Here is a 57671-nt window from a genome sequence, read left to right as displayed (position 1 = left end):
TCTAATCGGAACCATTGAGTACATTATTACAGGAGTCATTGAAATGATCGCCATGGATTTGGGAGTAACTACTTCCGAAGCTGGGCTATTGGTGACTGTATTTGCTCTCGCAGCGGCCATTATTGCTCCAATCCTAATTGCATTAACGATAAATGTAGATCGCAAGAAGCTGTTGATAGCTACCCTCAGTGTATTTATTGCCAGCAACGGGCTTATGTTTATAAACCTTTCTTATGAAGCATTACTATGGGTGCGAATTATTCAAGGGGCTAGCGGAGGAATCGCTACCGTAGTATCCATGGCGGTAGCGACACGACTCGTTGAAAAAGAAAGACGGGGCAATGCCATCGGTATTATTTTGATGGGGCTCAGTAGTTCGCTAGTTCTGGGTGTGCCAATGGGTACATTTTTTAGCGAGATGTTTGGATGGAAAGTTTTGTTTATGGGGATAGGTATTATAAGTGTTATTCCACTGTTTATTATCTATAAAAAGGTTCCCGTAATCAAAGAAGAAGAAGCGGTTAGCCTCAAGATGCAGCTCTCTATTTTAAAAAATTCAAACATTGTAACCGCTTTGGCTATTACTTTATTTTATATCGGTGGTTACTCTACGCTCTTCACTTATATTACGCCTTTCTTGCAAGCCACATCCTCTCTCTCCATAACCGAAATTAGCGGTGTGTTGTTTCTAGCGGGAATTTGCAGTTTCGTTGGATCTAGAGTAGGTGGACAATTAGCAGATGCAAAAGGATCGAAATTCACCATTTATTTCGGACTGCTGTTCCAAGGAGCAACACTTCTTTTATTCACGCTAGCTGGTGCCAATCTATTTGTATTGATCTTGGTTTTAATGATCTTCATGTTAGCAATTTGGATGATTTCTCCTGCTCAGCAGCTATTTCTGGTTACTCTAGTACCTCGAAATCCGGATATTGCCCTAAGCGTAAATACTTCATTTATTCAATTTGGTTTTGCGCTGGGATCTGGATTAGGTGGGCTTGTCATCAGCCGTACCTCTGTCCTGACTTTGAATTGGGTAGGTTTGGCTGCTGTAAGCATTGCTTTATTTCTTGCTGTCTTGCTATTCAAAAAGAGCAACGAGGCTGCGAGCTCGTAACAGAGAGGATGGCAAGTTGCTGCACTATCGAAGTGGATCATTACGCGAAGATTGTAGAATACTCCGTTATTTAGGGACTTTTGCTTTCCACAAGCAAGAGTCCCCTCTAGGTCAATTCATTCTCGATAAATATTGTTCAAGCTGATCAAAGGTTCCTCCGAAGCCCTGCTTCATGGATTCGAACATCCCTTCAAAGAAGCTTCGCTCTTCTTCCGTAGCATTGATCGAGCGGCTGCAAAGGGTTAGTTGGGTAGTACCATCATTATCGCTCAATACTACCTCATTGCGAATTTCGAGCGGAATCAAATCACTAAACGGAGACCTGACAATGTTTCCTGCCTCATCCGAAAAGCAATTGTTCCATACAATTTTCTCAGGAGCCTTGATCTCCTGGTACACAAATTTACCCCACATTTGACTGCCATCAGGAGCTTGCATGCTGTAGTGAAAAGATCCCCCCGCACGAAAATCCAGATGCTTTACACTTATTTCAAACCCTTTCGGTCCCCACCAGTGCTTTAAGTGCTCTGTTTCGGACCATGCTTGGAACACAATTTCGCGTGGTGCATGAATCTCACATGTTATAACTAACTCTTTGCTACCCGAGTCGGGCGTCATATCGATTCCTCCATAAATCAGTATTAACTTTCTATTTAAGTATATTTAAAACGTACTGGCACTAGATGCCGTGCCCAATCACGATTACCGACACTACAAATATTATCTAACAAAGTTACTACCTTTAAACATATCGCCTAGCTAGCTATTTCAATCTAAACATGTGTTGAGGGAGATTTTTAAAATAATAAGTGAACCACTGACCCTCGTAAGCGCTATCAGGAAATCCATGCAGTAAAAAGACACTGAGATTGTATTCCTCAGTGTCTTTTTACTGAACCTTTTTCTTGTTATGATTTCAATCAGAGGATTGTAATTTAAAGTAACTTAATCAGCTCTTCTAGCTCATCAACTAATACTTTTGCAAGTTCAAAATCAGTATCTTTTAGAGCTAATTCTATTTTCATTTCAAGCGCTTTTTTATTTTGTTCCGTTTCTAAATAGTCTTTATCAAAATGACGCGCATAAATCATCTGTTTAAATTTTTTCATTTTCATTTTTCTAATTGTCTTATCGTCAATGATTAACACATAATCCATACCATTTACAACCGAGTAGAAATCATGAGAAATCATGATAATCGCACCTTTATAGTCTTCAATAGCTTTCTCCAGTGCGATTTGTGAATAGATGTCTAAATGGCTTGTCGGTTCATCAAGCAGCAATATGTTCGCTTTACTGGCAGAAACTTTAGCTAATTGAAGCATATTTTTTTCTCCACCCGATAGAGATGCTATCTTTTGATTAACGATCTCGCCTTCAAAGCCATAGTTCGCAATATACGATCTAACCTCATCATACGTTTTAAACCCTGCATCGATGAATTCTTCTAATATGGTATTAGAATCATTTAACACTTCGCCTTGAAGCTGAGATAAATAAGCCACTTTAACATCATCATTTATTTCAATGGAATCATGATTATTGTTAAAGATATCTCGGAGTAAAGTCGTTTTCCCTGTACCATTTGGACCGATAATAGCTACTTTATCCGTAGATTTCATCTCAAAGTTAACATTGTCTAAAAGCAGTTCATCAAAGGCAACACTATAATTAGTGACTTTTACAACAACGCTGTCTTCCATTGCATTATCAATACCGAAGCTAATATTCGGTTGCTTAATATCAACAAATGGCGCTTTAATTCTACGCGCTTCCAATCTCTCTTGAAATCTAACTCTAGCTTTTAACGCTCTACCTCTAGATGCTTCTGAATTAATAGTTGCGATAGCTCTAAGATTATCAATAATGTTATCGTATCTCTCGATTTCTTCTTGTTCAGCGACTGCGATTTCTTGCAGCTCAATTTTTGTCTGAAGTAATGAGAAATTATACTCAATATATCGCCCATCAAACTCTTGAATCTCCGTGTTTTCAAGGTGAATAATTTTGTTGAAACAATGATTCAATAGATATCGGTTGTGGGTAACAACTAGCAGTATGCCTTTGTGTGAGTTAATAAGATTTTTAAGCGCATTTAGGTTTTCAAAATCTAAAAATACATCGGGTTCATCCATAATCATCAAATCGGGACTATTAAGCATTTCCTTCATCACTTGAATAAGTTTGAATTCCCCACCACTCAGGTCGGATACTCTAACATCTTTTAGCTTCATGAGGTTTGCTAGATTTAGTTTCTTATTAATGTTGCTTTCAAAATCATCGCCACCGATTGCATCCAATGCGTCTAAAGCGAATTGATACTTTTCGAGTAACGGCTCAATATCCGATGATGTTTCCATTTCAGTACAAATAGATTGTATTTCATCTTGTAGCTTAATAAATTGTTCTCCGATATATTCAAAAACGGTTGTTTCTTTCGTTTTGTCTAATTGGGAAAATTGACTTACATACCCAATTTTGCAGGTTGGATCTATTTCTAACTTGCCCTCAAACAAATATCTTTCTGGATCCATCAGTATATCGATCAGTGTACTTTTACCACTGCCACTTGTTCCAATAAAAGCGCAATGCTGTCCCTCTTCTAACGTAAATGAAATGTTTGTATATAGTTCTTTTTGTGGAAATGAGAAGGATAAGTTTTCAACTTTTATCATAGTATTACCTTTCTTTATAGCTAAAATAGTGACTATTATTAGATGTATTGTAGAGCATAGTTATAGAGTTTACCGTTGTAAGAGTAACACTGTTTGCAATCAGTTACAAATCCATTTGTATCCCATCCATTGGGGATCAAAGTTCCTTGCTACCTCCTTTCCTTTTGATGATATCACCAGCGATTTTTGCAACCTTGAATCGAGTTGTACAATAAACACTTGCCGTTACTTATGATACGGTTCCCCACGGTTAATCTTGACCGCTCGATAAATCTGCTCCACCAGCACCAAGCGCATCAACTGATGCGGCAACGTCATCCGCCCGAAAGACAGCTTCGACTGTGAACGATGCAGCACCGCATCAGACAAACCATTCGACCCGCCAATCACATACACCACATGGCTAGTCCCATACGTACCCAACTTATCCATATGCTCAGCCAAATCCTCGCTTGACCACAACTGACCGCCAATTGCAAGCGCTACCACATGTGCATCAGGCTTAATTTGCGCCAAAATCCGCTCCCCTTCACGGTCACGCACCTGCACAAGCTCCGCATCGCTCAACTTTTCCGAAGCCTGCTCATCTGGCAGCTCCGTAATTTGAAACTTCACATAAGGTGCCAACCGTTTACTGTACTCCGCGATCCCCTGCACCAAATACTTTTCCTTCAATTTTCCGATACATACGATCTGCACATTCATGTTCGTTAACGACTCCTTTTTATCCACAACTGCGTCCGCTCAACACAAATACTACTTACTTTATCGTCAAAAACATTTATCCACATGTTGATAATTATTTTTAGATTAGACTTGCCATTTATCCACAATGTTTTTCATCAAAAACCGCTATCCACAGGGCACAGAATCCACGATACAGGACAAGATTGCAGGCACACATCCACTCGCACATACTCATCCGGTCAACACAAAACAAGGGCTCAGACCCCGTACGAGTCCCGCCCTTGTTTCCATTACCCGCTCATGTTTTATAAAACATTTTTAGTATATTATATGTCTATATTTATTTCCTCATCCTACCCTTAGCTTACCTCAAGCACAGCTAAACTACAAGGAATTTTCCCTCTTGCTCGCAATCCATACAGCACTTAATTGGGCGTTCCCAGTGACTGAACTCCACTGAATCCAAGTCCACAATATCAGGCGCATCCTCGTAATCATCGACGAATTTATCAATTGCTAACTCCACATGCTCTTTACACACTACGTACATGAAAGTTCCCTCTTTCTTGCGACTCATGCTGTATTTTTATAATAACCATTTCTGCTCTGAAAAAATGCTGTCAACCTCATTGTGCCCACTTACTCACTAGGCTTATCCCCCAGCGTAACCGACGTCACCATCAGCTTGCCGTCACGATAAAACCCAATCTCCATCACGTCGCCGACCTTCTTCTGCTCGTACAAATACTTTCGCAGCTCCAACGTCGTATAAATGTTAGCCTTATCGAAGCGCACAATAACATCATCCAGCTTCAAACCTGCCTTCTTCGCAGGCCCTGAAGCTTCCAAGACGATAACGCCGTCCTTCACCTCGTTCGGCAGCTTTAACTCTTTCCGCTGCTCCTTCGTAATCGGCGCATACGGATTGTTCAAATCAACCGTGTACACACCTAAGTACGGACGCACCACCTTACCGTCTCGCAGCAGCTGATCGACGATAGTCATAACCTCATGGGTTGGAATCGCAAAGCCCATTCCTTCTACCCCTGTGGTCGCAATTTTCATCGTATTAATACCGATGACCCGTCCATTCAAATCGACTAACGCACCGCCGCTATTGCCTTCATTAATAGCCGCATCAGTCTGAATCACAACCTGCTCCCAATCAAAAATCCCATCCTGATTGAGTGACACCGGAATGACGCGGTTCGTATAACTTATAATGCCCGCCGTCAACGAATCCCCAAATCCCAGCGGATTACCGATGGCGATAACCGTCTCCCCGCGGCGCAGCTTGCGTGAATCACCGATTTCCGCGATTGCTGTAACACCTGCACCATCCATGCGCAGCACCGCAATATCCGCTACTCGGTCCTTGCCTACAACTTCCGCATTTTTACGCTGACCATTCGGCAGCATCACTTCCAATTTATCAGCAGCCTCAATAACATGGTTATTCGTTAATACGAACGCCTTGCCATCCTCCAGCTTAAAAATAACACCCGATCCCAAATTCGCATCCTTAATCGCTTCATCCGATTCCGATTCTGATTCGTCAGCCGCGCCAGATCCGTCCGCGCCGTTCGACTTACCAGAGTCAGCTCCATCCGCACCAGTATTCGTATCAGTCCCGTCATCCTCAGCGAACAAATCTGTCTGTTGATTCACGATGCTTACAACAGCAGGGCCAACCTTATCCGCTACTTGGACAATCCGCTCATAAGGGTCCATAACACCCGCTCCACCCGTCTCCGAACTGATCACCTGAACAGGATCTGATACCGAATGACTTTCGACGAGCCAACTATATACAAACACCGCAAGCATTGCGCTTATTACAGAGCTTACAACTGCAACTTGAACCGTTGACCAGCCGCGGCGCTGATCGCGCCTTAGCGATAACCTGCGCCAGCTTAGTGGGCGCCTATGTTTAATCTGTCCGACCCAATTCCGCTTCGCACCACGCGACACCTTCGGTGAGAAAAAATCATCATCAAACAAGCTCATCCGAACCAACTCCCCCCAACTGGGCCTTTCCACACTTCAGATACCGGCAGCTGCAACAGCCGACCATATCCATTAATGAGAAACATGCGAATGGAATAACTCTAAACGGTTAACACTATATAACGACCAATAGTAAAATCATAGACTTGTCATAGATTTGCATTCTTGTACATATTCTATCATACAAACCCAAAGTTGAGAGAAATGATTGCGTTTCCTTGCTTTAAAATTGTATTCGAACAGGAGGAAGACCATGACCACGAATCGTGTATCTGCAGCCATGTCTGAAGTTAATTTAATTGCCCAGCTCGCTGACCTCAAAGAAGACAACTACCAGCTTACACTTGCCCTGTCCACCTTAATGGAGCTACTCGTCGAACGAGGTATCCTAACCCACGACGATATCGTTCATAAGGCCGAGCAGCTAGATACGTATCCCTATAAATAAGGAAAGTCAGCTCACTAACTGCCACCACTACAGCCACTACCACCAGCTACAAAAGTCGCTCAATATAGTACTACTATCTACTAGTTAAGCAACTCAGCTCTGCTCATTTCGATACAGTCATGCAACCTATTAACGCTGCATGACTGTTTTAGCGTGCACAATATCCCACTCCGTTGGTTGCTCAGCATGCGTATCTCTTAACTGAAACTCACTTTCCTTAAAAAAGTGCCCGTGGTCCTCCATAACATCCTTGACCGTCATGCGGGCCAAGTCCTTCATATTATGCTCTAAGCTCAAATGCGCCAAGTAAGCGCGGCTTGTATTTCCCGTCACCACTTCGCACAGAGCCTCGCCCGCTGCTTCATTCGATAAATGGCCCAAATCGCCAAGGATACGACGCTTCGTGTTCCAAGGATAGCGGCCCATGCGCAGCATTTGCACATCATGATTGGACTCCATCACAAGGACGTTCGAATCGATAATGGCCTCTTTGACCTTATCGCTCATATAACCTAAATCGGTAGTCACACTCAGCTTCGTCTCACCATCATAGAAGCAATATCCGACGGGCTCAGCCGCATCATGCGAAATGCCATACGATTCTACGCGCAGATCATTGAAATCACGCGCTTCACCGGTTTGCATCACGATACGGTTTTCTTCCGCAATCGTGCCTACATGCTTCTCGAGCGCTCCCCACGTACTTTCGTTCGCATAGATGGGCACCTTGTGCTTACGTGCGAATGCGCCTAGCCCTTTAATATGGTCAGAATGCTCATGCGTAACCAAAATACCGTCAATCTGGCTACCTGATAAGCCTTGCTCAGCCAACAACTGTTCTGTACGCTTACAGCTTAGCCCTACATCGATCATCACGGTCGCATTTTCGTTCTGAATAACCGTGACATTTCCCGTCGATCCGCTCGACAATACCGAAAAACGTAAACTCATCACTCTTTCTCCTTTTTCCCCTGAGAACTATCCACCCCACCTTGAATGGCATTAAAGTAATATACCTCTCCATTCTCCAGCAGTATCCTCCAAGTAGGTCCAGCTAACTGCTGCTCTGAATCATATAACGGAAATGTACCATGATAGCCAAGTCGTATATCTTTAACGACGGAACCTGGCGACAAATTATTTTCAATTACAGTGCTTAGCGCTTGTGAGGCATGAATAATTTTTTGCGCCTTCGCTGCCGTTTTCGTCACAACAATGGCGTAGTTTTGCTCATAATGGGTAATTTTTTGATCGCTGAATCGTAATTTCAAGGTCACATCGAACAAAGGTAACCCGTTCGTCATTTGCTGATGCAGGACAAACACTTTTTCATCAAATAGCTTCTGATCGTGACTGTACTGCTCCACATGCTCGATTTCATCCTTGAAAGTGCGCTGCATTTCCTGCTGGGAAAACACGACCTTGCTATCCCGCGGTGTCTTCAAGGGCACCATTTCGCGATCCCGCTTCACTAACCGATACTCAATATTGCTTAACTCTGGCGTATCGGTTGGAATTTTTGTGGCTACCTGAATATTGTGCAGCTCCATGTTTTGCCGCGTCTCTTCAGACAACGACGTCCAATCCATCTCCGTGCTCATCCGATCGTCAAGCTCTTGCCATAGTTGATAGCCGAGCACGATGTTCAACAACAGAAACGCAAATATTAAAATGTTTTTTGCCCGACCCCAATCCATACAGAACCTCCTCGCGTGGTCAACAACATCTACGAGAACAAAGTCGTACGTCCATCTTTGTATCTCGCTTGCCACATCGGACGCAGACGGATTGTTTTCCCGTCTTTAACCGATTCTGGGACATACACAGGTTCAATATGCACAATGTGCTGCCAGTCATTCAACGCCTTCAGCTTGGCCACCAGTGCTTCACCTGCAAGGAGCGTGCGAGATTTACGCTCTTCCGAACGATTAGATAGCTGGATCAAAGAACGCTCATAGCTCGCAACTGTTCCTTGCTCCACCTTGACCTGCATGTAACCGAATCGGAATTGTGGCGTCCCTACAATCGGATGATGGCCCCAATATTGCTGGAACCGTATATCTGAACCCGTTACTTCACTCTCTACGCCGATCTTGTTCTTTTTAAAGCCCATATAATCAGCTGGAAGCGTAAAGCGATATTTTCCGCTCCACCCACCATGTTGATTAATAAAGCGAACAGCCGCCGATACATCATTAGCAAGCTCAGCACCGCCTTCGGTCACCGTCGGATCTGAATAGTTAATCCATCGCTGCGTATGGTCCACTTTCAGCCCACGTTTAATATCGGTATAAATTTCAGACCCATCTGATTCGCTTATTTTTTTCGTTACATCCGGATCAAAGAACAAACTGCGTTGAATTTGCTCTGCCGTGATAACATCGAATGGCAAGCTTACCTCTACCATTTCAAATGGCTTCTCCGGAATATAAAAAGCATCGTTAAACAGCTTGTACGGCGTCCACGAGCGTCCAAACTCTACTTGCTGCTTCACATCTTGGACGGTAATATCCGCCCGCGTCGACTCATAAACCGTATTTTCATTTTCACTAACAAAAAACACCCTTACCTCACGTTCATCCTGCGTAGCAACGAACACGATACGGCTGATGTTCTCCGTCTGGAATACGGCATCTTCCGCAATGCGCAGCACCTTTTGCAACAGCTTTACAGGAACGGGCGAATCAAAATACAATTCTACCCCTTCGTTTTGCTCCCGAATCCGAGTCCAATCCTCGTCTTTAATATGGACACTTTGAAACCCTTCATAAGAGCGTCCTTGCAGTCGCGACATAATATAATCGTAGAACGTCATATCTGGATACAGAATCGTATGCTTGTTATCCCCAAGGTGAAGAACCACCTGCTTCGGAAAAATCAAGTTCTCCACTCGCTCTTCCGGCCCTAATGGTTCCGCCTTAATATAATCGCCCGGCGTCTTTACAATCGCATCATAGTTCGGCATCCTATACGTTAACAGGAAGGTCTGCACAAGACTGAGCAGCACAAGGACGGCTAATAAAGCCGACTTTATTCGCTCTCTCATTCGAATGCCTCACTCCCTTCCTCTGCCTTTGTCGGCAACGTAAACGTTACTTTCGTCCCTACATTACACGTCGACTCCATCCCGATGTCCCCGCCATGAGCGCGTACCATTTCCCGGGCAATGGAAAGCCCTAGGCCTGTGCCGCCCATATTGCGGGAGCGAGCCTTATCGACCCGATAGAACCGCTCGAATATGCGCTCTAAGTCTTTGGGCGGGATACCTACCCCGTTATCCTCGACCGAGACCGCAATCAACCCTTTGCTCTCTGCGGGTACTCCCCGCAGCACGATCGACCCGCCTTCTGGCGTATACTTAACGGCATTCGAAACTAAGTTATCCAGCACTTGATCGATCTGGTCCCGATCAATGATGGCCATACCAGCCCGCATATCAACTTCAATCCCCACTTGAATCCGTTTATCTTTGAACTTCAATGAGAATCGATCAGCGACATCTTCGAGCATCTCTTGAATGTCTGTCGGAAGCTTGCGCAGTTTCGCTTGTTTCGAATCGAAACGCGATAAGTGCAGCAAATCGGTCACGAGCCGTATCATTCGCTCTGTTTCATTGCCAATAACGCCGACGAAGCGTTCCGCTAGTTGCTGCTCCTCCAGTGCTCCATCATCGAGCGCTTCGACATAGCTCTTAATCGTCGTCAACGGCGTACGCAGCTCATGCGACACGTTCGCGACGAACTCGCGGCGAGATTGCTCTAGCTTCTCTTGCTCGGTTACATCTTGAAGCACGACGATCGAACCTGTCACACCCTCACCCCGTCGATGAATAGGTGTGAAGGTGACACGTAAAATCGTTTCACTCTGGTTGTTGCCACTTGATAGCGCAACCTCGTCCTCTTGAGACATCAGCGGCAGCAATAACGAGCTGCGCTGCCCGCTTACGAGCGCTTCCACCTGCTCAGCTGCAATGTGCAGCAGCGTAGCCATATCCTTGCCCTCAGCATCGCTTGGCTTCACACCAAGCATTCCGCAAGCACGCCGATTAACAAGGATGACTTTACCTTGCTCGTTGGTGGCAACTACACCGTCACTCATGTTCGTCAGAATAGAAGCTAGTTTCTCCTTCTCTTCCTCATTCGCGTTTAGCGCTTCTTGAAGCTGCCTCGTCATATAGTTGAACGCTTCACTTAGTTGTCCAATTTCATCCGTGCCCATAACAGGCACTTGTCCATCAAAATGGCCTTCAGCCACTTTGGTCGCCTGCCTCGTAATTTGCTTAATCGGCTGTGTAATCGTATGCGCCAAAATAATGCCCAAGACAGCCGTCAGCCCTAGCGCTATCGCCATACCTGAGACGAAAATCTGATTAACGCCTTCAATCGTTTCGTACAAATCTTTCATCGAAGCGACGATGTAGAGCGCTCCTACCACTTTGCCATCCGCATAAACCGGGTTGGCTAGGATTTGCTTTCTCACATTGTCTTCATCAATAATGACTTCTTCATTGTCACGAATTCCTTGTAGAGCGCGAATCACGACGGTTTCGGTATTCTTTTTGCCCAAATAATCCGCCTGTGTCTGCATCGACGTCGTCAATACTCTACCCGTTGCATCGAGCACCTGTATTTCTACGCCGTTTATATTAAAATTGCGTACGACCATATTTAAATTTTCCATCGATTTCCCTTGGTCGGCTGCATCGTCTTCTTTTAAATAAGGTTCCACATAAATCGAAAGCAGCTTCGCAGAGCTGCGTAAATCCTCGGTAAAATTACTCGTGAGGGAATGCTTCATCGCACTCACAAAGTATACTCCGATTAACTGCATCGCAATTAAGATGAGCAGCACATAAATGATAATAAGCTTCGCTTGAATCGTTCGAAAAAAGCGACCTAACTTCATTTACAAGCCTCCCGTACGGGGATTGCGCATCATATAACCAAGACCACGGCGGGTAATAATGTAGTCCGGCTTGCTTGGATCATCCTCAATCTTCTCCCGTAGACGACGAATCGTTACGTCAACCGTCCGGACGTCCCCAAAATACTCATATCCCCATACCGCTTGCAACAAGTGCTCGCGCGTCATCACCTTGCCCGAACTGCGCACCATATAGTGCAGCAGCTCATACTCCCGATGCGTAAGGTCGAGCGGCTCATTATTTTTGTATACGACATACATATCCGTATCAATAAATAGCTCGTGCAGCTTCAGGCCTTGCTTTTCCTTACTGCCTGCTTCGTCATCAGCTTCATTCTGCTGTACTTTATTTTGTCTGCGCAGATGCGCCTTTACCCGAGCTAGCAACTCGCGCGTACTGAACGGCTTGGTCACGTAATCGTCAGCGCCCATTTCCAAGCCGAGCACCTTATCGAACTCCGTATCTTTCGCCGTTAGCATAATGATCGGCATATGCAGTTGCTGCCGTACCTCACGACACACGTCCATGCCATCCTTTACAGGCAACATCAAGTCCAGCAGCATCAGATCAGGCTTCTCCTTTAATGCCAGTTCAATCGCTGTGCCTCCGTCGAACGCACATATGACTTCGTAGCCTTCTTTTTCAAGATTAAATTTAAGAATATCCGCAATCGGCTGTTCATCATCCACTACGAGAATTTTTCCGTACATGTAATCCCCGCCTTTCTTCTCCATTTATTCCATCCCGCGCTCTATTTCACGTATCTTATATCTTATGTCTATCTCCCGTTGTTCACGTTCCATTTTACAATTCATTATTCTATTTTATCATACTTACACTTGCATCCCGATAGCAAACGTTGGGCATCGCTTGTAAGATAACATAAAAAAGACGGAGCAATGGTTTGCCCCGCCTTTAAGATGGTTATAAATATTTAAGAGGATTTTGCACTGCATCATCCTTATGAATTTCAAAGTGCAAGTGTGTACCTGTTGAGAACCCTGTATTGCCCATGATACCAATGCTTTCGCCCTTCTCAACAATGTCGCCCATACTCGCTGTTAACTCACTCATATGTGCGTACAACGTCTTATAGCCGTTGCGATGATTCACAATGATGGTGTTGCCGTATCCGTTCTTTACGCCAGCAAAGACAACGACACCTTCATCGGCAGCCATAATCGATAAGTCGCTTGATACCATATCAAGCCCTTTATGCATACGGCCCCAGCGTTTGCCGTAACCGCTCGTCAATTGCGCACCGCTAACAGGCCAAGCGAATGAACCTGTACCTTCGCCCCGCACCACTTTAGTGCCCTGAATCACGATTTCAGGGAGTGCAGGCTCGATAACTTTTTGCTCAATCCACTCTTCATGAGTCAGTTTGCCGTTATCTTTAATAAAGCGGTAGGACATCTGCTTTAAGCCTTGCTTGCCTTTACGGACAACTTTAGACTCGCCAGCACGCATTTCTGGATCTTGTCTTACAACGCGTTGCGGTTCCGTGACGAGATACTCACTGTAAGCTTCAGTGGTCTTAACCGTAATGAGCGGCTTCGCTTCAGTCAAATCTAGCTTAGATCCTACTTGCAGCAATTCCTCAGCAACATCAGGGTTGTTGCGATAAATCGTCTCATACGACACTTTTTGCTGCTTGGCAATCGAGGAAACCGTGTCACCCTTCTTAACCGTATACGTGACAGGTTGCTCTTGACCTGTCGTTAGCTTGCGAACAGCTTCCTGTGGCGTTAACACTGCTTCTGGTCTTGCTTTGCTGTCTGCCATAGCAATAGACTCGCGGAACTCAACCGACTCCAAGCGAGACATCGCCTTAGTCGCTTTAACCGAGCGCGCAGGTGATGACAGCACACGTACTTGATTCAGACCTTTATTCCCGTTGCGCGAATATTTGGACTTCACTTGGTTTAAAATTTTGTTCGCCGTTGCTTCATCCTTTACAACACCGATCGCCTTGCCGCCAACCTTTAACTCTACGCCAGCTGCATAAGCCGTAATGACCGTGTCCAACTTGGCAAGCGTCTCCGTCGTCGTTGGCTTGAACTTGTAACCGGAATCAGCGACTGTACGAATACCCTGAAGATCAAGGTTTATATGGGCATGCGGATTTTTGGCTTGCACCGCTTTTTGTTTCTTCACGTAAAATTGCTTCAGTTCATCTAATGCAGATACCGTACCGATAAACTGATCATTTTTGTATACTTGGAAAAAAGATACCGTGTTGGCCTTCACATATGAAGTTCCGCCCCAAATAGCTGCTGCAATAAGTCCGAGTCCGCCCAGCGAAAGCACAATTTGCTTGCGGGATTGCACAAGCCACTGCTTTACATTCATTGCTTTGAACTTGTTGCCCCACGCAGCCGTCCATTGGTGCCATCGGCCGGTCTTCTGCTCTTGAGACGACTCGTCCGGATGATTTCCATTGAAACGTTCCATGTTGGTCTCCTTAACTTTTCAATCATTTCATTTCGTTCATTCATAAGCTTGTCGAATATATAAGTGTTACGCGTCTGAGTACATTAAACGATTAGACAAAAAGTAACGTTTTGTTACCTTTTTTACTGTAACACAGGTCGAAGAAGCAATGCAACTGACGTGAAACGTTGAAGATTGTCGATACCATCCCTTATACGGTAGGCCTTGGCGCGTCTTTTTCGCTTTTTTCCGCAAAGCAAAAACGTGAATCTGCCCATTTATGAAGATGGCCAAATTCACGCTTATTATACATTCCTTATTTTACCTCATGATGAACAACTCTTAATTTACCGGAACTTGAGGCGTTGTTGTCGTCTGCTTCTGCTTATCTTGCGCTGCCAACGAACCACTATCTGTCACGATCTGCCTCATCTGCTTGTATTCTTCATCATTTAAATGCTTCGCTAAGATTTGCTCTGCCTGCCTAAGCTCTTCGCCAGTTAGCCCACCCTCCATGAGCGCGGATAAGTGCTGCCAATCTTCTTGAGGTAGCTTTTTCATGATTGTGGCGAACAATTTCTGCTTGGTCGCAGTAGAAAGCTCGCCTTTCTTTTGTGTCAATTCCTCAGGAGAGACGACAACCTTATCCTGTGGAGATGTGGTTGTGGTTGGAGTTGGCGTTTGGGTTTGCGTTTGAGGCTCAATTGAGGAGAGCCCACCCATTACGGGAGTTGCCCCGTCAGCATCTGTTCGTCCATCATTTTGTACGCCTTTTTGTCCATCTTTTTGCACGTCCGTTGTGCTATCTGCTTTCATGTTCCCCTTACTCTCATTCCCCAACAGCATTCCTACCATCGAGGTAATCGTCAACGGCGGACGCTCAACTGAAATATTAAACTTAGATAAAGCAGCTTGAATATATTGATCTACTACAATTGCAGTCGTCCCAACCGTTAATATACTTGATAGCATACTTACGAATACGATTAACATAATTGTCTGTAACGCACGTAACATCCACTTCATATACAACCTCCCACCGACCAACGCTCGCATTCTATTTTTTAAAAATAGAGATGAAAGGTGGTCAAACCGTCATTTACCGCTTAGTATTCCCGTTTAAGCACAAAAAAATCCAGCCTTTCTTGTAAAAGAAAGACTGGATTCGTATACGTTTTAGCGATAAATTTGGCGAACTTGATTCGTCTGCTCGCGGTTACGGCCCACAGAGAAGATCGAAATTGGAATGCCTGTCAATTCAGATACACGCTGCACATAATTGCGCGTAGACTCTGGCAGCTCTTCAAGCGACTTACACTGTGTAATGTCTTCCGACCAGCCTGGTAGCTCCTCGTAGATCGCTTCACACTCCGCCAGCATCTTCAAGTTAGCTGGGTAGTGCTCGATGATTTCGCCACGGTACTTATAAGCCGTGCAAATCTTCACCGTTTCCAAGCCGCTTAACACGTCCAGCGAGTTCAAAGACAAGCCTGTAATACCGCTCACGCGACGTGCGTGACGAACTACAACACTGTCGAACCAACCTACACGGCGTGCACGACCTGTCGTCGTACCGTATTCATGACCTGCTTCACGAATAAAGTGGCCAATCTCGTTGTCCAACTCCGTTGGGAACGGGCCGTCACCAACACGGGTTGTGTAAGCCTTCGCTACACCGATAACTTCTTGAATCTTAGAAGGGCCTACGCCGGAACCGATACATACACCACCAGCCGTTGGGTTGGAGGAAGTAACATACGGGTACGTTCCTTGGTCGATATCGAGCATAACGCCTTGCGCGCCCTCGAATAGCACCTTTTGGCCTGTATCAATTGCATCATTAAGCACAACTGACGTATCGACCACGTATTTGCGAATATATTCAGCATACTCCAAATACTGTTTCAACATCTCATCAATGTCGAGTGGCTCGCCACCGTACATTTTGATCAGTTCGTTCTTCTCGTTTGCAAGATGACGAAGCTTCAGTTCGAATACTTCAGCATCCAAAATATCATCGATGCGAATACCGATTCGTGCCGCTTTGTCCATGTAGCAAGGGCCAATACCTTTGCGCGTTGTACCGATCTTGTTCGGGCCTTTGCGCTCTTCTTCCAAGCCGTCCAACACCATGTGGTAAGGCATAATCACATGTGCGCGATCGCTAATGCGCAAGTTGTCCGTGGAGAATCCATTTTCATGTATATATTCAATCTCTTCGATAAGTGCTTTCGGGTTAATAACCATACCATTACCGATGACACAAGCTTTATCATCATAAAAAATTCCTGATGGAATAAGGTGAAGCTTATACTTTTTATCACCAATCAAAATCGTGTGTCCCGCATTGTTACCGCCTTGATAACGCGCTACCACATCGGCGCTTTCGGCGAGGAAATCAGTGATTTTTCCTTTCCCCTCGTCGCCCCATTGGGTTCCTACGACAACTACTGTAGACATATCCATACCCCCGTCGGGTGTTCACACACCGTTATTGACTGCCACTCAGCAGTTAATTACCGGAGGCAGCATAACAATTCTAACAGTCAAAGACCTTTAAGTCAATAAAAAGCGAACGTTAACCCCCTCCCATTATTTAATGTTCGGAAATTGACGTTCGCTTCTTTATGGTACTGTGATATTATTATCCCGCATAAGGGTCATTATGATTCCTCTCGTAGCTCACGAACTTATTGTAGTTCTTCAAGAACACGAGCTCAACCGTACCGACCGGTCCGTTACGCTGCTTAGCGATAATAATTTCAATAATATTTTTTTTCTCCGTGTCCTGATTGTAGTAATCATCACGGTACAAAAACGCAACAATGTCAGCATCTTGCTCAATCGAACCCGATTCACGCAAGTCAGACATCATTGGTCGTTTGTCTTGGCGCTGCTCAACACCACGGCTCAGCTGCGATAGTGCAATGACAGGAACCTCAAGTTCACGGGCAATTTGCTTCAATGTACGTGAAATTTCGGATACTTCCTGCTGCCTGTTCTCGCCTGCCTTGCCGCGCCCATGAATGAGCTGCAAGTAGTCGATCAAGATCATGCCTAAGCCGCGTTCCTTCTTCAAACGTCGGCACTTCGCACGAATATCAGCCACCGTTACGCCTGGCGTATCGTCAATGTATACCTCTGCCTCAGACAAGGCAGCAATAGACATCGTTAGCTTCTCCCAATCGTCGTCCTCCAGTTGCCCTGTCCGCAAACGGGTTGCATCGACGTTCGATTCGGCACAGATCATACGCTGTACGAGCTGTGCCGCTGACATCTCCAAGCTGAAGATGGCAACCGTTTCTTTCGCGCGTACGCCTACGTTCTGAGCGACGTTCAAGGCAAAGGCTGTCTTACCTACAGATGGACGCGCAGCCACAATGATAAGGTCATTGCGCTGAAAGCCCGCCGTCATCTTATCGAGATCCGGAAATCCGGATGGAATACCTGTCGTGCCGCCCTTTTGCGTGTTCAGGAACTCAACACGCTCGTACACTTCCATGAGTACATCTTTAATCGCAATGAAGCCGCTCGATGAACGTCGATTGGATATCTCCAAAATACGACGCTCAGCATCGCTCAGCATTCCAGCAACGTCTTCCCCACCCGCGTAGCCTTCGCTAACGATTTGGGTGGCTGTATTGATGAGACGCCTCATCATCGACTTTTCTTCAATAATTTCAGCGTAATAATCAACGTTAGCCGCTGTTGGCACAGCATTCGCCAGCTTCGTTAAATAAGACACGCCGCCGATGTCTTCCAGCTGCTTCTTGTCCTGCAGCTTAGCCGTTAGCGTGACGAGGTCTATCGGCTGATTCTCTTCTCCAAGCTCAATCATGGCCTCATAGATCATCTGATGAGCTGGATTGTAAAAATCGACTGACTGCACCCGCTCCATCGCTGTAATCATCGCTTCAGACTGCAGCAAAATGGCGCCGAGCACTGCTTGCTCAGCCTCCATATTTTGCGGCGGAATCCGATCGGCAAACAAGTCGTTCATAATAGGCTTATTCCTCCGTTACTTGTACCTTTGTCGTTGCTTTTACTTCAGGATGCAACTTGATCGATACATTTGTAAAACCGAGCGAACGAATTGAATCCTGTAATTCAATCTTACGCTTATCTATTTTGAGCTTCATTTGTTGTTGTAATGCTTCAGCAATCTGCTTCGATGTAATAGCCCCGAATAAACGGCCACCTTCACCTGCTTTTGCTTTCAATACGACTGTCGTTTCATTCAGCTTCGCAGCAAGTGCCTCAGCGTCTGCCTTCTCTTGTGCTTTACGCTTATCTTCAGCTTTGTTCTGCTGGTCAAGGGTCTTCATATTGCCGTCTGTCGCCAGACGCGCCAAGCCGCGCGGGATGAGGAAGTTTTGCGCGTAACCCTCGGATACTTCCTTAACTTGTCCTCGTTTACCTTGCCCTTTAACATCCTGCAACAAAATGACTTTCATTCGAACAACCCCTCTTCGGCATCTATTTCCTCAAGCACACGTTTAAGCTTCGCTTCCGCTTCCGCTAATGTGCCTTGAATTTGTGCGGCTGCGTTCGTCAGGTGTCCTCCCCCGCCAAGTCGCTCCATAACGACTTGCACGTTCATCTGACCAAGCGAACGAGCGCTAATTCCTATTAATCCATCTGGTCGTTCGCTAATAACGAACGAGGCCAATACGTCGGTCATATTTAACAGCGTATCAGCTACCTGTGCAATGAGCAACTGTGAAAATTTACGGCCAGGCTCGGTTACAGCTACAGCAATATGCCCGTATAGCGTTTCCGCACGGCGGATAATATCCGCCTTTTCAATGTACTGATCAAGGTCCTCTTTCAGCATACGCTGAATGAGGAGCGGATCAGCGCCTTGGCGGCGTAAATATCCCGCCGCATCATACGTGCGTGAACCGGTACGCAAGGCAAAATGCTTCGTATCGACCGTAATACCTGCCAGCAATGCAGTCGCTTCAAGCACACTCAAGTTAATGCTTGTATCAATATATTGCAGCAGCTCGGTCACAAGCTCTGCCGTAGAAGATGCATATGGCTCCAAATATACAAGCACGGCATCCTGAATAAACTCGGCGCCTCGACGATGATGGTCGATAATAACGACCCGATCCGTCGCTTGCAGCAAGCGAGGCTCTTCGACCATCGCTGCTTTATGCGTATCTACGACGATGAGTAAGCTATCCTTCGTCGCAATCTCCATGGCCTCATAGCGCGTTATAAAACGCGACCACAATATCTCGTCTTTCTTGAGCATGGCAACAAGTCGGTCAATGGACGGATTGCTCTCCTCAAGCACGATATACGCTTCCTTATCAAGCGTGCGGCATGCGTTCAATACGCCTAGCGCCGCACCGACAGAGTCGGTGTCAGGCAGCTTATGCCCCATAATGAGCACCGTGTCGCTCTGCTTAATAAAGTTGCGGAGCGCATGAGAGATGACGCGCGCACGCACGCGTGTACGCTTCTCTACGGCGTTAGACTTCCCGCCGTAGAAAGATAGCCGCTGGCCTACACGGACGGCAACCTGGTCGCCTCCACGGCCAAGCGCAATATCTAAGCTGGACTGGGCCAGTTGGCCGAGCTCCGCAATCGTTTCAATCCCCGTGCTGTCGTCAGCGTTATTCGCTACAGAGGCAGATGCACCTGCAGCTGACGAGCCTGATGCACCCGCGGCAAAGCCCATACTAAGCGTCACAGGCAGCTTGTTATCAAGCGTCATCTCTCGCACTTCATCCAGTACAACGAATCGCGTCTGCTCCAACGATTTCAATGTCTGCATATTCATCACCATGAAATGCCGATCGGAGGATAAGCGTTTCATCAAAATACCGTGCTCGCTAGCCCACTCGGTAATAATAAATGTCACGCGAGCAAGCAAAACCGACCGCTGCTGATCGTCTAAGCCCTGCGTCGACTCCTCCAAGTTATCCATAACGACTGTACCAACCGCGATGCGCTCCTCATCCAGTCGTTTACGCAGCGCCCATAGCTCCGTAACGTCGGTAAAGTAAACGATGCGCTCTTCGCGCACGATCGTCGCTTGAATAAAGCGACCTGCTAAGAACAGCTCGATCGTACCATCCATCTCTTTGGTTTGCAGTTGTGGGAATACGGCTGTCAGCTCGCTGCCGTTAATATCCTTGCGATTTAACAGCTGCTCCATATACGGATTGTGCCACTCTACTTTACGATCCTCACCGTAGAGGACGATACCGTAAGGGAGCCCTACAATCGACTGTTCGCCAGCTCGCTGAATCCGATAGCCCAATGTTTCTAAATATGACTCAGTTTCCTCGCGAAACTTACGTTCTGCTTTAAGGGATGCTGACGCCAATACAGCAGTAGCAATCAGCCCAAGCATGGCTAGCGCCCAATTAAAAATGGCTAATACCACAGTTAGCACAAGCAATAGAACGAACGTCCAACCTGTGTGCTTGGCGTACCAGCGTTGGAACAACAATTTTGGCATGCCTACCTCACCCTATGTTCTTGGTTTGGAGATCGCTTGACGCAACGGAAAGAGTAAATCGATCATTCCGACAATGCGCAGTACAGATATCATAAGCGGCGACAGCAATAAGATGCCGACCACGACAATGACAACTGGAATCGCCTTTTTCCACTTCTTTTCATGAGCTATGAAGAACAACAAGGAGATACCCTGCACGGCAAAAGCCAAATCCAACAACGGTTCCAAGTTGAACAAAATGAGCGTCAAAAAGCTATCTGTTGATACTGGTGTAGCAAGCCTTAAAATAACGGCAAACAAGTAGTACCAAATAAGCGACTTCGGCAGTCTCCATTCACGCACCGGCTTTAGCTTATTTACATCTATACCTTGCACGGCCAATAACAGACGACTGAAGGCATACGTAATCGTCCCCATATATAAGGAAATACCGATTAACCAAAACGGCAGCATGCTTCCTACTATTTTGGCGTAAAGAGCAATTTGCTCGGATGAGAATCCACCTTGCATGACGCCTGCGACACCTGATTGCTCAAGACTTTTTGAAAACTGCTCTGCTGCTTCCGTAATATACGTGGTGAGATTGAAATTGAGCACAACTGAAGCAAAGGCCAATAACAACAACGACTGAATTAAAAACGTGATCGTAACAGCTAAAAAAGAATTCCATGCTGGACGCTTCCGTTTAAACATTTGTCCAAGTACGATACCTGGAATAATAAAATATAACGATTGTAACACAGCTACGGAACCTAATTGCCCAAACAGCATAAAGACGATTGCCAGCAATGCCACCAAATGCAGAGCCAACGCTCCTACAGATAGCATGGTGCTTAACATAACGATTGGTATCGCCATAAAGCTCATCGTCAACACCTGTATCGGATGTGATATAGACAATAGCAGCACAAGAGCTGCAACGGCCCATGCTACGGAAGACCAGCGATTCTTCAACAATGTTCACCTCTTACATTTCTAAAATAAATGTATTCTCCATTATATCATAAATTAAATGGGGTCTAATGCTTTCATTACGAACTGCTCGCAATACTCAATAATTTGACTACGACGTACAATACCGATAAAACGGTTCATATCGTCCACAACAGGCACGAAGTTCTGTCCTTTCGCCAGCTTAATTAAGTCTTCCATATTAGAATCAATGCGCACTGGTTTATTACGCATATTGAGCGGCACGTCTTTGAGCAAATATTTCGAAGCATCCTCAAATGTAATTTCCCCTGCTGAGTTCTTCATATGCCATAATAAATCCCCTTCTGTAACGGTCCCCATATACTCCCCTTCATCATTTAAGATCGGCACCGAAGTATAGCGATGATGTTCCATTCGCTCTAACGTCTGGCGCAGAGTGGCACTAATCGGCAAACAGACAACTTCGTGTTTCGGCAATAAGAAAAAAGCAATATTCATCCGTCAGGTCTCCTCCTTGAATCAAGCAGGGATACCTATCATAACGTTCAATATCCCTATCATTAAATTAACACATTTTACCCATGAAAAACAAAAACCAGCTACCGAAGCAGCTGGTTTTCGATTATTCGGGTTGCAATTGACGTGGTTGCATCAGTTGTGACACATCCGTATTAGGGTTCATCCAATTGGCGATAAGCTGCTGAACGTACTCCATATCCTCTTCGAGCGGAAGGTAATACCAACCGCCGCTCATCATTTTTCCACTACCGTGCAACATGTAGTTGCTAATCGAAGGAATGCTTCCTTTGGATAGCATCGTTTTCGCTAAATCAATCATATACTTAGGACGCATATCGGTAGTAAAATTTTGACCCATAATATTAATAAGTTCAGGAAGCCTTCCGATTTTGTCCAGTTCGATTGCGCGATTCATGAGAGCATCCAAAAAGATACGGTGACGCATTGTACGATTCATATCCGAGTCTTCGCGATAACGTACATAATACAAGGCTTCTTGGCCATCATAAATGGGCTTGTTGCCCTCAATGCGGAATTTCTCATGGTTAGGATCACGATTTACTATATCTTCTGTAATAGGTAGTTTAACTCCATCTAGTGCGTTCACGACATCTTTAAGCCCTTCAAAGTTAACCGTTGCATAATGGTCTACCTTTTGTCCCAGCAAGTTCTCAACCGTGTCTATGCTCATCTTGGCGCCGCCAAATGCATACGCGTGGTTAATTTTTGTTTTATAATCTTTACCTATGATTTCGGTATACGTATCACGCGGTATTGAAACGAGCAGCACCTTATTGTCTTGCGGACGAACGACTGAATAAATCATCGTGTCTGAACGACCTACTTCTTTACTCCGCTGATCGATACCCATTAGCAAGATAGAAAATGGTTCTGTAATTTGACGAACAACTTCTTCCTTACCTTCAATCGGTTTGTATGACTCATTAAGCGTCTCTTCCACTTTATCGGAGAAGAACATATCAAATGCGAACACTGCCAACTGATTGCGGAAAATAAAAGCTCCACCAGCAATTAGCGCAAGTACAACTAATGCAATGCTCCACTTTTTATATCTTTTTTTCATAATAATCCTCTTCTTCCTGTTCGGTTTTCAGGTCTTTAGTTAAGGATCACGCAAATGGCGGTCCGATAATAAAGAGCCTAATCGCGCTCTCTCTGCTGCATGACTATATACATCAATATATAACTGAAATTTCCCATCAACTTGTACGATAAACACTTGTTCTGGTGTTAAATTCCGCTGCTTTAGCTCCCCTTCCAGCCAAGCAACATCTTTCCCAATATCGAATAATGAATCTTCTAGTATCGTGCCGTCCATAAGGACAATTGTGGGCTCAGGTTCCGATTCTAGGTCGAGCTTGGATATAGCCTCTGCTGCACCAACAGTTGTATAACCATTTGTTAAACTTGCCTGAGCATGGGCATGAGCATGGGCTACCGTCAACGGCCTGTTAGCAGACTTTAGCATGACGTTAATTTCCCCGCTGGGCTCCATAATAGCAAATTCCACATCCGCAAGGTGGAATGCATTTTTATTTCGCAATTGTATCATCATCTCATCAATGGTCAATCGCTCTTTACGCATATTGCGCTCCAGTATACGTCCTTGGCGAATAAGAACGGTGCCCTTGGCGTGCAATAGATCCCGGAATCGTTTACTCTTTAACTGCGCCCACTCCACACCAAATGAAGTGAGTACCCACACCAACAAAGAAATTACCCCTAGTATCCAACGGCCATCTGTATTTAGTGAAATAAATACAGCAAGACCACCCACCGTCAATCCTGTCAAATATTCAAACAGGGACAGCTGCGATACTTGCCGCTTGCCGAGCAGCTTTGTTAAACTAAACAGCACTACCATAGCTATCCATGTACGATAGATGACGATGAGCCAGTCTGGCATCCCCTGATACCCTCCCGCAATTGTAGATTCAATGCTTAGGATGAGCAGGGTCCCGACTTTTTAACAAAGAATATGTCTATTTTACAAGGTTCCGTCGCAAAAATAAAATGTATAAATTTCATCGGCTCATTTTTCCGGTCTGTTTAGTCCATATTTTCACAATTAAAAAAGGAAATTCTCCCGTTATATACGACGTGCGTAACCGGGGAATTTCCTTCATTATGGAGTTATTTTAATGGGTTCAATTCGGACAATTTTGAGCTTCGAACGTAATCGGCAATTCGGTTAAACCGAAAATGGATTGACTGTTTATGCGCTCTAACACGGCATGGTCGGCAATTTTAATGTTTCGAGTACGACTAAGCAAGCTCGAAAACGTAATCTTAGCCTCAAGCCGGGCCAGCATGACGCCTAAGCAGAAATGAATGCCGTGCCCAAATGTCAAATGTGGATTCGGACTGCGATTCATATCGAATAAGTGAGGCTGCTCAAATACGGCCTCGTCTTGATTTCCGGAAGCAAGCCATGTCAAAACGGTTTGGCCAGCTTTAAATGGATGTCCCTGAAAGGTTACGTCTTCTGTAATAAATCGTTGTGTGCTTTGGACAGGCGAAGCATATCGTAATGTTTCTTCAATCAGAGAAGGTATTCGCTCATGGTTAGACATCACCTGCTGGTAGGCAGCTGGTTCATTAGCTATACATAGAAGCGTGGCTGTTATGAGGTTCGTCGTTGTTTCATTACCTGCCACCAAGAGCAAAATACAAAAACCGATCAGTTCCGCATCGGATAGTTGAATTCCCTCCTCTTTGACTTGAACTAAAGCCGAAATTAAATCATTTTGAGGCCGTTTTCGACGTTCATTTGCGATTTCAGTAAAGTAAGGGGTCATTTCCTGCTGTGGCTTCAACATCTGCGCTGGATCGAAGGTAACTAATGCAAGTGACCACTCACGAAATTTGTCCCTATCCTGCGATTGGATACCAAGCATTTCCGCAATAATCGTTACAGGTAATGGGCTAGCAAAGTCTGCGACAACATTCATTGTACCTTGTTCCAACACCCTATCTAACCATTCATTCGTAATTTGGATTATACGTGGCGTTAATGCTTCAATTGCTCGTGGTGTAAATGCTTTAGCAACAAGAGAGCGCAATTGCTTGTGCCTAGGTGGATCTATAAATAAAATGCTCTCCTCAAATGGGGTATATTCTTCTTTTTCTTGATGACTAGAAAAAATATGGTGATTACCTAAGATGGATTTAATATCATGATAGCGAAATACATTCCACATTTGCGTCTGTTCATCAAAGTAAATAGGCTGCTCATCACGCATTTGCTTAAACCAAGAATAAGGAATTAACTGCTCTGATACGGACCATTTCATCTTTACCACCGCACTTTCATTCATTTGAAAATACTTGGATTGTGTCATGTCATGAGTACTTGCCGTTGCAGTTGCATTATAATAAACAATTATTAATAGTAAATAATTATTTACTATTAATAATTTATCACTTCCTTTTTCGACTGTCAAATTTTATGATTATAATTAGTAACTAATTAGCGGAGGTCACCATGAAAGATTCCTACTGGGGAAAAATAATTGAAGAATGGTCGCTGTTTATGATGAATCAGCGTAATTTAATGAAGTTTATTGACCATCATATCCATCATGAACTTAATACATCGCAATCGCACGCACTGTGGTTGATCTACATGCGTGCTGAACTGAATATGACGGAGTTGGCTGGTCATATGCAGATGTCCAAGCAGCAGCTAACACCTATTGTCAATAAACTGATCGAGCTGGGCTATGCGACCAGAGAATACAATGCGGCTGATCGAAGAGTTATCAACATCCGTATAACTCCTGCTGGGACAGACCTTGTGAAGGAATGTGATGCAGAAATTGCAACCTTACTGAAACATATTATGTCTGATGTGGACGAGCAGGAATTGTTGGCTTTCCAACAATCGTTGCACAGTATGAATCACACGATTGATCGTATTATGGCATCTAAGCTTAACCCTAACCCTTAGCTCGTGTTAGTCCGTGTATTCCTCTTAGCCTGAGCTTAGGGAAAAAGAACGGACTAAAGCCAGCCCTCATGGCATATTGTGCATGAGGGCTGGCTTTAGTTAGGTGTACCTTATACATTCGCATTAAAAAAAGCAGCCGTTTGACCGGCTGCTCTTCTTAATACTACTCAGTTGTGTATGGCAACAACGCTACTTGACGGGAACGCTTGATAGCGATCGTCAACGCACGTTGGTACTTCGCGCTTGTACCAGTCACACGACGTGGCAAGATTTTGCCGCGCTCGCTAATAAATTTACGAAGCAAGTCCGTATCTTTATAATCGATGTGTGTGATTTTGTTTACTGTAAAGAAACACACTTTACGGCGTTTGTTACGGCCTTTACGACCACCAAACTTGCGCTCTGGGCGCTCGCCGCCTTCATTTTGCTTGAAGCTCATTCCGTTTCAGTCCTTTCCAAGTTAGAATGGCAAATCATCATCAGAAATATCGATCGGTCTTCCGTCGTCTGAGAAAGGATCCGCTGCTGGTCCACGCGAATAGTTGTTGTTCGAACCGCCACGAGGCTGTCCACTCTGCGAACCTTGAGAGTTCTGCGAGTTTTGACCATACGAGCTAGGTGCAGGTGCACCTTGTCCGCCACCCATATCTTCACGCATTCCACCGCTATCGCGGTTAGATTCCAAGAAACGAACATTATCGGCAATAATTTCAGTTACGTATACACGCTTTCCTTCATTATTGTCGTAGCTACGAACTTGGATGCGTCCTTCCACTGCAGTCAGTCGACCTTTGCGCAAATAGTTTGCACATGTCTCTGCTAACTGTCGCCATGTGACGACTGGAATGAAATCCGCTTCACGTTCACCAGACTGACTCGAATACGGTCGGTCTACCGCCAACGTAAATTGCGTTACCGCAACTCCTGCTGGTGTGTAGCGTAATTCCGGGTCACGCGTCAGACGACCAATTAAAATCACGCGATTCAACATGATATCCCCTCCTTCTGACGTTAATTACGATCCGAGTGTGATTGTAGCAATTAAGCTACAGCGTTCGTTACGAGGTAGCGGATGATATCGTCAGAAATTTTCAACTGACGCTCAACTTCAGCTACTACTGCAGGTTCTGCAGTGAAGTTAACGAGAACGTATACTCCGTCACGGAACTTCTTGATTTCGTAAGCGAGACGGCGTTTACCCATCACATCGTGCTTCGTAATTTCGCCGCCATTAGAGATGACGCCTTGGAATTTCTCGACTGTTGTTTGAACAGCTTCTTGCTCGATGTCCGGACGAATGATGTACATCAATTCGTATTTGCGCATTTCACTTTCACCTCCTTTTGGACTTCAGGCCCCTGATCGGTTTGTCAGGAGCAAGGAGCGAGACAACTCGCACTAAATTAATATATCAAAAACTGTACCTAAGCGCAACCTATGCTAGGTATTCCCTTTATGCTTATTGTCGAAATTTTGTTGGCATTCACTTTAATTTCACGTTCTGACCAGCATTGCTATTCATTGTTATGTAAAGGAACTGATGATTCGAGCCATTACGGTCGACACTAACAAAGTCAAATGATCACTTACACGAAAGGAGGAGCTTGTAATGGGTGAAAAGACAGAGTATTCTCCAGGCGACAAAGCACCAAATGATGCTATTTATATGGAGGTTGGAGAGAACAGTTTCCATAGCGAAATTCAAGATCCCAAGCAGATTAAACTGAACCGAGGCGACACTTTTCCTGAGACAACAAATAAAGACCGTAAGTGGAAGAAGAAGAAGCATGCCTTGACGCATTGATGATGCTGTACTGAACATTTTTAAAATTTTTAAAACTTTTTTTAGAACCGATGTATATAAAAAATGAATTTGTTCATAATAACTACTGACGGTGCGAAGCGAGGTGTTGTTCCATTGAACAGTGGGGCGGTTAAACCAAGTGATGATGAAGACATCAGCTTTACGTCATAAGAGAAGCGAGGCGTTGTGCTAAAGACCATTTAGTCGATAACACGCATAAGTGTGGGAGACCATCTTAGAAACCGAGCGATCTGAAAGCAGTGAAGTGTTGAGTCCAAATTAAGCACCGTCAACCAGAAAAGGGACTGTCCTCAGAGATCTCACCAGATCTCAAGGACGGTCCCTTGTTTGTTATTTAACGTTTTTCGTTATGGGTTACTGCTTATTAGTAATTAGTTATTGGCGATTGGTGATTGGCCGCGGTGGTGCAATCAAAAAACCCCTTACGCTTAGCGCGTAAGGGGCGTTAATGTAATATTTAAGTGGCGGAAAAGGTGGGATTCGAACCCACGCACGCCTCGCGACGCCTAGTTGATTTCGAGTCAACCCCCTTGGGCCTCTTGGGTACTTTTCCGCAGCAAAATTAATTTTAGCATAGACCTTTTTGTATTGCAACATCCTACTTGCAAAATTTTTCCCGTTTTTGTCCCCGCTACTTTTACCCTTAAAGCCGTTACCTAGCTATCGGCTCGCTCACTAGGCTTCGGACTAGCTGCACGAAGCACCTTTTTCATGCTCTTTTCGAACTTCGCCCGCGGGACGAGTACGCTATGCTTGCAGCCTACGCACTTGATACGAATATCCATCCCCATACGGATAATTTCCATTTCATTTGTACCGCAAGGATGTGGCTTTTTCATCATCACGATGTCACCAAGCTCAAACGATTTACGTTCCATGCTTCACCCCTCCTGCTTCTGGTCTGTGGTACGTTACGACACGCGGATACGGAATTTCAATGCCGTGTTTGTCCAACGCCTCTTTCAGCTCAGAATTGATCTGACGAGATACTGGCGCCTGCGTATAAGGACGGCATTCGGCAATAATACGAATCGTTATTTCTGAAGGTCCTAACGATTGCACGCCCAGTACTTGTGGTACACCTACTACGTTTTCGTTGCGATCCGGCAATGATGCCAACGATTCGTTCATTACGTCAATCGCTTTCTCCACATTTTCTTCATAAGCAATAGCAACGTCAACCACTGCAATCGCATTATTTAACGAGAAGTTCGTTACCTCCGCAATGATACCGTTCGGAATAATGAATACTTCTCCCGTCCAACTGTGTATACGCGTAGAACGTAAGCCGATCATTTCTACCGTACCTTGAAATTGCCCTACTCGAATAACGTCCCCAACCGCAAACTGATCTTCAAATATGATGAAAAATCCGGTCATAATATCTTTAACTAAGCTCTGTGCCCCGAAACCGATCGCTAAACCAACAACACCAGCACCCGCCAATAACGGAGCTAAGTTAATGTTGAACTCCGATAAAATGAACAACACCATAATGAAGTTCATCGCTAATGCGGTCATATTTTTAAGCAATTTCCCTACGGTAACGAGCCTTCTTGGATTCACTCCAAGTCGGGTTTGCTGCTGCTTCGAAATTGCATGCTCAATCATGCGATGAACGACTTTAGTGACGACGCGCGTCAAAATAACAATAAATAAAATCTTAATGAAACTAACGAACATGACCTCCCAAGTAGATAAATCGGTCAGCCATGCCCATATATCTTGCTTCCACTTTTCAAACACTGACAGCGTTTGTTCAATGTTGTCTCCTACGTTCTCGGTGTTATTCGCTGTAGCTATATTCACGTTCAATCTCCTCCTTTTTCATCGGTTGCACGATCCATTTCAATTTCAATATATTCGTCTTTGTCCTTATAAAAAATACCTCTTATTTCAACCTGCTGATCCACGATAAGAGATTTAACTTGTCCCAAATCAAATCCTAAAAATTGAATCGACAACGCACAACCTGCTGTAATTTCCTTCGGTGTTGGGCAAGTATCAATTTCCAAATCCATATACTCCATCAGCATTTCTGCTCGCAGCGCTTGCTGTGTGGAATCAAACGCCATAATAAGCCATTCAGCCGAATTCCATGTATGCATGATAATACCCCTTCTTTTATCCTAACACCATTTCTGTTAGCAGAAGTATAAATATACTCTTACAACCATATACTAGTACTACAATATAGTAGAAACGGAGGTTGCACGATGACCTATCCTTTGTCCAACCATCCTTCCTCACCCAGCATTGACTCTTGCAAAATAGCTCATAATGAACCGAGCGCACGCGATCTGCTTATACGGTCTTGTATGGATCATTTACAATTGCGTCAGCCTCATCAAACACTCACTATTGTATGCATTGGTACTGATCGTTCAACCGGTGATTGCCTTGGTCCACTAGTAGGTACAAAGTTGGCTCGTTATGAGTCTACTTCGTTCTCTGTACTTGGTACGCTTCAGAATCCGGTACACGCCATGAATTTACAAGACACTATAGATCATCTACACGGTCGTGATCCCGATACATTCATCATTGCCATTGATGCCTGCCTTGGGCAAAGCAGCAGTATTGGACACATTCAAGTACATAAAGGGCCTGTTCGGCCTGGTGCAGGGGTAAATAAACAACTGCCCCCGGTCGGTGATATGCATATTACAGGCATCGTCAACGTCGGAGGCTTTATGGAGTATTTTGTGTTACAAAATACTCGCTTACATTTAGTTATGAATATTGCCGACGTCATTGCTGACGCCATCTATCATACACTACATCGAGCAGTACGCTAGTAGTTGGCTTCTATGCCTAGTCTTACGCTTATTTCTTCTAGGCTCAAGCTTAGGCTTAGGAAGCGTTACCGCGCCTTGTGGAAGCTTGCTCTAGCGCATGCTTCTCTTCAGGAGATAGCGAGTACGTAGATTGCCCTTTATCAATAGGTTTAGCATAGACGTAGGAATGCTCTCGCCCATGAATACCTGTAATGACAACACCGTCATGCTCTTCATTAATGAGCGCTAGCGAAAAGCTAAGGTCACTCCCATGTTCTGCAAAAGCGTTATAGCGCTTAATGCCTACATGGGATTTCATTATTTTTAGCCTATCGTTGATTTGACGCACATGTACCGTATGCTCTTGTTTCATTTGCTCTAAAGCAGCTTGATGAACATCTTTCGCTTCATGCAGACTAGCAATATCGTTATGCATGTCCGCCAATAACATTTCTAAATTTTCAACACCTGTTTGGCCCATCATTGCGTCATATTTACGGCGTAGCTTACGCAACTTTGAACCTTGAACAATAACGATAAAAAATAACATTAACGATAATGCCGCACTACAAATAATTAACCATGGTAGCCACTCTTTAACAACGTCGTTCATCCTGCTCTCTCCTGCCTCAATCTAATCCCGTGTACAAATCGCTCGTACCGCTTTAACGTATTCATCAACTTGTTGTTCTGTTGTATTCCATCCAACGCTTGCACGAACAGCACCTTGTCCTAATGTACCTGCTGTTTGATGGGCTAACGGCGTGCAATGATAACCAGCACGGACGGCAATACCGAACTCTCTGTCCAACTGATGCGCAATGGCCGCACTGTCGAGACTGTCACTAACAAAGGAAACAATTCCTGTGCGCGGCTGTCCTAATTGCGGTCCTAACAATCGCAGTCCAGATATGGAACTTAATTGTTCCATTATCAGTTGCGATAATTCCCACTCTTTCGTATATATGTTCTGCACAGATTCATTCAGCACCCAACGCACTCCCGCCTCTAGGCCCGCAACACCAATTGTATTAGGTGTTCCTGCCTCATACCTGTCAGGGCGAGTATGCGGCTGCTGCGCCTCCTCTGAGTGGCTGCCAGTACCTCCTTGGATGAGCGGCTCTACATCCATGCTCGGATCGATGTACAGCGCCCCCGTTCCTTGAGGGCCAAGCAATGCCTTATGTCCAGGCACGGCGAGCATATCAATGCCGTGCGACTTTACATCTATTGGTAGTAAGCCAGCCGACTGAGCTCCATCCACAAGCAGCTTAGCTCCATGACGATGAGCAATTTCTGCTATATCACTAATAGGCATAATAGAGCCGAGCAAATTAGAGCTATGATTGCAGATGACAAGTCTAGTTCGCACTGTCATCGCTTGCTCAAGTTGCTTCAAATTGAGCGTTCCATCGCGATCCGTTTCCACATAAGTAACGCTAATCACTCCACGTTGCTGCAATTGCTCTAGTGGTCTTCGGACCGAATTATGCTCCATACTCGTGGCAACGACATGATCCCCTTGCTTAACAAATCCGTAAATAGCCATATTGAGCGCCATTGTCGTATTCATTGTGAAAGCAATATGAATAGGGTTACTAATGTGAAACAACTCAGCGAGTGCCATCCGTGCACGCATTAGTCGCTTTCCAGCTTCTCTGGCCATGCGATGTCCACCGCGGCCAGGGTTTGCTCCCTCTTCATCCAATGCCTTTTTCATGGCCTCCCAAACAGGCTCTGGCTTCGGCCATGATGTCGCAGCATGATCTAAATAAATCGTCGGAAGTTGCGGCATCAACGCGCCTCCTTATGTGCGTAGCTGATCACGAAAGCATGAAAACAAGGTGCTTAAATGCTCTTTATTTTCGATATTATTTTATCCTAGATACAGCTGTAATTTATTACAGCTTTTTCATTTTTAATATAAAATATTTGACATTTTAGGTTGCGAAAACAGTTGCCTTGATGTTCATTTTATTGCGACGATTTTATGCAAAAAAGATAGCATCCTTAGTTTAATCCTTATTAAGACGGATGACAACTAAGCATGCTAATCAGAACGGATTATTTAATTCATTCGTTTGTAGCCTTGCTTTATGTTATAGCTTGTAGCATTTCGAGCAACCGTTCCAAGTCATTTTTGCTGAAATATGAAATCTCAATCTTTCCTTTATCGTTTTGGTGCTTAATTTTTACTGTTGTACGGAAACGTTCACGTAAGGACTCCTCAAGCACGTCCAAATATGGATCCGTGCGCCCCGGTTTGCTCTTGTCCTTTTCTTTATCATTTCCTTTACGATTCAGCAATTGAATTGCCTCTTCCAACTGCCGAACGCTCCACCCTTGATCAATGGATGTTTTTGCCAACATTTTTATTGTTTCTGTGTCTTTAACGCCAACTATTGCTCTCGCATGACCCATCGATAGTGTTCCACGTGAAACAAGAGCTTTCACTTCTTCTGGAAGCTGAAGCAAACGTACAAAGTTAGCAATATGAGAACGTGATTTACCGACTTTAACGGACAACTCTTCTTGTGTTAACGAGAATTGATCCATTAAAGATTGATAGGCCAACGCTAATTCAATAGCATTTAAATTTTCACGTTGTAAATTTTCGATTAATGCAATTTCCATCACTTGCTGATCGGAAAAAGCTCGAACTACAGCTGGAATTGTCGCCAATCCAAGAAGTTGAGATGCACGATAGCGCCGCTCGCCAGCAATAATTTCATAGCCTTTCAATACACTACGCACAACAATCGGTTGAATGATCCCGTGTTGTTTAATAGACTCTGCTAGCTCTTGAATGGACTGTTCATCAAAATGCTTGCGTGGTTGATATGGATTAGGACGAAGTTGAGTTAATTGAACTTCAACGATTTTATCATCATCATTAACAGACAATGATGGAATTAATGCGTCCAATCCACGGCCTAAGCGCTTACTCATACGTAATCACTTCCTTAGCAAGTTCCAAGTATACTTCCGCCCCTTTTGATTTTGGGTCATACGTCATAATTGACTGCCCATGTGATGGCGCTTCACTTAAGCGAATGTTACGAGGAATAATCGTTTGATATACTTTTTGTTGAAAATACTTTTTCACTTCTTCAATAACTTGGATGCCTAAGTTTGTTCGTGCATCAAGCATAGTAAGCAATACACCTTCTATTTGCAGTGTAGTGTTCAAATGCTTTTGTACAAGTCGTACCGTGTTTAATAACTGGCTTAAACCTTCCAATGCATAGTATTCACATTGAATCGGAATAATGACCGATTGGGAAGCTGTTAAAGAGTTTATTGTTAGTATGCCTAGAGATGGAGGACAGTCAATTAAAATGTAATCATACGAATGTGCTACGAGCTGTAACGCTCTTTTTAATCGAACTTCACGTGAAATAGTTGGAACCAACTCAATTTCCGCACCAGCTAGTTGAATCGTAGCCGGAATAATATGGAGTCCTTCTACATTTGAATGTAAAATCGCTTCGTTCGGATGAACATCATTTATGATCACATCATAAATACAATTTGTAACATCGGCTTTATTTATGCCAATTCCGCTCGTCGTATTTCCTTGAGGGTCAATATCTACGAGCAATACACGTTTCCCCAATAATGCCAATCCAGCACCTAAGTTGACCGTCGTCGTTGTCTTACCGACGCCGCCCTTCTGATTGGTAATGGCAATAACTTTAGCCACTCCGCTTCACCCCAATGTTATTCTTCTCGCCTCTCTGGCTGCTTGTCGGATTAACGGTTAGTGTTGCTATCGTTCGCATAAAAGCTGCTCATTCAGCACAACAGTAATCATAAACACTGATTACACCGTCACCATAGTACAAAACAAAAATAGCGGCCCTTGCCTGCCGCTTATCTCATCAGATGGCATATTACATGGACTAGTTGTAGCTCATTATTTTTTCGGAATTTTTATTACAATTTCATAATGATCTTCATGGTCACGTTCGTCAGTTTTAATGTTTAACCCTGAACCCGTAATCATGTCGACCGACTGCCTAATTGTATTTAATGCAAGTCTTACGTCTTTCGTAAACGAAACACGCTTCGACTTTTTCGCTTTATTAACTTCCTTATACAGTGCGATCCTCGTCTCCGTCTGCTTAACATTAAGCTCTTTCGTTATGATCTCATGCAGCACTTTAAGCTGCATCTCTTCTGTATCAAGAGAAAGTAAAGCTCGCGCATGTCGTTCTGTAATTTTTCGCTCCATGAGTGCTTGCTTAATCGTTTCTGGAAGCTGTAAAAGTCGTATTTTATTCGCAATTGTAGATTGGCTCTTTCCAAGCCGTTGAGCTAAACTTTCCTGTGTCAGCTCATGTAGGTCAATAAGCTTTTGGTAAGCAAACGCTTCTTCAATCGCGGTCAAACCTTCACGTTGCAAATTTTCAATTAAAGCGATAGATGCTGCCTGAGAGTCATTGATTTCCCTAACGATTCCTGGGATCGTATCCAGTCCAAGCCGCTTCACGGCACGCCAACGACGTTCGCCTGCAATAATTTCGTACTTGCCGTTCCGTTGACGAACAACGATTGGTTGAATAACACCATGCGTCTTAATTGTTTGGCACAGCTCATCAATCCGTTCCTCGTCAAAAATAGTACGCGGTTGATAAGGGCTCGTTACAATTTCATGTACCGGAAGCTGCTTCACTTCATCATGAGTATGACGATCAGCAAAACCGAATAGCCGAGACAGTTGTTCTTTCATTTCTGTGTATAACCACCTAACTTCGTAGTAATGCCAGGCATATTTTAGAAGCCGCAAACAAGAACAGCCGTATTCATCTAATATATTAACTCATGCCCTATAAATATATATACTTTAAACATTCTTCAACTCTGCATCTTTTTCCTGCCGTTTGAATACCCTCAAAAAAATATTGTTTCACGTGGAACAAATATCCAATAAATTTAAAAATGTACTTCTACGCTCCTCTACTAATGCTATCATAAAACAAGCGCAAAAAGATAAAATTATCCAAATTTAATAATGAAAAAAAGCGATTCTTAGGCTTACCCTGCCTAGAACCGCTTTTACCTATTTTACATATTCCGCCGCGCAACAGTGCACTGCGCTATTTCACCGTAACTTCCGTGATATGAACAGTCTTATTCCCTAGCACATCTTGCATAAGGAGCTTCACTTTATGTTTACCTGGCTTTAAACCTTGTTTTTGTAGAGTGGCAAAAAAGTTACCGCTCTCTACGTTCACGTGTACAGCTCTCCACTTATCCTGTTCAAGCGGGCTCCACTGCATTTTAACGATCGGCTCATTACTTATTCCCATGCTTTCCATATTGCTCGTAATTAAGTATTGCAGTTGGATCGAGAGATCACTCAATTTTCCGTACAATTGACCCTTTGCAGCCTTTGATTTATTGATATTAACGATTTTAGGTGCTTGTTGATCAATATATACGATTTCTCCCTCTTGTACGGTCTGTCGATTCTCCGCAAATGATTTTGCCTTAATTAAATAAGCCCCATCTGGTAACTTCGCACCATTTATATCTTGGCCATTCCATACATAATTGAATAAACCTGACTTATGATTCTTCTCACTTAACCAAATATACGTTTTACCGTGCAAACTTTTTTGCGATTCATCGAATCGGGTAGCCGTCAATAACACACGATCAGATGGAACAGAAACGTAATAATCCGTAGAAAGACGGCTCATCTCTTTCTTTCCATACGGTGAGTACAAAGATGTGTTCGAAAACAATCCCATTACTAAAGGATAATCATTCATTTTGTACACGAGCATAAAAGGAACACGCTGGTTGTTGGAGTTTGCCTTAATGATAATCGAACCTGTCCAAATCCCTTTTTGCTGTTGTAAACTGACTGTCCATTTTATTGGCACATCAATTGTTTCCTTAGGCCCTACTGTTACGGATTTCGGCATCTCAAACTGCAGCTTCTCTGGCACCGTTTCATTTTGCACCGAAAGCTCATACGTCACAGCCTGATCCGAACTATTCGTTAACGTCAGCGTCTTTTCAATGACCTGACTCTTACCTTTCGCTTGTGGTGCAACTCGACCGAAACTAAGGCTCGATGGCGTCACCAATGTGCTCGCTTCTAAAGCACGCTCTACATTTAAAAGACCCGCTCCTTGCGCAGCGCGCTCGTACAGCTTCCCCTTCTCGTCCGTCAGTTGATCAGCCTGCTGCATTAGCGCTGACTTTATCTGTGATGGTGTCCACTCCGGATGAGCTTCCAGCAAGATAGCTGCCGCTGCCGATACGTGCGGAGCTGCCATACTTGTCCCGCTCCACAAAGAGTACCCGCTTTCCGCAACTTCGAACGGTACCGCGCTGCGGATATTAATGCCTGGTGCTACAAGATCAGGCTTCATCAGCCACGTACCTGCTGCCGGACCACGGGAGCTCATATCAGACACACGTTCTTTAACCTTAGTGCTGCTCCATTTCCACCCTGAGCCTGACTGAAGACGTAGCTTTTTCGCATCGTCATGTGTCATTACAGCCGCTGGAATTGCATTTTTCAGCTTGCTTCTAGTCATATTCCCAGCTGGCTCTTCACGTTGAATTTCAGGGTTAGATAACAATATCCCTGCTGCCCCAGCTTCTTGTGCAGCCAAGTACAACTCATCTACCGGTGTGAAGCTATCTTCCAGCTCTACAACGACGATTTTATTTTTAAGAGCCTTATCTTTTTTTAGCTTTTCAGGGGACACATTTCCTTTATACACAAACGAGGCTACCCCCGCTGTGGGCATGGAAGGTACTCCGTATACAGGATACAAGTGAATACTGTCCTTACCCTTTGTTAACACCGAGTCGACGCGAGACAGCGTTGTAGCCCCTACTACGATCGGTTCCTCCCTATATCCAGGAGCCGTTAATTGCCATTTATCCACCCCGTTATTACCTGCGGACTTTACAACGACAACACCCTTGCTAACAGCATCAGCGATAGCCATGGAAACGGGCTCATCAGGTGCATTCACATCAGTACCCAAAGATAAGTTAATCACGTCCGCACCATCAATCACGGCCTGCTTTATAGCCGACACTACATCATTAGAATGCGAATGAGCTTTGCTCTCTCCAAGCGCACGGTATAAAAGGAACTGTGCTCCCGGTGCCTGTTGTGCAACAATGCCCGCCACATGCGTGCCATGCCCTTTCTCATCCTGTGGATTATGATCCCGATCAACAAAATCGTATGCTTTAGCTATACGCCCCTTAAACAGCGGATGATTCATATCTGTACCCGAGTCAATAATCGCCACTCTTACATCTTTACCTGTGTATTTATTAGCCTTAGACTCGATCTTTTTCGTTTTCTGTTCATTTTTAGACGCATCTACTGAAGATGCATACACACTTGGCATCCAACCCGTTGCAATGGTAGTTATGAATACCGCTGAACTAGTTAGAAAAAGGATCGGTTTTTTCCACGCTGCTATACTCATCTAAAAAGGCCTTCTTTCTATTTTTCAAAATAAATAAATTCAATACAAAGCTCCATACTTAATGGCTCGCTCTCGCTACCCGCTTGCTCTGATAAGCTCTAGTGAACTTATATTAATCAATTTCAAACTTAAAATCACAAAAATATTGTTATTTTTCAGCCCTCAATGAATACAATATCGTTACTTTCTCTTATATTTTCAAAATTTTGTTATGAAAAATAAAAAAGAGCCGTAGAATCGACTCTATGGCTCAACGATTCTACGGCTCTACCTCATTCACAGATAACTGTCCACACTATATAATCGGTGTCTTTAATGGAGTTCCTGGCTTGCGGGGATACGCTTTTGGCGTAGCTCCCTTTTTCTCCACGATAATAATATGTCGCTCCGACTTTTCTTCAGGCAGCTCCAACAAATGGTCCGCTACCAAACGTCCTTGCAGCACTTGCAGGCTCTTCTTAGCTTCTGCTATCTCTTCTGTTGGGTTTGTTCCCTTCATCGCAGCGAACATGCCACCCGGTGCTACAAACGGCAAGCAGAACTCATTCAGTACATTCAGGCGCGCTACCGCACGAGCGGTTACCAAATCATACTGATCACGATGCTCCGGTTTACGAGCTACTTCCTCCGCACGTCCATGTAAACATGTAACTCCACTCAAACCTAACTGCTCGACAAGGTGAGTCAAAAATTGAATGCGCTTATTTAACGAATCCACGATCGTTAATTGGATATGTGGGAACATAATTTTCAACGGAATACCCGGGAATCCTGCTCCGGAGCCGATATCAGCCATCTTTTGCACCTTATCCATCGGTACGTAAATTCCTAGAGTCAATGAATCGTAAAAATGCTTCTCGTACACAGGCCCACGCTCTGTTATACCCGTTAAATTCATACGTTCGTTCCAGTCAGCTAATACGCGTACATACGTATCAAATTGTTCCCATTGAGTATCTGTAACCGTCCATCCGTGCACCGATACCCACTTGGCGAATTGCTCTTGCACTACATCCATCATCCGTATCTCCCTAACTTAAATGGAAGCACGCCTATTTACTTTAGCGGTACACGATAAACGTGCTGCTAAATTCGATAAGCGTGCTTGAATTTTGTAATAATCGTGATCAACTACTGGAACAACAGCAAGTAATCATCACTATTTATAGCTCTCCTGTTAACCTGCGTCCGTTTGCGACATTTTCGCAGCCGTCACACGGTTAAAATGCTCCAAGTATACGAGCAGTATGGAGATATCCGCTGGTGTTACACCTGAAATACGCGTCGCTTGCCCAATCGAGAGCGGGCGAATTTTTGACAGCTTCTGCTTCGCTTCCATAGCAAGGCCATGCACATCATGGTATTCAATACTTTCAGGAATACGCTTTTTCTCCATCTTTTGCAGACGTTCTACTTGCAACATCTGCTTCTCGATATAACCAGCATATTTCACTTGGATTTCGACCTGTTCCTTCATTTCATCATCCAGCTCAAGCTCAGATGGGAACAAGCTTTCCAAATTAGCGTAGCTCAATTCAGGACGACGAAGCAATGTAGCAGCGTCGCAGCCATTGACGAGCGGTACAGAACCCGCTTCAGCCAACATTGTTTGCACCTCTTGTGAAGGTCTTACCTTCACTTGTTTCAAGCGCTCAAGCTCTTGCTCCACCAGCGCAATTTTACGTTGAAACGTCTCATAGCGCTCCGTTGGAATCAAGCCGATCTCATGACCAATCGGTGTCAAACGAATATCTGCGTTGTCGTGACGAAGCAACAAGCGATACTCCGCACGGGATGTCAACAAACGATAAGGTTCTAACGTACCTTTCGTCACCAAGTCATCAATAAGCACACCAATATAGCCTTGTGAACGGTCTAATACGACCGGATCCTTACCTTGTACTTTGCGAGCGGCATTAATACCCGCCATAACACCTTGACCCGCAGCTTCTTCATATCCAGAAGTTCCGTTAATTTGACCAGCCGTAAATAGGCCAGGAATCTTTTTCGTTTCAAGCGACGGCCACAACTGAGTCGGTACAACTGCATCATACTCAATGGCGTAACCTGTACGCATCATTTCTACCTTTTCAAGCCCTGGAATGGAGCGCAATATTTGCAGTTGCACATCCTCAGGCATACTTGTTGATAGGCCCTGTACGTAGTACTCTGCCGTATTTTTACCTTCTGGCTCTAAGAAGATTTGATGCTTGGGCTTATCTGCAAAACGAACAATTTTATCTTCAATAGACGGGCAATAACGTGGGCCGGTACCTTCAATAATGCCTGAGAACATTGGCGCACGATCCAGATTGTTGTTAATAATCTCATGCGTTTGCTCAGACGTGTATGTTAGCCAGCAAGGCAATTGATCATTGTCCGATCCCTTCGTTTCAAACGAGAAGAACTTCGGCTTGTCATCTCCAGGCTGAATCTCTGTTTTTGAAAAATCAATCGTATCTTTGTGCACACGCGGTGGCGTACCTGTCTTAAAGCGTACAAGTTCCATGCCATGCTCACGCAAGCTTTCAGACAGCTTCAACGAAGGCTGCTGGTTGTTCGGGCCGCTTTCGTAAATCAGTTCGCCCATAATAATTTTACCGCGCAAATACGTACCTGTTGTCAGAACGACAGCCTTCGCCTTATACTGAGCGCCTGTCTTCGTCTCTACACCTACGCAAATACCGTCTTCAACAATAAGCTCTTCGACCATCGCTTGACGCATCGTCAAATTCGGAGTTGCCTCCATCGTTTCCTTCATCGTTTGCTGATACAAGAACTTGTCTGCTTGTGCACGCAAAGCATGTACAGCAGGCCCCTTGCCTGTATTCAGCATTCGCATTTGAATAAACGTCTTATCGATGTTGCGTCCCATCTCTCCGCCCAGCGCATCGATTTCACGCACGACATGACCTTTAGCTGGTCCGCCGATAGACGGGTTACATGGCATAAATGCCACCATATCCAAATTAATCGTCAACAGCAGCGTATTACAGCCCATGCGCGCAGCAGCAAGAGCTGACTCACAACCTGCATGACCTGCTCCAATGACGATAACATCATATTGTCCAGCCACGTATGGCATTACGTATACCTCCCCTAACCTTCTATAACCGTATCTTTTGTATCCTTATGTCGTTACTTGCCGAGACAGAACTGAGAGAAGATTTGATCAATTAGCGAATCACCGATCGAATCACCAATGATTTCTCCTAGCTGTTCCCATGCTGAACGAACATCAATTTGAATCATATCAATTGGAATGCCCTGCTCCGAGGCAGAAATCGCATCATGAAGCGACAAAATCGTCTTTTTAAGCAGTGCAATATGACGAACATTGCTTACATATGTCATATCGCCCGATTCAAGATCGCCACTGAAAAATAGCTCCGATATCGAATGCTCCAACGCATCGATACCTTCCTGCAACATCGCCGACATATGAACAATCTGTTTGCTGCCGAAAGCTGCTACAAGCTCCTCATCCTCAATCTGCTTAGGCAAGTCCATTTTATTCACAATTACAATCACTTGTCTACCTTCAATTTGCGCCATCCACTCGCGCTCATCATCGTGCAGCGGCTCATTATGATTAACAACGAACAAAATCAAATCCGCCTCTTGCAATGCATTTTTCGAGCGCTCAACTCCAATACGCTCTACAACGTCAGATGTCTCACGAATCCCAGCCGTGTCCAGCAATCGTAACGGAATGCCGTTAATCGTAACAAACTCCTCGATAACATCGCGTGTCGTACCCGGAATATCGGTAACGATCGCCTTATTTTCTTGCGCAAGTGCGTTCAACAGCGATGACTTACCTACATTCGGTCGCCCTACGATAGCCGTTACGATGCCTTCCCTTAGTATTTTGCCTTCCGAAGCCGTCTTTAACAGCTTTTCGATCTCAATTCGTACTTGTCCACATTTTTCTTGAATGAAATTAGCCGTCAACGACTCCACATCATGCTCCGGATAGTCGATATTAACCTCAATGTGGGCAAGTGTTTCGATAAGCGTTTGGCGCAATCCTTTAATTTTTGTGGATAACTGCCCCTGTGCCTGCTTCATCGCCACAGAAAACGCGCGATCTGACTTCGAACGAATTAAATCCATGACCGCTTCTGCCTGTGACAAATCGATTCGTCCGTTCAAGAATGCACGTTTCGTAAACTCACCTGGTTCAGCGACACGAATGTTTAATTGCAATAGCAAATCCATGACTTTACGGACCGAAATAACGCCACCGTGAGCGCTAATTTCAACGACATCTTCCATTGTAAAGGAGCGAGGAGCGCGCATAACCGTTACAAGCACCTCTTCAACTCGCTCATTCGTTTCCGGATCAACAATGAAACCATAATTAACCGTGTGAGAAGCTACTTCTGTCAGCTTCGTCTTCGATCGAAAAATACGATCAACCTCTTGCACCGCTCCTTCTCCACTTACGCGGATAATCGCGATACCGCCTTCACCAAGCGGCGTGGACACTGCGGCGATTGTATCGTAGACCATCATTTCATTCCTCCACCTATTCCATACGCTTCTGCTTTTACATTTAATCTAGAAAAAAAGCAATGATTACCCCTTTGCAAGGGTAATCATTGCGTGCTTTGACCACTTCAACGACTTCGTTGTATGAAACTATTTAATCGTAATAACGACACGACGATTCGGTTCTTCACCTTTGCTGTACGTTTTCACCTTCGGGTGATCTTGCAGCTTTGCATGAATCACTTTACGCTCAAGCGACGTCATCGGTTCGAGCACCACTTCTTTACGGGTGCGAATCACTTTGTTCGCCAGACGCTCTGACAAAGACTCCAGCGTCTGTTTCCGACGATCACGAAATTGTTCTGCATCAAGAATGACGCGCAAATGATGCTTAGCATAACGATTGGCAACTAAGTTAGTCAAATATTGCAACGAGTCGAGCGTCTGACCACGGCGTCCAATAAGCAGACCCAAGTCAGCCCCGCTAATATCGAGCGTAATTACATCCTTACGCTTGTGTACTGCAACTTCCACAGCAAGTCCCATGGAACGAGCTACATCGACGATAAACTGCTTCGCCTCTACAATCGGGTCTGGACCCGCTTCTGTCGAGGATGTCTCTTTGCTTGTTGCCTGTCCGACATTAGACGGTTGTGTAGCAACCGCAGAAATGCGTGCAGACCTCTCTTCACTTAACCCCGCCTGAACATCCGTTTCAGCTGGTGTAAGCAGCATCAACTCCACCTTAGCAGGTCTTACGCCGAACAATCCTAAAAAGCCTTTAGAAGGCTGCTGCACGACGCGCACAGACACTTGCTCTTTGGTTACGTTCCATTGGGCCAAACCGTCCTTTATTGCATCTTCGACCGTCTTTCCAGATACAATCAACGTTTTCATTTCGCCGGCTGAACCTCCTTATCCTTATCGCGATAAAGGAAATAGTTCTGAACAATCGTAAAGATATTACTGAATACCCAGTACAATGGTAATGCAGCTGGGAAGCTAATCGACATAACGAAGATTAACACTGGGAATACGAGCATCATAAACTGCATCGCAGGCTGCATTTGATTCTGCATCATCTTAGACTGCAAGTAAGTTGTAATCGCAGCGATGATCGGCAACACGTAATAAGGATCCGCTTCACCGAGCTTCAACCACAAGAATGTATGCTCGCGAATTTCCGAGTTCATATAAATCGCATTATACAACGCGATAAATATCGGCATTTGTATCACTAATGGTAAACATCCAGCCAAAGGATTAATCCCATGCTTTTGGAACATTTTCATTGTTTCTTCTTGCTGTTTTTGCGGATTATCCTTGTATTTCTTCTTGATCTCCAGCATTTGCGGCTGAATCTTTTGCATCTCTTTGGAACTACGAATTTGTTTAATTGTAAGCGGTAAAATTAAAAATCTTACAATAATAGTGAGCAACAAGATGGCCAAGCCATAACTGCCCTGGAACCAGCCTGCAAACGTATCCAATGCTAATGAAAAGTAATAAACAACGTTACGCTCCCAGAAGTTCCCCTGCAACAGGTCTGCTGTCTTAAGCGTTTCGGTCGGTGACGTACATCCAGTTAGTACAACGAGTAACAACATGGACGCTGCAACCAAAAGCCATTTGCGGTTACTAAGCAACTTCAGCGACAATAGCAAAACTCCTCTCTTAAACCTTCCGATTCCAAAGTAAATATATCATATTTTAAGTGGCAAAGGAAACGCCAAACGAACAAGCTTTCACACTTGTTTTTTACTCATTATTTGAATAAAGAACCCTTGCGCATCACATGATGCACGCTCTTCGCCAGTTGATCGTAACTTAACCCGACCGCACCTTTTCGTACAATAAATATGATATCGACGTGGTCCACGACTTTTTCACCTTGATGGCGGACAATTTCCTTAATAAGACGGCGAACGCGATTTCGAACAACAGCGTTGCCAATCTTTTTACTGGCCGATACCCCTACACGAAACCGCTCTACTTGAGGGCGATGAAATACATATACCACGAGCTGATGATTGGCAAACGATCGCCCGTGCCGATAAACGCGGCTAAAATCAGCGCGATCACGCAGACGGTATTTTTTTTGCACGCTAATTCTCCTGCCCTTCCACCAACCCCCATGTACTTTCATTCAAAAGTATAGGCACCAGTCGGTTGGAATAAACGTTATGCCGCTGACGAACGAACATCCAAATGACGCCAGACAGCAAATATCCATAAATAATGAAAAAAAGACCACCGGAAGGTGGTCTTACGTACGCGTATTATGCGCTCAACTTGTTTCTGCCTTTTAGGCGACGAGCAGCCAACACCTTACGGCCGTTTTTCGTGCTCATTCTCTTACGGAAACCGTGAACTTTCTTACGTTTGCTCACATTTGGTTTGAATGTAGGTTTCATCGTACTGCACCTCCTCGAGTTATATATGTCGTAGTAAAGCCATCCATTGCTACGTTATTTCTTTGCGCAAAATGCCTTTATATATTTAAACAGAAACAGCCCGAAAAGTCAATCTTCTACGCTCTACTCCCTCTCTCTCCATTATGTATGTCTTCACCAATAATAAGCCAAACTATCCACAGTATCGTTTTTTTGTTCGCTTCCCCACGCAGTTACAAATTAAGACTTAAAGTTATTCACATGTGCATGAAGGGTGAGTAATCGACAATTTTAAAACTCGGGGTGTGAATAACGTTAAAGGTGACAAAAACGGAATTTGTCGATAAGGAACAAGTTATAAACAATATGTAGTGGTGTCAATAACTTTTATGCACAAGTTATTGAATTTGTGGATAAAAACCGCTCTGTCATTGAAATATAAGGGCTCATCTGCTATGATTATATTGCTTTTTGGTTGTGAATAGATGTTGTGGATATTATATTATCAACAACCTGTGGATAAAGTTGTGAACAATTCATACTTAGCTGTGTAAATCATTTTTTATGTACTCACATTATGTGGATAAATAAATGAACGAACTCGGTAATTTTTCGACATCATTGAAAATTAAAACATCGTACCCTCATAGACCCCGACAATGTCCGTCATCAAGAGGGCTTTCTACGCTTTAGAGAGCCTTTTTTGCGTCTTGTCGGGGCCATTGTCCTTTTTATAATCGTTTTAACGGTGCACCCTTGCTTCTTTCCAGTGGAATGAGCTGATGTGCAGACTTGGCGGGAACGCCGGCACGCGCGTCAAATACGACGACGCAACAGGTTTGAAGGAGTGAAACATTCTGTGGAGCGCCAAGCGAATGAACATTGGCAGGAAATTTTGTCCGTTATCCAAACTAAGCTAAGCAAGCCCAGTTTCGACACCTGGTTTAAAGCAACGAAGGCGGTCAAATTTACGGACACGCAACTCATGATCACCGCACCGACAACGTTTGCGGTTGAATGGCTCGAAAGCCGCTATACAAAGCTTGTTAGCTCAACCATTCAAGAAATTACGGGCAAACAAGTCGATGTTAAGTTCATCATAGAGGAAGCAGCGCAAGCGGAGCCGGAAATGATGCAGCCACAGACACCTCCTCCTCGCGTAACCGTGCAGGAAGAGCCATTGTCTAATATGCTCAATCCGAAATACACATTTGATACGTTCGTTATTGGTTCAAATAACCGATTTGCACATGCAGCTTCGCTTGCAGTAGCGGAGGCCCCTGCCAAAGCGTACAACCCCTTATTTTTGTATGGGGGCGTCGGACTAGGTAAGACGCATCTTATGCATGCGATCGGACATTTCATTTTGGAACACAATCCTAATAGTCGCGTCGTGTACACGACTTCAGAGAAGTTTATGAACGAATTCATTAACGCCATTCGTGACAATCGCGGCGAGAGCTTCCGTAACAAGTATCGGAACATCGACATTTTGCTCATTGATGATATTCAATTTTTAGCAGGCAAGGAGCAAACGCAGGAAGAGTTTTTCCATACGTTTAATGCACTCCATAATGAAAATAAGCAAATCGTCATTTCTAGTGACCGTCCACCGAAGGAAATCGAGACATTAGAAGAACGTCTTCGGTCTCGCTTTGAATGGGGGCTCATTACCGATATTCAACCACCGGATTTGGAAACGCGAATCGCTATTTTGCGCAAGAAAGCTAAAGCTGAAAATTTGGACATCCCAAATGAAGCAATGGCCTACATTGCTAACCAAATCAATACGAATATTCGTGAGTTGGAAGGCGCACTAACGCGTGTTGTTGCGTATTCCACGATGACGAACCAAGACATTACGACACATCTTGCAGCTGAGGCACTTAAAGACATCATTCCATCAAGTCGTCCTAAAATGATTACGATGCAAGATATTCAGCAAAAAGTAGGCGAGTTCTACGGTCTTAAGCTTGAAGATTTCAAAGCACGCAAACGTACAAAAGCCGTCGCTTTTCCACGACAAATTGCGATGTACTTATCTCGTGAGCTAACGGATTATTCATTGCCGAAAATCGGAGAGGCTTTTGGTGGACGAGATCATACAACGGTTATTCATGCTCATGAAAAAATAACGAATAACCTACAACATGATCAGGAATTGTACAAAGTGGTTCAAAGCTTAATCGACAAAATAAAAAATCCGACGCTGTGAACAAAATATAAAGCCTATGCACAAACTATACACATGTGGATAGGCTTTACTTTATGCACCTTTAAGCCACTTATCCACATATTCAGGGTCCCTACTACTACTATTAATTAAAAGATATATAAAGATCATCATAATATACGCGTTAAATAACCTTTTTACACATCATCACCTATGTCCTCCGTTGAAGGACATTTCACAATTTCAGACACAAAGTGAAACCAAGGAGTGAAAGCATGAAAATTTCGATATTGAAAAATGAACTGAATGAAGCGATACAAAACGTATCCAAGGCGATTTCTAGCCGCACGACAATTCCCATCTTAAGTGGAATTAAAATGGACGTTAATTTTCAAGGTGTTACATTAACAGCGAGTGATACAGATATTTCGATTCAATGTTTCATTCCAACAGAAGACGACAAACAAACGATCATTCAGGTCGAACGCCCAGGTAGCGTCGTGCTACCCGCTAAATTTTTTGTCGAGATTATTAAAAAGCTCCCATCCAAAGATGTTGAGATTGAGGTTAAAGAACATTTTCAAACGTATTTGCGTTCAGGCTCGACAGATATCCAAATGGTCGGACTTGATCCAGAGGAATTCCCTGTACTACCTAGCATCGAAGAGAACCAAGTCGTTACGGTCAACGGTGATCTTTTAAAAACGATGATTAAGCAAACGGTATTCGCAATCTCCTCCAATGAAACAACGCCTATTTTGACAGGTGTTCTTTGGAATTTGAGCGAAGGTCATTTGAAGTTTGTAGCGACTGATCGCCATCGTTTGGCGAGCCGTTCTGCAAATATCGATGCTGATGAACAAAATCGGTTTAACAATGTCGTTATTTCAGGAAAAACGTTGAACGAATTAAGCAAAATTGTTCCTGACCAAAATAAAAAGGTCGATATTGTCGTTGCAGACAATCAAGTGTTGTTTAAGATTGACCGTGTGTTGTTCTATTCACGTATTCTGGACGGCACATACCCGGATACTTCTAAAATTATTCCGCAGCAGTACAAGACAGAACTTGTACTTGATACGAAAAAATTAATTGATGCGATCGATCGTGCGTACTTGTTGTCTCGTGAGGAAAAAACAAATATTGTTCGCCTCCAAACCAAAGAAGACGGTACAATTGAAATTTCGTCTAGTTCTTCTGAGCTTGGACGAGTTACGGAGCAATTGGATGTGAAGCAATTTAATGGCGAGCCGCTGCGCATTGCCTTTAACTCCAAATATATGCTCGACGTGTTGAAAGTTATTGAATGCGAGAACATTTTCATCGGATTTACGGGTGCAATGAGCCCAATCATTATTAAGCCGACTGAAAATGTGAACAGCTTGCATCTTATTTTGCCGTATCGCACAACGAATTAAGCCAATTGCAGCAAGGAGGAAGCGTCATGAATGACATCGAAATTCGGACTGAGTTTATTAAGCTAGATACTTTTTTGAAATTGGCAGACTGTGTTTCTACGGGCGGGCAAGCAAAAATTTATGTGGCAGAAGGTATGGTCACCGTAAATGGTGAGCGAGAAGAGCGCCGCGGACGTAAGCTTTATAATGGGGACGTGGTAGCTGTAGACGATTGCGGAACGTACCGCGTCATTGCTCCGCAGAGGACATAACGGGTGTTCGTCAAATCGGTTGCCCTAAATAATTATCGTAATTACGGAAACCTTGAGCTCGATACGAGCAATCGTGTAAATATTTTTGTGGGGCGCAATGCGCAAGGCAAGACCAATTTGCTGGAGGCTATCTTTGTGATGGCACTCACAAAATCACATCGCACCTCGCGTGATAAGGAACTTATCGGCTGGGAAACGGATCATGCTAGAATAAAAGCTTCTGTCGATCGCAAATATGGAACGTGTCAGCTTGAACTCAACATTTCGAAGCAAGGCAAGAAGGCGAAGGTGAACGGCTTAGAGCAACAAAAGTTGAGCGGCTTCATCGGCGCCTTAAATGTTGTCATGTTTGCACCAGAGGATCTAGAAATCGTAAAAGGCGCCCCGGGCATACGGCGCCGTTTTTTAGATATGGAAATCGGTCAAGTGCAGCCGAGTTATTTATACCATTTGCAGCAATATCAAAAAGTGCTGGTGCAGCGAAATAATTTGCTGAAGCAAATGTGGAATACAGCAAGTAAGCAATCGGATACGATGCTGGACATTTTTAACGAGCAGTTAGTAGTTAATGGTGTTAAAATTGTAAAGAAACGGAAACAATATTTAAAAAAGCTGCAAGTATGGGCTGAACAAATACATGCGGGCATAACAGACGGGCGAGAATCACTGCTTGTGAAGTACGCACCTTCTTTTACTGCTGAAGAAGACGATGATGCTGACGCTGTTGTATTTGAGCAATTTATGTTAAAGTTAACACAAATGAAAGATCAGGAAGTGCGGCGTGGAATGACACTCGTTGGGCCGCATCGTGACGATCTCACCTTCTACATTAATGACAAAGAAGTACAAACGTACGGTTCCCAAGGTCAGCAGCGTACCACAGCATTATCACTTAAACTTGCTGAAATTGAATTAATGCACGAAGAGATAGGGGAGTACCCTGTCTTATTGCTTGATGACGTGTTGTCTGAGCTGGATACGTTTCGGCAGACACAACTTATCGAGACGTTTCAAAGCAAAGTGCAGACGTTCATTACGACTACTGGCATCGAGGGTATTAATACAAGCAAATTGCAAGATGCGAGCATGTTCCACGTGGAAAACGGTCAGGTCATGCGATAAGGGGTGAGTGCGGTGTATATTCACTTGGGCGGCGAAAAAATTATTCGTTCCTCCGAACTGATAGCTATTTTTGATGTGTCCATTGAAAAGTCATCGAAGCTGTCCAAACAGTTCGTAGCGAACGCCCATAAAGTTAAAAATGTAGAGGCAATTGGTGAAGAAGAAGCTAAGTCCATTGTCGTTACAAAAGGGAAAGTGTTTTACTCGCCGATTTCGTCTTCGACGCTTAAAAAGCGTGCGAATGTGTATATGCGAATTGAAGAAGCATAAGCGGAATTGAAACTGGAGAAGTAGGTGAAGGGCATGTCTTTGAATCAACATACGTATGATGAAAGCCAAATACAGGTGTTGGAAGGTCTGGAGGCGGTTCGCAAGCGTCCAGGTATGTATATCGGTTCTACCAGCGTCAAAGGGCTTCATCATCTGGTATGGGAAGTGGTCGACAACAGTATCGACGAAGCGTTGGCCGGTTACTGTACCAAGATTCAAGTGATCGTGCATGAAGATAATAGCGTTACGGTCATTGATAACGGGCGTGGTATCCCCGTAGGCGAACATGCGAAGATGAAACGTCCAGCAATAGAAGTTGTTATGACTGTATTACATGCCGGTGGTAAATTCGGCGGTGAAGGTTATAAAGTATCTGGTGGTTTGCACGGGGTAGGTGTATCTGTTGTAAACGCATTGTCCGAACAGTTGATCGTTACGGTCAAACGGGAAGGTCATGTTTATCAGCAAGAATACCAACGTGGTGCACCTCAATATGACTTGAAAGTAATTGGGGACTCAACGGAAACAGGAACAACGATTACATTCAGACCCGATTCGGAAATATTCACGGAGACAACGGTGTATGATTATGACATCCTTATGTCACGGATACGTGAGTTGGCGTTTTTGAACAAAGGTATTGAACTCGTGTTGACAGATGAACGCACAGGTCAATCCCAAACGTTTAAGTATGAGGGCGGTATCAGTGAATTCGTTAAGTATTTGAACCGCAACCGTGAGACTATGCATGAAACTCCTATCTACGTAGAAGGAGCTAAAGATTACATTACGTGCGAAATCGCACTCCAATATAACGATGGCTATACTGAAAATATTTATTCTTTCGCGAACAACATTAACACGCACGAGGGTGGAACGCATGAGTCCGGTTTCAAGAGTGCTTTGACGCGTATTATTAACGAGTACTCGCGCAAAATGAACTTGATGAAGGACAATGACTCCAACTTGACAGGCGATGACGTGCGCGAAGGTTTGGCTGCGATTATTTCCGTTAAAATTCCGGAGCCACAATTTGAAGGCCAGACGAAAACGAAGCTTGGTAACAGCGAAGTTCGAGGCATTATTGAATCATTGTTCTCCGAAAAGCTGATGGAGTTCATGGAAGAGAACCCAGCTGTCGCTCGTAAAGTAGTCGAAAAAGGCGTATCAGCAGCTAGAGCACGTGAAGCAGCACGCCGTGCACGTGAACTGACACGCCGCAAAAGTGCGCTTGAAGTCAGCTCTTTGCCAGGTAAGCTGGCAGACTGTTCTTCGAAAGATGCTGCTCAATGTGAGATCTACATCGTAGAGGGTGACTCTGCGGGTGGTTCTGCTAAGCAGGGACGTGACCGTCACTTCCAAGCGATTTTGCCGCTTAAAGGTAAAATTCTTAACGTTGAGAAATCACGTCTTGATAAAGTATTGTCCAATGCTGAGATACGAGCAATTATTACTGCGCTCGGCACAGGTATCGGAGAAGACTTTGATCTGGGCAAAGCTCGTTACCACAAAATCATCATTATGACAGATGCCGATGTGGACGGAGCGCATATTCGAACGTTGCTGCTTACATTCTTCTACCGTTACATGCGTAAGTTGTTGGATGCTGGCTATATTTATATTGCACAGCCACCACTTTACAAGCTAGAGCGCAATAAAGTGGTACGCTATGCAGATAGCGATAAGCAAAAAGAGCAAATCATGGCGGAGTTCGGTGAAAACGTAAAAGTAAACGTGCAGCGCTATAAAGGTTTGGGCGAGATGAACGCAACGCAGCTATGGGAGACGACGATGGATCCTGAAAGTCGTAAAATGCTACAGGTCACGATCGAAGACGCAAAATTAGCTGACGAAGTGTTTGACACCTTGATGGGCGATCATGTTGAACCGCGTCGCGATTTTATTCAGCAGCATGCTAAGTTCGTAAAAAATCTAGATGTGTAACTGTACACCTTCATGCAAAATGCCCCAGTCTTGCTAATAGAACTGGGGCTTTCGCTTTATACAAGGCATTTTTATGCTTCGAGTCATTTATCAGAAAAATGCTAAGGTGTACCGTCATAAATGTTCGGATTTTTTGCTTGGATAGGGAACGTTTAATTGTAAGTCTTTTGTGAAAGTAATATAATGAAAAATAGCGTAGTTATGGACTTTATGAACAAATGCAGCATTTATTTTGCTGATTGCCATACAATGCGGACGCTGTTAACGACGAATTTTAAGGAGGTCCAGCATGGCGGAAGAACAACAATCGCAAATTAAGGATCGCGACATTGGCGTCGAGATGCGGGAATCTTTCCTGGATTACGCGATGAGTATCATTGTCAGTCGGGCACTACCGGATGTACGTGACGGATTGAAGCCGGTACACCGTCGTATTTTGTATGCGATGTCGGAACTCGGCATGGCGCCGGACAAGCCTTACAAGAAATCGGCGAGAATCGTCGGCGAAGTAATCGGTAAGTACCATCCCCACGGTGATAGTGCCGTGTACGAGACAATGGTGCGCATGGCACAAGATTTCTCGCTGCGTTATATGCTTATAGATGGGCACGGCAACTTCGGTTCCATAGATGGTGACTATGCCGCAGCCATGCGATATACAGAAGCACGTCTCTCCAAGATCGCGATGGAAATGTTGCGCGACATTAACAAAGAGACCATTGATTTTGCACCGAACTATGATGGCGAGGAGCAGGAGCCAGTCGTCCTACCAGCACGATTCCCGAACTTGTTAGTCAACGGTCTATCGGGTATTGCGGTAGGTATGGCTACGAATATTCCTCCGCACAACTTAACAGAAGTTATCGATGGAGTACAAGCCCTGATTCGGAACCCTGGCATCACGCCGCTTGAATTGATGGAATATATTAAGGGTCCTGATTTCCCAACAGCAGGCTTAATTCTTGGCCGTGAAGGAATCCGTCAAGCATATGCAACAGGACGTGGTTCTGTTACGATGCGTGCTAGAGCGACAATTGAAGAAAACAGTGGTAAAGCACGTATTATCGTGCATGAAATTCCTTACCAAGTTAATAAAGCACGTCTTGTTGAAAAAATCGCTGAACTCGTTCGTGAGAAACGCATCGATGGCATTACGGATTTGCGCGATGAGTCTGACCGTAACGGGATGCGTATTGTTATTGAGCTGCGTCGGGATGTCAATCCGAACGTCGTCTTAAACAATTTGTACAAGCAGACGCAAATGCAGTCCAACTTTGGTATCAACATGATTGCGCTCGTCAACCAAGAGCCGCGCATTTTGAATCTTCGTGAGGTGCTTTATTACTATTTACAGCACCAGATCGAAGTTATTCGTCGCCGCACTGAATTTGATCTCAGAAAGGCGCAAGCGCGTGCTCACATTTTAGAAGGCTTGCGTATTGCACTCGATCATTTAGACGAAGTCATTGCCTTGATTCGTGGTTCTCTCTCCGATGAGGAAGCACGTACAGGCTTGATTGAACGTTTCGAGCTGTCTTATGAGCAAGCTCAAGCTATTCTCGATATGCGTCTCCGTCGTCTGACAGGGTTGGAGCGTGACAAGATCGAAGAAGAATATGCTGAGCTGATGAAAAAGATTGCGGAGCTAGAAGAAATTTTAGCAAGCGAGCAGCTTATTCTTGAGATCATTAACACGGAGCTTGAGGAAGTGAAGCAGAAATTTGGCGATGAGCGCCGCAGTGAAATTACGATCGGTGAGGATAGCATCCTCGATGAAGACCTGATTCCACGTGAAGATGTCGTCATTACGATTACACACAGCGGTTACATTAAGCGCTTGCCAGTTTCGACGTATCGCAGTCAGAAGCGGGGCGGACGTGGTGTAATGGGTATGGGAACGAAAGATAACGACTTTGTCGAGCATCTATTCGTAACCAACTCTCACCATTACCTAATGTTCTTTACGGACAAAGGTAAAGTGTATCGTCTGAAAGCTTATGAAATTCCTGATCTTAGCCGTACAGCTCGTGGTACGCCTATTATTAATCTAATTCAAATTGAGCAAGGGGAGACAGTTAACGCTGTAATCCCAGTTGAACAATTTGAAGCAGATAAATATTTGTTCTTTGCGACCCGTCAAGGAATCGTGAAGAAGACGCCGTTGGACGATTACGTCAATATTCGTAAAGGTGGTCTAATCGCCATTAATTTGCGTGAAGATGACGATCTTATCGGTGTACGTCTTACAGACGGCAAGCAAGAAATCATCATGGGTACGATGAACGGGATTTCGATTCGCTTCCGCGAAAGCGACGTCCGTTCGATGGGACGCTCAGCGACAGGTGTAAAAGGTATTACACTTGATAGTAGTGATCGGGTCATCGATATGGATATCGTGGACTTGAGCAATGACGTCTTAATCGTAACGTCTAAAGGTTACGGTAAGCGGACACCTATGGAAGAATACCGTATTCAAAGCCGTGGTGGTAAAGGAATCAAGACAATCAATGTAACGGAGAAGAACGGACCAGTTGTAGGCCTAAAAGTGGTGTGTGATGAGGAAGACTTGATGATTATTACAGCATCAGGAACGATTATTCGTACCAATATTGCAGGCATTTCACAAATGGGTCGTTATGCGCAGGGCGTTAAGCTGATCAACATTCGCGACGATGATTCTGTAGCGACCGTTACACATTGTGATAAAAATGAAGAAGACGATTTCCAGCAGCAAGATGGTGAAGAGCCTTCTAGCAATATGGATGAACAAGCTCAAGGGGAAGCGGAACAGTCCGCAGACAATGACGAGCAAGTTTAAGTAATCGTAGTAATGTATGGGGCGCATCTGGAAAGATTGCGCCCCTATTGATTATCGTAGAGCTGTAGCCGTAAAGTCATTCAAAAGCTTTCAAATGTTTTTTAGGAGCGTGTTGAACGAAAATGGTCATGACCTCTGTCAATCATATCAAGCCAGGACAGCGTTTGTTAGCAGATGTTCATACCCCACTGGGTGGAGTCCTTATGAATAAAGGAAAAATGCTATCCTTACGTGATGTAGAAGTACTTGATGCCTTTTTGATCAAATCAGTAGCTATTGAACCGCCATCCACTCCCATGAAGTCTGAACCATTAAACTCTTCTATAGTAGACATTAACAAACAAAGTGAGTCTGTATTAGAAGTCGGTGAAGAAGCGACACCCTCAAATAAAGTCAACCAACTAGCCGAGTATCAGATTACACAAGCGTGGTCTCAGATGATGAAGCTCTTGAAAAACGTATTCTACACCGTATCAGCTTCCAAGCTTCCTGTACTCGAACTGCGTCAAAACATGGATTTACTACTAAAGTATACGGATCATTATCGTCCTCTAGCGGTGAGCTCTCATTTTTTAGACAATAGCTTTGATCAAATTGATGACAACTATGTATTTAAAAAATCAATAGCTGTAGCCCTTACTTCTTATTTAATCGGTCAATGGTCTGGATACGCAACGAAAGAAGGTATGCAAATTGCCTTGGCTGGCTTGCTTCATGATATAGGAAGAATGAAGGTCGATGAAGATATTTGGAACAAGCAAGGTGCGCTGACGGACCGAGAGCGAGTTGAAATGAAGCGACATACGCAATATGGATATGAAATGCTTCGTCAAGTCCCTGCTATTAACGAAGGAGTAAAGCTAGCTGCACTGCAACACCATGAACGAATCGACGGTAGTGGTTATCCTTTAGGTGTAAAAGGAGACAAAATACATTCATACGCCAAAATAGTGGCCATTGCGGATATATTTCATGCGATGACAATGAATAGAGGCTATAAGAAGGCAGTCTCTCCGTATACCGTCCTTGAACAACTACAAGAAGATGCATTCGGCAAGCTTGATCCACAGCTTGTGCAGACCTTTATACGTAAAGTTACACAACTACATCAAGGAATGCTTGTGCGTTTAAGTGATGGCCGTACAGGACGAATTGTATTCACTGAAGATAGCCATCCCACTAGACCGTGGGTAGCTGTAGATAACGGGGATATTATAAGGCTAGTTCAAGAGCGTCAGCTATGGATAGAATCTGTGTTATAAAATGAACATACATATAGACCTATGGAAACGCGATTCATATAGGCTGATAATTAAATGAACCTATCATGTAATGTGGCGAGTTTATAGGTCTACCTAAGATAACGATTATAATGTAAAAGGTATAACAAATAGCGGATAACGTATGTATTATTTTACCTGTTGTCAAAAGGTTGTAGCCCATGCTATATTATAAATCCAGTCGCGAGAAACACTTCGAAACAACGAGGTGCTAAGCGAAAGGAAAAAAAGAAGCGAAAAAAACTTTTGAAAAAAAAGCTTGCATCGCTTCGAAAGATATGATATATTAATTAAGTCGCCGCTGACACGGCGGTGAGATAAAGAAAGTGAGACGCAAGTCAAACTTTCAAGTTTTATAAAGAAGATTGTTCTTTGAAAACTGAACAACGAGCGAATCGTTTGAAATAAGAAATTCACTTAGTGAATTTCGTCAGCATTACAAATGAGCAAGTCAAACACTTTTATGGAGAGTTTGATCCTGGCTCAGGACGAACGCTGGCGGCGTGCCTAATACATGCAAGTCGAGCGGACTTGATGGAGTGCTTGCATTCCTGATGGTTAGCGGCGGACGGGTGAGTAACACGTAGGTAACCTGCCTGTAAGACTGGGATAACTACCGGAAACGGTAGCTAATACCGGATAGGCAATTTCCTCGCATGAGGGAGTTGAGAAAGGCGGAGCAATCTGCCACTTACAGATGGACCTGCGGCGCATTAGCTAGTTGGTGAGGTAATGGCTCACCAAGGCGACGATGCGTAGCCGACCTGAGAGGGTGATCGGCCACACTGGGACTGAGACACGGCCCAGACTCCTACGGGAGGCAGCAGTAGGGAATCTTCCGCAATGGACGAAAGTCTGACGGAGCAACGCCGCGTGAGTGATGAAGGTTTTCGGATCGTAAAGCTCTGTTGCCAGGGAAGAACAGCATGGAGAGTAACTGCTCCATGAATGACGGTACCTGAGAAGAAAGCCCCGGCTAACTACGTGCCAGCAGCCGCGGTAATACGTAGGGGGCAAGCGTTGTCCGGAATTATTGGGCGTAAAGCGCGCGCAGGCGGTTATGTAAGTCTGGTGTCTAAGGCATGGGCTCAACCCATGTTCGCACCGGAAACTGCATGACTTGAGTACAGAAGAGGAAAGTGGAATTCCACGTGTAGCGGTGAAATGCGTAGATATGTGGAGGAACACCAGTGGCGAAGGCGACTTTCTGGGCTGTAACTGACGCTGAGGCGCGAAAGCGTGGGGAGCA

General features: G+C 44.4%; 53 protein-coding genes, 1 tRNA gene and 1 rRNA gene (2 of these 55 only partly in view). 14 read left to right on the top strand and 41 right to left on the bottom strand.

The features are described from left to right. Positions 1-1117, top strand: partial view of an MFS transporter gene (locus KIK04_RS10545; RefSeq protein ID WP_232278683.1) — the 3' portion only. Its footprint begins 44 nt before the window's first position; only the last 1117 of its 1161 coding nucleotides appear in the window; its start codon lies off the left edge, out of view; its stop codon occupies positions 1115-1117. Positions 1118-1228: 111 nt separating this feature from the next. Here the strand turns inward: KIK04_RS10545 and KIK04_RS10540 are convergent, their stop codons facing one another. From KIK04_RS10540 to KIK04_RS10520, 5 genes are all read right to left on the bottom strand, one after another. After that, positions 1229-1735 (bottom strand): SRPBCC family protein, encoded by a 507-nt coding sequence (locus tag KIK04_RS10540; protein ID WP_232278187.1) that lies wholly within the window; start codon positions 1733-1735, stop codon positions 1229-1231. Between the two features lie 317 nt (positions 1736-2052). Further along, positions 2053-3792 carry an ABC-F family ATP-binding cassette domain-containing protein gene (locus tag KIK04_RS10535; RefSeq protein WP_232278186.1) on the bottom strand — a complete coding sequence of 580 codons (1740 nt, stop codon included), beginning with the start codon at positions 3790-3792 and terminating at the stop codon, positions 2053-2055. Positions 3793-4017: 225 nt separating this feature from the next. Next, a complete protein-coding gene (rlmH, locus tag KIK04_RS10530; RefSeq protein ID WP_232278185.1) occupies positions 4018-4497 on the bottom strand; it encodes a 23S rRNA (pseudouridine(1915)-N(3))-methyltransferase RlmH in 480 nt (159 codons plus the stop codon). 361 nt (positions 4498-4858) lie between these two features. After that, positions 4859-5029, bottom strand: a complete 171-nt coding sequence (locus KIK04_RS10525) for a CxxH/CxxC protein (RefSeq protein ID WP_232278184.1) — start codon at positions 5027-5029, stop codon at positions 4859-4861. Positions 5030-5118: 89 nt separating this feature from the next. Then, positions 5119-6486, bottom strand: coding sequence for a S1C family serine protease (locus tag KIK04_RS10520; RefSeq protein WP_232278183.1), 1368 nt, complete (start codon positions 6484-6486; stop codon positions 5119-5121). A gap of 253 nt (positions 6487-6739) precedes the next feature. On the opposite strand from KIK04_RS10520, the gene KIK04_RS10515 reads away from it, so the two are divergent. Then, positions 6740-6934 carry a hypothetical protein gene (locus KIK04_RS10515; protein WP_232278182.1) on the top strand — a complete coding sequence of 65 codons (195 nt, stop codon included), beginning with the start codon at positions 6740-6742 and terminating at the stop codon, positions 6932-6934. A gap of 129 nt (positions 6935-7063) precedes the next feature. Here KIK04_RS10515 and KIK04_RS10510 read toward each other — a convergent pair whose 3' ends face one another. The 16 genes from KIK04_RS10510 to KIK04_RS10435 all read right to left on the bottom strand — a co-directional run bounded on the left by KIK04_RS10510 (position 7064) and on the right by KIK04_RS10435 (position 25580). Further along, complete coding sequence (locus KIK04_RS10510; protein WP_232278181.1) at positions 7064-7885, bottom strand: MBL fold metallo-hydrolase; 822 nt, start codon at positions 7883-7885, stop codon at positions 7064-7066. Continuing rightward, positions 7885-8631, bottom strand: a complete 747-nt coding sequence (yycI, locus tag KIK04_RS10505) for a two-component system regulatory protein YycI (RefSeq protein WP_232278180.1) — start codon at positions 8629-8631, stop codon at positions 7885-7887. The genes KIK04_RS10510 and yycI overlap by 1 nt, the downstream gene beginning before the upstream one ends. A gap of 29 nt (positions 8632-8660) precedes the next feature. Then, positions 8661-9980, bottom strand: coding sequence for a YycH family regulatory protein (locus tag KIK04_RS10500; protein WP_232278179.1), 1320 nt, complete (start codon positions 9978-9980; stop codon positions 8661-8663). Continuing rightward, positions 9977-11839: a cell wall metabolism sensor histidine kinase WalK gene (walK, locus tag KIK04_RS10495; protein ID WP_232278178.1), complete on the bottom strand. Its 1863-nt coding sequence runs from the start codon at positions 11837-11839 to the stop codon at positions 9977-9979. The genes KIK04_RS10500 and walK overlap by 4 nt, the downstream gene beginning before the upstream one ends. Continuing rightward, positions 11840-12568, bottom strand: coding sequence for a response regulator YycF (gene yycF / locus KIK04_RS10490; protein ID WP_232278682.1), 729 nt, complete (start codon positions 12566-12568; stop codon positions 11840-11842). It abuts the gene before it with no gap. A 214-nt stretch (positions 12569-12782) separates the two neighbouring features. Beyond that, positions 12783-14312 carry a peptidoglycan DD-metalloendopeptidase family protein gene (locus KIK04_RS10485; protein WP_232278177.1) on the bottom strand — a complete coding sequence of 510 codons (1530 nt, stop codon included), beginning with the start codon at positions 14310-14312 and terminating at the stop codon, positions 12783-12785. Positions 14313-14633: 321 nt separating this feature from the next. Further along, a complete protein-coding gene (locus KIK04_RS10480) occupies positions 14634-15317 on the bottom strand; it encodes a spore coat protein (RefSeq protein WP_232278176.1) in 684 nt (227 codons plus the stop codon). A 150-nt stretch (positions 15318-15467) separates the two neighbouring features. Beyond that, entirely contained in the window at positions 15468-16751 is a 1284-nt protein-coding gene (locus KIK04_RS10475; protein ID WP_232278175.1) for an adenylosuccinate synthase, read from the bottom strand. A gap of 184 nt (positions 16752-16935) precedes the next feature. Further along, entirely contained in the window at positions 16936-18291 is a 1356-nt protein-coding gene (gene dnaB, locus KIK04_RS10470; protein WP_232278174.1) for a replicative DNA helicase, read from the bottom strand. Between the two features lie 7 nt (positions 18292-18298). Next, positions 18299-18745 (bottom strand): 50S ribosomal protein L9, encoded by a 447-nt coding sequence (rplI, locus tag KIK04_RS10465; RefSeq protein WP_232278173.1) that lies wholly within the window; start codon positions 18743-18745, stop codon positions 18299-18301. Next, on the bottom strand, positions 18742-20766 hold the full coding sequence (locus tag KIK04_RS10460) for a DHH family phosphoesterase (RefSeq protein ID WP_232278172.1): 2025 nt from the start codon (positions 20764-20766) through the stop codon (positions 18742-18744). Before KIK04_RS10460 ends, rplI begins: the two co-directional genes overlap by 4 nt. A gap of 12 nt (positions 20767-20778) precedes the next feature. Continuing rightward, positions 20779-21720, bottom strand: coding sequence for a DUF2232 domain-containing protein (locus KIK04_RS10455; RefSeq protein ID WP_232278171.1), 942 nt, complete (start codon positions 21718-21720; stop codon positions 20779-20781). Between the two features lie 54 nt (positions 21721-21774). Next, positions 21775-22197 carry a CBS domain-containing protein gene (locus KIK04_RS10450; RefSeq protein ID WP_232278170.1) on the bottom strand — a complete coding sequence of 141 codons (423 nt, stop codon included), beginning with the start codon at positions 22195-22197 and terminating at the stop codon, positions 21775-21777. A gap of 124 nt (positions 22198-22321) precedes the next feature. Then, positions 22322-23302: an LCP family protein gene (locus KIK04_RS10445; protein ID WP_232278169.1), complete on the bottom strand. Its 981-nt coding sequence runs from the start codon at positions 23300-23302 to the stop codon at positions 22322-22324. A 39-nt stretch (positions 23303-23341) separates the two neighbouring features. Continuing rightward, on the bottom strand, positions 23342-24145 hold the full coding sequence (locus KIK04_RS10440) for a YetF domain-containing protein (RefSeq protein ID WP_232278168.1): 804 nt from the start codon (positions 24143-24145) through the stop codon (positions 23342-23344). A gap of 241 nt (positions 24146-24386) precedes the next feature. Beyond that, a complete protein-coding gene (locus tag KIK04_RS10435; RefSeq protein ID WP_232278167.1) occupies positions 24387-25580 on the bottom strand; it encodes a cytochrome P450 in 1194 nt (397 codons plus the stop codon). A gap of 143 nt (positions 25581-25723) precedes the next feature. On the opposite strand from KIK04_RS10435, the gene KIK04_RS10430 reads away from it, so the two are divergent. Further along, a complete protein-coding gene (locus KIK04_RS10430) occupies positions 25724-26188 on the top strand; it encodes a MarR family winged helix-turn-helix transcriptional regulator (protein WP_232278166.1) in 465 nt (154 codons plus the stop codon). 163 nt (positions 26189-26351) lie between these two features. Here the strand turns inward: KIK04_RS10430 and rpsR are convergent, their stop codons facing one another. The 3 genes from rpsR to rpsF are packed head-to-tail and all read right to left on the bottom strand — an operon-like array spanning position 26352 to position 27514. Continuing rightward, positions 26352-26627: a 30S ribosomal protein S18 gene (gene rpsR, locus KIK04_RS10425; protein ID WP_232278165.1), complete on the bottom strand. Its 276-nt coding sequence runs from the start codon at positions 26625-26627 to the stop codon at positions 26352-26354. Positions 26628-26648: 21 nt separating this feature from the next. Next, the gene (ssb, locus tag KIK04_RS10420; protein WP_232278164.1) at positions 26649-27179 is read right to left on the bottom strand and encodes a single-stranded DNA-binding protein; all 531 of its coding nucleotides are present in this window, start codon (positions 27177-27179) and stop codon (positions 26649-26651) included. Between the two features lie 50 nt (positions 27180-27229). After that, positions 27230-27514, bottom strand: a complete 285-nt coding sequence (gene rpsF, locus KIK04_RS10415) for a 30S ribosomal protein S6 (RefSeq protein ID WP_232278163.1) — start codon at positions 27512-27514, stop codon at positions 27230-27232. Positions 27515-27797: 283 nt separating this feature from the next. Between rpsF and KIK04_RS10410 the strand changes: the two genes are divergently transcribed. Next, positions 27798-27992: a YjzC family protein gene (locus KIK04_RS10410; protein WP_232278162.1), complete on the top strand. Its 195-nt coding sequence runs from the start codon at positions 27798-27800 to the stop codon at positions 27990-27992. 483 nt (positions 27993-28475) lie between these two features. Here KIK04_RS10410 and KIK04_RS10405 read toward each other — a convergent pair. The 4 genes from KIK04_RS10405 to KIK04_RS10390 form a co-directional block, all read right to left on the bottom strand. Then, positions 28476-28566: transfer RNA gene (locus tag KIK04_RS10405), tRNA-Ser, on the bottom strand. Between the two features lie 103 nt (positions 28567-28669). Continuing rightward, positions 28670-28891 (bottom strand): DUF951 domain-containing protein, encoded by a 222-nt coding sequence (locus KIK04_RS10400; protein ID WP_232278161.1) that lies wholly within the window; start codon positions 28889-28891, stop codon positions 28670-28672. Then, entirely contained in the window at positions 28881-29822 is a 942-nt protein-coding gene (locus tag KIK04_RS10395) for a mechanosensitive ion channel family protein (RefSeq protein ID WP_232278160.1), read from the bottom strand. Before KIK04_RS10395 ends, KIK04_RS10400 begins: the two co-directional genes overlap by 11 nt. Positions 29823-29824: 2 nt before the next feature. Then, positions 29825-30121 (bottom strand): putative Se/S carrier protein, encoded by a 297-nt coding sequence (locus tag KIK04_RS10390; protein ID WP_232278159.1) that lies wholly within the window; start codon positions 30119-30121, stop codon positions 29825-29827. A 108-nt stretch (positions 30122-30229) separates the two neighbouring features. Here KIK04_RS10390 and yyaC point away from each other — a divergent pair, with 108 nt between their 5' ends. Beyond that, the gene (gene yyaC, locus KIK04_RS10385; RefSeq protein WP_269671017.1) at positions 30230-30811 is read left to right on the top strand and encodes a spore protease YyaC; all 582 of its coding nucleotides are present in this window, start codon (positions 30230-30232) and stop codon (positions 30809-30811) included. A gap of 55 nt (positions 30812-30866) precedes the next feature. Here the strand turns inward: yyaC and KIK04_RS10380 are convergent, their stop codons facing one another. From KIK04_RS10380 to rpmH, 13 genes are all read right to left on the bottom strand, one after another. Further along, on the bottom strand, positions 30867-31403 hold the full coding sequence (locus KIK04_RS10380; RefSeq protein ID WP_232278158.1) for a DUF4446 family protein: 537 nt from the start codon (positions 31401-31403) through the stop codon (positions 30867-30869). Between the two features lie 21 nt (positions 31404-31424). Beyond that, positions 31425-32585: an aminotransferase class V-fold PLP-dependent enzyme gene (locus KIK04_RS10375; protein ID WP_232278157.1), complete on the bottom strand. Its 1161-nt coding sequence runs from the start codon at positions 32583-32585 to the stop codon at positions 31425-31427. A 299-nt stretch (positions 32586-32884) separates the two neighbouring features. Next, positions 32885-33739 (bottom strand): ParB/RepB/Spo0J family partition protein, encoded by an 855-nt coding sequence (locus KIK04_RS10370; RefSeq protein WP_232278156.1) that lies wholly within the window; start codon positions 33737-33739, stop codon positions 32885-32887. Beyond that, the gene (locus tag KIK04_RS10365) at positions 33732-34493 is read right to left on the bottom strand and encodes a ParA family protein (RefSeq protein ID WP_232278155.1); all 762 of its coding nucleotides are present in this window, start codon (positions 34491-34493) and stop codon (positions 33732-33734) included. Before KIK04_RS10365 ends, KIK04_RS10370 begins: the two co-directional genes overlap by 8 nt. A gap of 213 nt (positions 34494-34706) precedes the next feature. Further along, positions 34707-35522 (bottom strand): nucleoid occlusion protein, encoded by an 816-nt coding sequence (gene noc, locus KIK04_RS10360; protein WP_232278154.1) that lies wholly within the window; start codon positions 35520-35522, stop codon positions 34707-34709. A gap of 367 nt (positions 35523-35889) precedes the next feature. Next, positions 35890-38259, bottom strand: a complete 2370-nt coding sequence (locus tag KIK04_RS10355; protein ID WP_232278153.1) for a S8 family serine peptidase — start codon at positions 38257-38259, stop codon at positions 35890-35892. 295 nt (positions 38260-38554) lie between these two features. Beyond that, on the bottom strand, positions 38555-39277 hold the full coding sequence (gene rsmG, locus KIK04_RS10350) for a 16S rRNA (guanine(527)-N(7))-methyltransferase RsmG (protein ID WP_232278680.1): 723 nt from the start codon (positions 39275-39277) through the stop codon (positions 38555-38557). 159 nt (positions 39278-39436) lie between these two features. Beyond that, a complete protein-coding gene (mnmG, locus tag KIK04_RS10345; protein ID WP_232278152.1) occupies positions 39437-41344 on the bottom strand; it encodes a tRNA uridine-5-carboxymethylaminomethyl(34) synthesis enzyme MnmG in 1908 nt (635 codons plus the stop codon). Between the two features lie 53 nt (positions 41345-41397). Next, on the bottom strand, positions 41398-42774 hold the full coding sequence (gene mnmE, locus KIK04_RS10340; protein ID WP_232278679.1) for a tRNA uridine-5-carboxymethylaminomethyl(34) synthesis GTPase MnmE: 1377 nt from the start codon (positions 42772-42774) through the stop codon (positions 41398-41400). Between the two features lie 129 nt (positions 42775-42903). Continuing rightward, positions 42904-43650, bottom strand: coding sequence for an RNA-binding cell elongation regulator Jag/EloR (gene jag, locus KIK04_RS10335; RefSeq protein WP_232278151.1), 747 nt, complete (start codon positions 43648-43650; stop codon positions 42904-42906). Beyond that, the gene (locus KIK04_RS10330) at positions 43647-44411 is read right to left on the bottom strand and encodes a YidC/Oxa1 family membrane protein insertase (protein WP_232278150.1); all 765 of its coding nucleotides are present in this window, start codon (positions 44409-44411) and stop codon (positions 43647-43649) included. Before KIK04_RS10330 ends, jag begins: the two co-directional genes overlap by 4 nt. 107 nt (positions 44412-44518) lie before the next feature. Continuing rightward, entirely contained in the window at positions 44519-44857 is a 339-nt protein-coding gene (rnpA, locus tag KIK04_RS10325) for a ribonuclease P protein component (protein WP_232278149.1), read from the bottom strand. Positions 44858-45032: 175 nt separating this feature from the next. Next, complete coding sequence (gene rpmH / locus KIK04_RS10320; RefSeq protein ID WP_232278148.1) at positions 45033-45167, bottom strand: 50S ribosomal protein L34; 135 nt, start codon at positions 45165-45167, stop codon at positions 45033-45035. Positions 45168-46005: 838 nt separating this feature from the next. Here rpmH and dnaA point away from each other — a divergent pair. The 9 genes from dnaA to KIK04_RS10275 all read left to right on the top strand — a co-directional run. Further along, positions 46006-47361, top strand: coding sequence for a chromosomal replication initiator protein DnaA (gene dnaA / locus KIK04_RS10315; RefSeq protein WP_232278147.1), 1356 nt, complete (start codon positions 46006-46008; stop codon positions 47359-47361). Between the two features lie 233 nt (positions 47362-47594). Continuing rightward, the gene (dnaN, locus tag KIK04_RS10310; protein ID WP_232278146.1) at positions 47595-48737 is read left to right on the top strand and encodes a DNA polymerase III subunit beta; all 1143 of its coding nucleotides are present in this window, start codon (positions 47595-47597) and stop codon (positions 48735-48737) included. A 26-nt stretch (positions 48738-48763) separates the two neighbouring features. Further along, positions 48764-48988 carry a S4 domain-containing protein YaaA gene (gene yaaA / locus KIK04_RS10305; protein ID WP_232278145.1) on the top strand — a complete coding sequence of 75 codons (225 nt, stop codon included), beginning with the start codon at positions 48764-48766 and terminating at the stop codon, positions 48986-48988. A 3-nt stretch (positions 48989-48991) separates the two neighbouring features. Further along, entirely contained in the window at positions 48992-50110 is a 1119-nt protein-coding gene (recF, locus tag KIK04_RS10300) for a DNA replication/repair protein RecF (RefSeq protein WP_232278144.1), read from the top strand. A 12-nt stretch (positions 50111-50122) separates the two neighbouring features. After that, entirely contained in the window at positions 50123-50380 is a 258-nt protein-coding gene (gene remB / locus KIK04_RS10295; RefSeq protein WP_232278678.1) for an extracellular matrix regulator RemB, read from the top strand. Between the two features lie 33 nt (positions 50381-50413). After that, positions 50414-52324 (top strand): DNA topoisomerase (ATP-hydrolyzing) subunit B, encoded by a 1911-nt coding sequence (gene gyrB, locus KIK04_RS10290; protein WP_232278143.1) that lies wholly within the window; start codon positions 50414-50416, stop codon positions 52322-52324. 289 nt (positions 52325-52613) lie between these two features. Next, complete coding sequence (gyrA, locus tag KIK04_RS10285; protein ID WP_232278142.1) at positions 52614-55142, top strand: DNA gyrase subunit A; 2529 nt, start codon at positions 52614-52616, stop codon at positions 55140-55142. Between the two features lie 203 nt (positions 55143-55345). Continuing rightward, positions 55346-56404: an HD-GYP domain-containing protein gene (locus KIK04_RS10280; RefSeq protein WP_332330010.1), complete on the top strand. Its 1059-nt coding sequence runs from the start codon at positions 55346-55348 to the stop codon at positions 56402-56404. Between the two features lie 478 nt (positions 56405-56882). Further along, positions 56883-57671, top strand: a 16S ribosomal RNA gene (locus tag KIK04_RS10275); it runs 762 nt beyond the window's last position.

Source organism: Paenibacillus sp. 481 (assembly GCF_021223605.1).
GTDB lineage: Bacteria > Bacillota > Bacilli > Paenibacillales > Paenibacillaceae > Paenibacillus_B.
Note: the sequence above shows the minus strand (reverse complement) of the source record. Positions and strands in the feature narration are given on the sequence as shown.

What these genes read in the sequence shown, in the direction of transcription:
- KIK04_RS10540 (WP_232278187.1), bottom strand. Translation starts at nt 1,735, where the DNA reads ATGACGCCCGACTCGGGTAGCAAAGAGTTAGTTATAACATGTGAGATT.
- KIK04_RS10535 (WP_232278186.1), bottom strand. Translation starts at nt 3,792, where the DNA reads ATGATAAAAGTTGAAAACTTATCCTTCTCATTTCCACAAAAAGAACTA.
- rlmH (WP_232278185.1), bottom strand. Translation starts at nt 4,497, where the DNA reads ATGAATGTGCAGATCGTATGTATCGGAAAATTGAAGGAAAAGTATTTG.
- KIK04_RS10525 (WP_232278184.1), bottom strand. Translation starts at nt 5,029, where the DNA reads ATGTACGTAGTGTGTAAAGAGCATGTGGAGTTAGCAATTGATAAATTC.
- KIK04_RS10520 (WP_232278183.1), bottom strand. Translation starts at nt 6,486, where the DNA reads ATGAGCTTGTTTGATGATGATTTTTTCTCACCGAAGGTGTCGCGTGGT.
- KIK04_RS10515 (WP_232278182.1), top strand. Translation starts at nt 6,740, where the DNA reads ATGACCACGAATCGTGTATCTGCAGCCATGTCTGAAGTTAATTTAATT.
- KIK04_RS10510 (WP_232278181.1), bottom strand. Translation starts at nt 7,885, where the DNA reads ATGAGTTTACGTTTTTCGGTATTGTCGAGCGGATCGACGGGAAATGTC.
- yycI (WP_232278180.1), bottom strand. Translation starts at nt 8,631, where the DNA reads ATGGATTGGGGTCGGGCAAAAAACATTTTAATATTTGCGTTTCTGTTG.
- KIK04_RS10500 (WP_232278179.1), bottom strand. Translation starts at nt 9,980, where the DNA reads ATGAGAGAGCGAATAAAGTCGGCTTTATTAGCCGTCCTTGTGCTGCTC.
- walK (WP_232278178.1), bottom strand. Translation starts at nt 11,839, where the DNA reads ATGAAGTTAGGTCGCTTTTTTCGAACGATTCAAGCGAAGCTTATTATC.
- yycF (WP_232278682.1), bottom strand. Translation starts at nt 12,568, where the DNA reads ATGTACGGAAAAATTCTCGTAGTGGATGATGAACAGCCGATTGCGGAT.
- KIK04_RS10485 (WP_232278177.1), bottom strand. Translation starts at nt 14,312, where the DNA reads ATGGAACGTTTCAATGGAAATCATCCGGACGAGTCGTCTCAAGAGCAG.
- KIK04_RS10480 (WP_232278176.1), bottom strand. Translation starts at nt 15,317, where the DNA reads ATGAAGTGGATGTTACGTGCGTTACAGACAATTATGTTAATCGTATTC.
- KIK04_RS10475 (WP_232278175.1), bottom strand. Translation starts at nt 16,751, where the DNA reads ATGTCTACAGTAGTTGTCGTAGGAACCCAATGGGGCGACGAGGGGAAA.
- dnaB (WP_232278174.1), bottom strand. Translation starts at nt 18,291, where the DNA reads ATGAACGACTTGTTTGCCGATCGGATTCCGCCGCAAAATATGGAGGCT.
- rplI (WP_232278173.1), bottom strand. Translation starts at nt 18,745, where the DNA reads ATGAAAGTCATTTTGTTGCAGGATGTTAAAGGGCAAGGTAAACGAGGA.
- KIK04_RS10460 (WP_232278172.1), bottom strand. Translation starts at nt 20,766, where the DNA reads ATGCCAAAATTGTTGTTCCAACGCTGGTACGCCAAGCACACAGGTTGG.
- KIK04_RS10450 (WP_232278170.1), bottom strand. Translation starts at nt 22,197, where the DNA reads ATGAATATTGCTTTTTTCTTATTGCCGAAACACGAAGTTGTCTGTTTG.
- KIK04_RS10445 (WP_232278169.1), bottom strand. Translation starts at nt 23,302, where the DNA reads ATGAAAAAAAGATATAAAAAGTGGAGCATTGCATTAGTTGTACTTGCG.
- KIK04_RS10440 (WP_232278168.1), bottom strand. Translation starts at nt 24,145, where the DNA reads ATGCCAGACTGGCTCATCGTCATCTATCGTACATGGATAGCTATGGTA.
- KIK04_RS10435 (WP_232278167.1), bottom strand. Translation starts at nt 25,580, where the DNA reads ATGACACAATCCAAGTATTTTCAAATGAATGAAAGTGCGGTGGTAAAG.
- KIK04_RS10430 (WP_232278166.1), top strand. Translation starts at nt 25,724, where the DNA reads ATGAAAGATTCCTACTGGGGAAAAATAATTGAAGAATGGTCGCTGTTT.
- rpsR (WP_232278165.1), bottom strand. Translation starts at nt 26,627, where the DNA reads ATGAGCTTCAAGCAAAATGAAGGCGGCGAGCGCCCAGAGCGCAAGTTT.
- ssb (WP_232278164.1), bottom strand. Translation starts at nt 27,179, where the DNA reads ATGTTGAATCGCGTGATTTTAATTGGTCGTCTGACGCGTGACCCGGAA.
- rpsF (WP_232278163.1), bottom strand. Translation starts at nt 27,514, where the DNA reads ATGCGCAAATACGAATTGATGTACATCATTCGTCCGGACATCGAGCAA.
- KIK04_RS10410 (WP_232278162.1), top strand. Translation starts at nt 27,798, where the DNA reads ATGGGTGAAAAGACAGAGTATTCTCCAGGCGACAAAGCACCAAATGAT.
- KIK04_RS10400 (WP_232278161.1), bottom strand. Translation starts at nt 28,891, where the DNA reads ATGGAACGTAAATCGTTTGAGCTTGGTGACATCGTGATGATGAAAAAG.
- KIK04_RS10390 (WP_232278159.1), bottom strand. Translation starts at nt 30,121, where the DNA reads ATGCATACATGGAATTCGGCTGAATGGCTTATTATGGCGTTTGATTCC.
- yyaC (WP_269671017.1), top strand. Translation starts at nt 30,230, where the DNA reads ATGACCTATCCTTTGTCCAACCATCCTTCCTCACCCAGCATTGACTCT.
- KIK04_RS10380 (WP_232278158.1), bottom strand. Translation starts at nt 31,403, where the DNA reads ATGAACGACGTTGTTAAAGAGTGGCTACCATGGTTAATTATTTGTAGT.
- KIK04_RS10375 (WP_232278157.1), bottom strand. Translation starts at nt 32,585, where the DNA reads ATGCCGCAACTTCCGACGATTTATTTAGATCATGCTGCGACATCATGG.
- KIK04_RS10370 (WP_232278156.1), bottom strand. Translation starts at nt 33,739, where the DNA reads ATGAGTAAGCGCTTAGGCCGTGGATTGGACGCATTAATTCCATCATTG.
- noc (WP_232278154.1), bottom strand. Translation starts at nt 35,522, where the DNA reads ATGAAAGAACAACTGTCTCGGCTATTCGGTTTTGCTGATCGTCATACT.
- KIK04_RS10355 (WP_232278153.1), bottom strand. Translation starts at nt 38,259, where the DNA reads ATGAGTATAGCAGCGTGGAAAAAACCGATCCTTTTTCTAACTAGTTCA.
- rsmG (WP_232278680.1), bottom strand. Translation starts at nt 39,277, where the DNA reads ATGGATGTAGTGCAAGAGCAATTCGCCAAGTGGGTATCGGTGCACGGA.
- mnmG (WP_232278152.1), bottom strand. Translation starts at nt 41,344, where the DNA reads ATGCCATACGTGGCTGGACAATATGATGTTATCGTCATTGGAGCAGGT.
- mnmE (WP_232278679.1), bottom strand. Translation starts at nt 42,774, where the DNA reads ATGGTCTACGATACAATCGCCGCAGTGTCCACGCCGCTTGGTGAAGGC.
- jag (WP_232278151.1), bottom strand. Translation starts at nt 43,650, where the DNA reads ATGAAAACGTTGATTGTATCTGGAAAGACGGTCGAAGATGCAATAAAG.
- rpmH (WP_232278148.1), bottom strand. Translation starts at nt 45,167, where the DNA reads ATGAAACCTACATTCAAACCAAATGTGAGCAAACGTAAGAAAGTTCAC.
- dnaN (WP_232278146.1), top strand. Translation starts at nt 47,595, where the DNA reads ATGAAAATTTCGATATTGAAAAATGAACTGAATGAAGCGATACAAAAC.
- yaaA (WP_232278145.1), top strand. Translation starts at nt 48,764, where the DNA reads ATGAATGACATCGAAATTCGGACTGAGTTTATTAAGCTAGATACTTTT.
- gyrB (WP_232278143.1), top strand. Translation starts at nt 50,414, where the DNA reads ATGTCTTTGAATCAACATACGTATGATGAAAGCCAAATACAGGTGTTG.
- gyrA (WP_232278142.1), top strand. Translation starts at nt 52,614, where the DNA reads ATGGCGGAAGAACAACAATCGCAAATTAAGGATCGCGACATTGGCGTC.
- KIK04_RS10280 (WP_332330010.1), top strand. Translation starts at nt 55,346, where the DNA reads ATGAATAAAGGAAAAATGCTATCCTTACGTGATGTAGAAGTACTTGAT.